Here is a 56,174-nt window from a genome sequence, read left to right as displayed (position 1 = left end):
GGATTAGTAGTATTGCTTATTTTAGTAGCTGCTAACGCAAATAAAATTATAGATTTTTTCGATGATGGACCAGATGAAATTGGTGTTGCTACAACGAACAGTGACATATATAAAGTAATAAAAGAGCAAGGAGACCATATAAATAATGATGCCAAATTTACTCGAGTCTCTTCAGCAGATTTAAAAAAACAAATCAGGTCAGAAAAACTTAATATGGGTTATGTCATTACCGAAGAGAATAATAAATTGACCGCTAAAATTTTAAGTAAAGATTCTGTAGACCAAGAAGATAAACAAAACTTAGAGACAGTATTGACGACAATCCAAACTCAAATGACTGCGGCCCAACTTAATTTATCACAAGCTGAGTTAAAGGAACTACAAAGTAAAAGTAAAGTAGAATCAGAAATGGTTTCAACAAATAAAGATGATACAAAATTAAGTGAAGCACAAAAATCATTTAATATTATTGTAGTTTATGCTGGGCTTATGCTTATGTTCTTTATTATTATTAATTATGCTAGTCAAATTGCCATGGAGATTGCTACAGAGAAAACATCGCGTGTAATAGAAATGATTATCACTAGTGTTTCGCCCATCACACACATTTTAGCTAAAATTACAGGTGTCATTGCGGTAGCGTTAACTCAAATTGCGATATTTGTCTTAGTAGGTATTCTAGCCTTTTTCGCTTTTGATATGAGTGAGATGTTACAAGGTTTTGAAGTTAAACCTAATGAGTTAACACTTCAAATAGTTATTGTAGGAATTATTAATTTGATTATTGGTATACTATCATATGTCATCTTGGCCGCTATACTAGGCTCTATCACATCTCGTATTGAAGACATTAATCAAGCGTTAATGCCTATGACCTTAATAAGTATGATAGCGTTCTACGTTTCCTTATATAGTGTAATGAACAATGATACGCTATTAACGAAAATAACAAGCTTTATTCCGTTATTTTCACCATTTGTAATGTTTGTGCGTGCTGCTTCACCAGAAGTACAACTTTGGGAAATCGTTGTTAGTATTGTGCTCGCAATTATAGTAACTATTATTTTATTATGGATTGCTATTAAAAGCTATAAGGATTCTGTCCTTAGCTTTGACAAAAGTGCTGCTACGGCAATGAAAAAAGTGTTTGGTAAACGATAATTCAATTTATTAATTTGTAAAAATTTACAAATAGTATAGATTTATTTTGAAATTAATTGTTACAATGTATTTAACTAACAGTAAAGGAATATGAAGCAAAAATTAAGCTTTTACTTAGCATCTCGGTTTAAAGTCATCATTGTGAAATCGTTCAATACAGACGACATGTTTTAGGAAAGGGCATGTAAGTGTGTGTTAAGCTTGCTATAATAAGTATCATGATTTTATTGTTAAACAATTTCTATCTAATTATCGACGTCAACAAGTTGTCTTTAGGCATTGATGCAGGTGTTAGTCTGAAAGGGAGTAATTGAAGATGTTTGCTACAGTTGAAAAACAAAGAAATGGGATAGTACTAATTAATATTGATAATGAAGAAACCAAGATAGTCTTTACTAATTACGGTGCTCGTATAGTATCTTGGAAGTATGACGATAACAGCATTGTGTTAGGAAATATTGTGGAAGCGGATGAATTCTACGAACCTAATCCATTTTTCTTTGGGGCTACAGTGGGACGATACGGTGGCCGCATTGCTAACGCTACATTTGAGTTAGATGGTAAAACATATCATTTAGAGCACAATGATGGTGCTCACAATATTCATGGGGGTACTAACGGTTTAGATTCACGCTTTTTTGATTATCAAATTGAAGAACAAGTTGGTCAGATTAAAATCATTTTTACAACCCAAATTAAAAGTACAGATGATTATTTCCCAGGTGATATTGAATTAAAAGTTATTCATACTTATGATATGGATCATAAATGGACGATAGAATACGAAGCAACAACTACCGAAAAAACACTATTCAATCCTATGAATCATGTGTATTTTAATTTAAATAGAGACAATAATATGATTGATAATCATTATATAAGTAGTAATAAATTAGCAATGTACCCATTAGGTGAAGACAATATAGTTAACAGTACCGATACTATAGATTTGTCTACTATATTTAATAGTAATAAGATTCAATTTAAAGAGCTTTTTACAAGTGAAAATCCTAAAATCAAACAACAAATGGACATGTTTAATGGTGTTGATCATCCTTTTGAAGTTGAAAATGGTGAAATGGCAGTAGAAAATAAACGTTTTGTATTACAAGTAAAGACAGATATGCCGAATATTGTTATTTTTACTTTTAATGATACTAGTAGTTGGGATAGTGACTTCAATATTTATAAAGCACATTCTGGTTTTACATTGGAAACACAATGTATCCCTAATGATATAAATCTTTATGGTGACAAAGCACCGTCTATTATTACACCAGATCAACCATATTACTCTAAGACGTCATATAAAATATTTGAAAAAGCAGACATTTAATAAGTAAATGAGTATTATAAGACACGATTAAAATAAAACACTTTAAAAGAAGCTTGAGCAAAATGTCGCTCGAGCCTCTTTTTTTTATGCAATAAATGATATGTACTTTACATCAGCTTTCATTTAGATAAGTTAGCAGAACGGTAGCATTAATTAATAGTAACAATCGCGCAGTAATTTTATAGTTGTTGAGCTTTGGTTAATAATCGTTGTAATTTGTCGATACGTGCGGTTGTTAAATAAGGGTTTTGAAGTGCATAAGTTAATTTAGAAATATTATTGCGATCATTATACATAAGGTGATTGAGCTCAAAAACAGAAAGCAACGTATCATCAGGAGCTTGCTGAATTAAATGTAAGTTATCATCTGGAGCGACATAGCCCTCTTTTAACACTCTAAAATAAAATCCAGTTCTTCCTGAACTAGACATACGTTTTACTAAATCTGGAATTTGATATTTCGTTTGAATTTTCCAACAAGGTTCTCTTATTTCAGAAACTTCAATGATTGCAGAACCGAGTTGGTATTGATTACCAAAGTAAGTTGTCTTTTCATCCATATGTTTAGCAGTTAAATTTTCTCCAAACATCGCGTAATCTGGTAATTCTGTGATATCATCTTGCCACATTTGATAATTTGATTTACTGAATAAGCATAATGCTTTGTCTGGACCACCATGTCCTTTATAAGCTTGTTCATCGTCGCAAAAACCAGTTGTCGTAAGCCAGCATGTATCTGTGAATACTGTTTTGTTTAAAGCAGATTGCATTTGCTTTTTACCGTATGTGAGGGTTTCGATTTTACCAGTTGAAATGGCATTTAATTCATAAATCATAGTGTAACCTCCTTGTATCGTTACGCTTTATTGTATAGGAAGAAACGGTAAAATCATAGATGAAAAAAATAAACGCTTAAATTGAGTGAGCATCTACTGGAAGTTTTCAGTTGGCTGTTTTTAGTTTATATCTATATCTTTTAAAAATTCTAATGTACAATGATATTAAAAGAATGGTTATAAAGGGGCAACAATATGAATAAAAAACAGTTGAAGATAAGTACATTTAGTGATGCTTTAAGCCAAATTACAGATGGTATGATATTGGGTATTGGTTCTGGTTCAACGATTGAACTCCTTGTACCTAAAATTGCTGAAAAAATTGAGCATGAACAACTGTCAATTACTGGCGTATGTACTTCTAACAAAACTGCATATATTGCAAAAAATTTAGGTATGCATATTATAGATGTAAATGATGTCGACTATATTGATCTCGCTATTGATGGTGCAGATGAAGTGGATCCACAGCTTAATTTGATTAAAGGTGGCGGTGGAGCACTATTTAGGGAAAAAGTAATAGATGCTATGGCAGAGCGATTTATTGTTTTAGCAGATGATTCTAAGTTAGTGGATTATCTTGGTGAAACATTCAAATTACCCGTAGAAGTTGATAAATTTAATTGGTTATTAGTGGCTAAGAAAATAGAGGCTTATGGCCAATTACAAGTGGAAAGACGACTGGCTAATGACATTCCATTTGTTACGGATAATGGTAATTATATATTAGATATAACGCTAAATCATACAATCGATCCATATGAGATGCATGAGTTTTTAATTCACTTAGTAGGTGTATTAGAGACTGGATATTTCTTAGATGTCACAGACCAAGTAATTATTGGCACACAAAATGGTGTAAATATTATTAATAAATAAAGAAAGCATGTGTTTTGAATAGTTGTATCAATAACTATTTCAAAACACATGCTTTTTGTATTGTAACTATGAAATTATCTTCGATTACGTCGTTTACTTTTCAAAAAGAATGATGAACGTTGATTTTGAGTTTCTGTGTTGTCGTTTGTAGGTTCATCATCTGTTGATGTTTGACTTTCATCTTCGTTAAGCGAAGGTTCTATTTCTTCTGATTGATGCAGTTGATGAGATGTTGTTTCAGTATCATTAGCGACATTTTTCGCAATGTTGTTATCTTGGCTAGCAGTAGCTACTGTTGATGAAGTATCGTCATTTTCTTGATGAGTAGAATTCATTTCATCTTGCTCATCATGAACGGTAGACGATGTATCGGCAGAAGCTGGTTCATAGTCATTTGTTGCTTGTTCAGTTTCTGCTGGCGTGTCATTCACATCTAAATGTGACTCGTCATCTAGGTGATCCATATAGTTATTTTCTTCAATTTCATCTAAGTTTCTTTTCGTGAAGAAGTATAATATAACTCGTATAATCATAGTAATTAGTAAGTATACAACACCAACTGCTACAGTTGATAAGGCAATCACTTTCATAGCAAAGACATTGCCTAGCTCTTCATTAAATAAAAATACTAAGCCAAATGACATAACAAAGTGGAACAGTGTAGCAATATAAATTGTTCTACCTTTCGTACCTCTAATTAATTCGCCAATAATCATTGAAAAAGCGAATGTATATAAGAAGTTATATGCAGCGAATGTCATACCGAAACTAAGGTTTAAGTTCCAGATTGAATATAGAATCCCTACAAGAATTGATGCGAAAAAAGTATAAATACGATTTTCTACAATGTTTTGTAAGTAAGAACGGAAGCCAAATTCAATTAACATTGCTGTGATTAATTGTCCGATAATTACAGTAGTTAGAGAAACGGAAAAGTCTTCTGCTTGTAATAAAATAAAACTATCAGCAAGAATATTAAAACTAACCATTGCAACTGCTAAAATAGTTAACGGTAAAATTAATGCTAAAAGGATACGTTCTATTGTTTTTAAACCAATGGTAAATTTTAAACCGCCTAATTGAAGACGTTTATGTTTGAAAATTAATAAACAGAATAGAGCACCGATAAATGGAGCAATAGCTGTTATGTCAAATACGAAAGATTTATAAGGTAAACTACCTTGGAAATCTTTGAGTATAATAGGTAGTACGTATGCAATGATAAAGAACAGGAATACAATCATTGCCCACTGAAAACCTGGTATACGTTTATTATTCATTTATGTAACCTCCATAATAGGTATGAAAAAAATCATTTAATGGTAATTATACAGATTTAGCTGTTAGAAATAAATCATTAATCAAAAATATCATTGAAATGTAATAGTTCTGATGATTTATTCATATAAGTGAAACAATTTGTATTGTAATCAATGCATTAAACGCACATTGTAACGGGTAAAAGAAATTTAGGAATTGAATTCAAAAAAATGTAAGCGTATACTTTAATTGTTCATTTAGTTTTTAAAGGGGGAGAACTATGTATAAGTTACCTGATACTGAGCTTTGGACTGGCAGAACAGATAGTGCAACAAATCAAGAACACTTTAGGCATTTCCAAACAATAAAGTTTGGTGATTTAACACAACAATTAAATATTAATGAAAAACAAGGTGTTGGATTATTAGGTTACGCTGTTGATAAAGGTGTAGAGCTTAACAAAGGTAGAATGGGTGCTAAAGAAGGACCAGATGCTATAAGGAAAGCTTTTGCCAATTTACCTGATCTTAGTCAATGTTCCATTTGTGATTACGGTAATGTTGAGCATCATGAGAGTCAACTAATAAAAACACAACAAGAGTATGGCCATTTAGTTGCAGAATCTATTAGTCGCCATAAGCAAACGTTTCTCTTAGGTGGCGGTCATGATATAGCATATGCGCAATATTTAGGCGTGAGAGAAGCGTATCCAGATGCTTCAATCGGTGTTATTAACATTGATGCGCATTTTGATACAAGGGAAGAGCAGAGTTCTACTTCGGGTACAAGTTTTCGACAAATATTAGAAGAAGATGATAATACTGCATATTTGGTACTTGGTATTCAACAAGGGGGCAATACAGCAGCACTATTTAATTATGCGGATGCTAAAGGTATACAATATGTATATGCCGACGAGTTATTACACCAATTATCACCACCAATTAAAGATAAAATAGAACGTTTTATACATCATCATGATGTCATTATGTTCACAATATGTATGGACGTCATTGATAGTGCCTTTGCACCAGGAGTCAGTGCTACAGCAGTGCTAGGACTTTATCCGAACCTAGTATTAGAAATGGCCAAAAGAATTATACCTAGCGAAAAGGTTTCAACGATTAGTATCGCCGAAACCAATCCTCAATATGATGTTGATAATAGGACAGCAAAATTAACAGCTAACTTTTTCCATCACTTTATTTTATGACGTTCCAATAATCTTTACAGTGATCTACCAACGAAAGCACACGTTCAGAGTGCTTTCGTTTTTTGTAATAATTAATAAAAATTGTGCGCCCAAGTTTTGGTTTAATCTCAATTGCATCTAAATTGTTAGCATTGAATGACTGATAATAAAATCTTGGAATAACAGCGTAACCTAAACCACGATGTACAAAATTTGTAGCAGCTTCAAAACGGTCAGCCTCAATAACGATGTTAGGATGAATATTCATACGCATGAAATAATCATCTAAATGTTTGCGTACTTGTAAACCTTTAGAAGGTAATATTAGTGGTAATGATTTGATAATAATTGTACGTTGTTGTTTAAAAGCATTTTGTGGTGTAAGTAAGACATACGATTCTTCATATAATGGAATAGACTGTATGTCTTCATGAGTGATTTGTTCATTGGTTAAAGCTAAATGTGTTTCAAAATTTAACAAGTGCTCTAATATAATCGCTTGATCATGTACTTCCGAGATTTGATAAGTTTGGTTTGGAAAAGTTGAACGGTGTGTCGTTATGATTTGAGATACCCATTGATTTGTAGATTCCAGAATGGAAAATTTAATTTTAGGGACTTCACTAATATTTAAATCATGCATTTTCTCCATTGTTTGATGGTAGTTTTGTACTAGGTCAACAGCATAGTTATAAAATTGGATACCTTTTTCTGTAATTTTGATATCTTTTGTCGTACGCGTAAATAAATCGTAGCCTAAATCTGCTTCCATTTTTTTGATCGTAGCTGTTAAAGAAGGCTGGCTTATATGTAAAAATTGAGCAGCTTGTGTAAAGTTATTGTATTTTACTATAGCTAGAAAATACTCTAGTTGAATTATTTTCATATACATAACACTCCTAACGTTTATTTATAGTTTTAAGTTATGAATCATTAGTTTATTAATATTGGTTATCTATAAATAATCATAATATACTTAAGTCATAAGGTACATAAATTTTATCTGTTGTAAACACAAAGCATATTAATAAGGGGTTTGCTTTCTGTAGTCGCTGGACATGACTATACATGACAACTGTAATTAAACAGAGGAATGGAGTGGAATAAATATGAGAAAAATCCAAGCTAAAAAAGGGTTAGATATTGAATGTAAAGGTTGGGAACAAGAAGCGGTATTGCGTATGCTGTATAACAATTTAGACCCAGAAGTAGCAGAGCGACCTGAAGATTTAGTTGTCTATGGCGGTATTGGCAAAGCAGCTAGAAATTGGGAAGCATTTGAAGCAATTGAAGAAACATTACGTAATTTAGAAGCGGATGAAACTATGTTAGTCCAATCTGGTAAACCTGTTGCTGTATTCAAGACACATGAAGAAGCACCAAGAGTATTACTGTCAAATTCAGTATTAGTTCCTGAATGGGCGAACTGGGAGCATTTTAATGAATTGGATAAAAAAGGATTAATGATGTATGGACAAATGACAGCTGGTAGTTGGATATATATTGGCTCTCAAGGAATTGTACAAGGAACTTATGAAACGTTTGGTGAGTTAGCGAACCAACATTACAATGGTAAATTAAATGGAACGGTAACACTCACTGCAGGACTAGGTGGCATGGGTGGTGCTCAACCATTAGCAGTAACTATGAATGGTGGTGTCGTAATCGGTGTCGATGTCGATGAATCTAGAATCGATAAGCGAATTGAAACGAAATATTGTGATGTTAAAACGGACAGTTTAGACGAAGCGCTAAAATTAGCTGATGAAGCAAGAACGGCTGGCCAACCATTATCTATTGGTTTAATAGGCAATGCTGTTGATGTTCATAAAGCAATTTTAGATAAAGGTTTTAAAATTGATATTATCACGGACCAAACAAGTGCGCATGACCCATTAAATGGTTATATACCACAAGGGTATTCAATAGAAGAGGCAAAAGCACTTAGACAGAAAGATCCTAAAGAATATGTTAAAAAATCTGAACAATCTATGGCACAGCATGTAGAGTTAATGCTAGCATTTCAACAAAATGGTGCTATTGCATTTGATTATGGTAATAATATAAGACAAGTTGCATTTAATAATGGTGTAAGTAATGCATTTGATTTCCCAGGATTTGTTCCTGCTTATATAAGACCGTTATTTTGTGAAGGTAAAGGGCCATTTAGATTTGCAGCATTAAGTGGAGATCCAAAAGATATTGAACGTGCAGATGAGGAAATGAGAAAATTATTCCCAGATAACGAAAAATTAAATCGTTGGCTAGACTTAGCAACGGAAAAAATTGCGTTCCAAGGGTTACCATCTCGAATTGCATGGTTAGGTTATGGTGAACGTGCAAAAATGGGAGTTGCATTAAATAAATTAGTACGTGATGGCGAGATTTCGGCACCTGTTGTCATTGGTCGTGATCATTTAGACTCTGGTTCAGTAGCTAGTCCTAACAGAGAAACTGAAGGTATGCAAGATGGATCAGATGCAGTTGGTGATTGGGCTATTTTAAATGCACTTGTGAATACTGCTGCAGGCGGTTCTTGGATTTCATTCCACCATGGTGGTGGCGTAGGAATGGGCTATTCTCTACATGCTGGTATGGTCGTAGTCGCAGATGGTTCAGAACGTGCAGAAAAACGTTTAGAACGTGTATTAACAACTGATCCAGGCATGGGTGTTGTGAGACATGCAGATGCTGGATACGACAAGTCTGTAGAAGTGGCAAAAGAGAAAGGTATTCATATTCCAATGATTACAAAAGAGGTGACACATAATGAATGATTTAGTTATTCAAAATATTAAACAGTTAATTTTACCAAAAAAAACAGACAAACCATTAAAAGGGCAAGAGTTAAATGACTTAGAACTCATTGAAAATGGGACAGTTGTAGTTAATGATGGCAAAATTGTTTATTCTGGTCCTTATACTACTGAATATGAAGCGACAGAGACAATTGATGCTAGTGATAAAGTGGTATCACCTGCGCTTGTTGAAGCACATACGCATTTAGTACATGGAGGTTCTCGTGAGCATGAGATGTCTTTAAAAAGACAAGGTGTATCTTACTTAGAAATTTTAGAACAGGGTGGCGGTATTTTAAATACAGTAGATGCCACTAGACAAGCGAGTGAAGCGGAATTATTCTCTAAAGCTGAAAAAAACTTATTAACTATGGTTCAACATGGTGTGCTTACAATTGAAAGTAAAAGTGGATATGGCTTAGATAAAGAAAATGAATTAAAACAATTAAAAGTATCCAATCAATTAGCTGAGAAATATAATTTAACTATGAGACATACATTTTTAGGGCCACATGCAGTGCCTAAAGACGCAACGTCTAATCAAGCATTTTTACAAGAAATGATTGACTTATTACCAGAAGTTAAACCATATGCTGACTTTGCCGATATATTTTGTGAGACAGGCGTCTTTACTATTGATGAGTCTAAAGCATATATGGAAGCAGCTAAGCAACAAGGTTTTAAAGTGAAAATTCATGCAGATGAAATTGATCCATTAGGTGGTTTGGAATTAGCTATTGATGAACAAGCGATTTCTGCAGATCATCTTGTAGCATCTAGCGAAGAAGGCAAAGCAAAATTACGTGATAGTGATACTGTAGCTGTGCTATTACCTGGAACAACGTTTTATTTAGGTAAGGAACAATATGCAGATGCACGTGGCATGATTGACAATAATGGTGCGATTGCTATTGCTACTGATTTTAACCCAGGAAGTTGTGTTACTAACAATTTACAACTTGTCATGGCTATTGCTTCCTTAAAATTAAAGCTTTCTGCAAATGAAATATGGAATGCAGTAACTGTAAATGCGGCTAAAGCCATTGACGTTGATGCCGGAACTATTGATAAAGGTGACAAAGCGAATATTGTCATTTGGGACGCACCTAATCATGAATATGTTCTTTACCATTATGGTATTAATCATGCTTCTAAAGTTATAAAAGACGGCAAAGTTATTGTAGATAATCAATATCAGTTACAAAATTAATATAAAGAGCTATGGGACAAGCATAATCATAGCATGTTATTGAAGCAACGATAAACATGTAAATGATTTATGCCTGTCCTATTTTTAATGTTAAATTTTAAATTCCGTTAACTATGATAATATAAAGAACATAAATTAATTTACATAGTCTCTGTTTAAAACTACGAATGGGAGTAATTTAACGTTTTAACATGTGCTTGTTGGAAAAAATAGCTTAGCTTTTTAACGAGCAAGTTTAAACTATTCGTTATTACTTCTTGCTATAATAGGCTATAGTAAATAAAAGCGATTGATTTAGTCGGTTATTTAATAAAAGTAGTTATGTGTATAAATGGAAAGCTGTTTTAAGGCAGAATAAGAACTATATGTTTCTATAAAATATACACATCGACAATATCAAAGGAGTGAGAAGGGATGACAAGTTTTGATGATTATGTAAAATGGAGACGTCTTTTTCATCAATATCCTGAAGTATCAGATTATGAATATGAAACAACTAAAAAAATTAGAACTATTTTGGAATCATATGATATTAAAATATTAGATTTGCCGTTGGATACAGGTTTAGTTGCTGAAGTCGGACAAGGTGAGCAGTTTATAGCGGTACGTACTGATATAGATGCTTTACCTATAATTGAACAAGTTGAACATGATTTTAAATCGACTGCAGAAGGCGTAATGCATGCTTGTGGTCATGATATTCATATGGCAAGTATTTTAGCCGTAGCAATAAAACTTAAAGCTATGGAAACGCAATTAAATGGTCGTGTACGCATTATTTTTCAACCTGCAGAAGAAATAGCACATGGCGCATATAGTATTACTAATACTGGAGCATTGGAAGGTGTGAAAGCAGTATTAGGTTATCACAATTATCCTTCATTAGCTGTCGGTGAATTTGCTATCAAACAAGGAACGGTGACCTCAGCAGTAGACCGTTTTGAAATAACAATCCATGGTAAAGGTGCACATGCTGCTAAACCTGAACAAGGTAATGATCCAACAATCGTCTTAGGCCAACTCATTACTAGTATTCAATCAATAGTAAGTCGGAATTTATCTGCCTTTGATCAAGGTGTCGTGACTATCGGTGAAGTGTCTTCAGGTAATACATGGAATGTAATTGCTGACAATGCTTATGTACAAGGTACAGTACGTACGTTTGACGCGGAAGTACAACATTTAATAGAACAACGTTTACAACAAATATGTGATGGCCTTGCGCAAACTTTTGATGTGGAAATTGAGCTAACTTATCATAAACTACCGGGAGCAGTGGTAAATGATGAACAACTAACACAGGATGCTATCGATGTGGCTCGTAACGTTGGTTATAACGTCACAATAATGGATAAACCGTTAACTATAGGAGAAGATTTTTCAGGTTTTTCAAACCAGTACCCAAGTGTATTTGCATTTATTGGGTCAGATAGTATGTATGATTTACATCACCCAAAATATGATCCGAACGAAGAAATATTACGATTAGTACCTGATTATTTTGTAGCATTTGTCCAAAAATTATTAAACGAATGAATGGTATAATATGTAATTGCTACCAGCGTTTTGGGGTAAACAAAAGTATAAAAATTTAATAGGCGAGTGTGTTTATGTCTAATATAAATCTAAGAATTAAATTTTCTAATGCTGATTTACTACAACAAGAATAATTAGTACGGGAATACCCCTTGATTTATGGCGGTAAAATGTCTTATCAAGGTTATGAAATTCTATTGGTATACAAATAGATTAAACATAAGAGTAACTTGTATTAGCATTGAATTTTGTTAGTATTTGGAATCGCTTATTATTGAATTAGGAGTATGAACAAATGAAAAGAATTGACCCACAAGGATTAACTAAAAAACAGAATTATAAATTATTAAGTGGTAGTGTCATTCCGAGACCCATTGCTTTTGTCACGACTCAAAGCGAAACCGGCGTAATGAATGCAGCACCATTTAGTTTTTTTAACGTGGTGAATAGTGCGCCCCCAATGATAATGATTTCAACAACGCGAGCAAATGGGAAAAGAAAAGATACCTCAGTAAATATAGAGCAAACCGGACAATTTGTTGTTCATATTACAGATAATAATATTGTAGAAGAAGTAAATAAGACGGCAGCTCCTATTGCTATAGAATTAAATGAATTAGAAAGAACATCATTAAATCTTGTGGATTCTGAAGCAGTAGATGTACCAGGGATTGCACAAGCTAAAGTACGTATGGAGTGTAAGTTGGATAGAATCATCCCACTAGGTGATAAGCTTGAAGGTTCTGATCTTATTATTGGTGAAGTAGTCATGTTTCATATAGCTGATGATGTATATTTTGAAGACAGTAAAATAAACCCTGACACTTTACAAGCTGTTAGTAGATTAGCTGGTAATGATTATGCTCACATAGGTGAAACATTTACGATAATTAGACCAAACAATTAATTTTATAGTTACTCAGTTAATAGTTTAGCTACAAACTGTTGACGTACTATCTAAAATGTTGTAACGTAATAACGAATTTAAATAGCTTATCAAGAGAAGTGGAGGGACTGGCCCTAGGAAGCTTCGGCAACATGGTAATGCGTGTGCCAATTCCAGTAGCAGCAAACATACTGCTAGAAGATAAGATGACAAGGTCTAATGCCGCTCTTTTCTTCAATAAGGAAAGAGCTTTTTTAATATGAAGAAAGTAGGTTAGTTATGAGTAAATTACAACAAGGTAGTTTTTGGGCACTATCGCCATTAATAGTATTTGTACTATTATTTTTAGGCGTTGGTATTATTACAGGTGATTTTACTACGATGCCATTAAATGTAGCAATTGTCATTGCTTCAATTTTTGGTTTGGTACAAAATAGGAAAAAGCCATTTGGTGAAAAAATAGATATTTTTACAAAAGGTGCAGGTCATCCTAATATTATTTTAATGGTGTTGATCTTTATTTTAGCGGGTGCCTTTTCACAAACAACGGAAAATATGGGAGGCGTACAATCTACTGTTAATCTCGGATTAACATTGATACCTGAGAATTTATTAATTGTAGGGTTGTTTGTAATTTCGATGTTTGTATCGATTTCAATGGGGACATCAGTTGGTACTGTTGCAGCCATTGCCCCAGTAGGTTTTGGACTTAGTCAAGCGACAGACATATCTTCAGCAATTACTATGGCTACAGTAGTAGGCGGTGCCATGTTTGGTGATAATTTATCTATGATTTCAGATACTACTATTGCAGCAGTACGTACTCAAAAAACAAAAATGAGCGACAAATTTAAAGTCAATTTTAAAATTGTTCTGCCGGGTGCACTCTTAACTATTATCGCGCTATGGTTTTTGACACAAGGTACACAAGTTGCTGACACAAAAAATTATGATTTTAACTTTATTAAAGTATTGCCTTATCTTATGGTCTTAATTTTAGCGATAGTAGGGGTTAATGTTGTAATTGTGTTAATAGGTGGTACGTTATTATCAGCAATTATAGGTCTGATTGATGGTTCATTTAAGTGGACGAGTTTATTACAATCTATTTCTAAAGGTATTATAGGTATGGAAGATATTGCCATCATTGCATTAATGATTGGTGGACTTGTAGCACTTATCCAACATAATGGCGGCATTGCATGGTTATTGAATTTTGTTCGGAATAGAGTGAAATCAAAGCGTGGGGCAGAGTTAGGTATAGCTGGTTTAGTAAGTACAGCTGATATTTCTACAGCTAATAATACAATTTCAATATTGATGGCAGGCCCATTAGCAAAAGATATTGCTGACGAGTATGATGTGGATCCAAGAAAATCCGCAAGTATTTTAGATATTTTCGCTAGTTGTTTCCAAGGAATCCTACCATATAGTCCACAACTTATTGCTGCTGCAGGTGTAGCAAAAGTATCTCCATTAGAATTGGTGCCATATAGCTTTTATCCAATGCTATTAGGTCTTTGTGGCTTAGTTGCTATTTTCTTAAAACTACCAAAATTAAAACCAAAAACACAAAAGTAGCGATTACTTTGACGTTCTAGTGTTTTGACGATAAAATATATTAGTTAATAACTATAACTACTAATTTTATTTGAAACGTTACAGTTTTGAATTGATGAGTATTACGGTAAGATAAAGGTAAGATTAAAGGTAGGTGACTATTTTGGCCAAGTACAACATTGAGAATGATAATGTGCAAGTACAATTGGAACGATTGTTTAAAGTTGAACCAGAATTGGTATATCAAGCTTGGACTGAGCAACAATTTTTGAAACGTTGGTTTATGACTTCTGAACGGACGAATCAAAGTATAACAATTGATGCGCGTGAAGAAGGTAAATATGAAATTGTTGATGTACGCAAAGGGAAAGCAAATAGAGTCCAAGGGACATTCGTTACCCTTGAACCGCATGACTATATTGAAATGACAATCGGCATGCCAGAACTGAGTGATGGTGAAGATACTATTCAAGTTGAAATATTTGAGCGTGAAGCTGGTATTACACAAATGCTATTTACGTATAGTGCGATAGTTCCTAAAGAGCGACGATTGACGCAATTAGAATATAAGCAAAAGAAAAAAGAATATCATGATTCAACAGCTCATGGTTTCGAAATGTTATTCGATAGGCTACAGGAAACAATTGAAGACTATCGTGAAAATTATAAAAATATTTAAAGAATAAATTAAAATTATAGTGCGCGGAATATAAATACAACAATTTAGTATATATAAATAGGTGACTATATGCTGAACACATTTATATACTAAGTATTAGCAATCTAGTCACCTTGATAATAGACGAAGCAATATGGCAGACAGTAATGTTTGATATCGCTTCGTCTTTTTTATGTGAAATTTTGTTGCACCATACGTTCGTGGTATTTGCGTAGTACAGTTTCAAAAAATATATGATAGCTAATAAAGCTTGAATAATCGGTACCATCTGTTAAATAGAAAGTATTACTAGAAACATAAATATTATAATTGGCTTTTTGTGCTAAATTGTTATCTTTTAACGTTGTGATAGAAAAGAAATATTTTTGTCTCACTTGCAAATAATTGGTGATCTCGGTTAATTGCTGTGATTCACCTGATAAAGAAATAATGAAGAAAATATCTTTATTTGTCGATTTATTTAATATCATTTTAAATTCATGAATATCATGTAAGACTATTACATTTTTATGGATAGTTAATAGTATACGTCGAGCTTCCTGTGCTACGTTCATTTGAGCTAAACCTGTACCATATAAATAAATCGTGTCTGCGTGGTAGATTTTATCTGTAATTAAGTGATAATCCACACGTTCCAAGTATGAGAATGTATTGGATATTTCTTGTTTGAATTGGTCTATGGAATCGGATGGTAACTGTGAGGGATGTTCTGTTTCAAACTTTAAGTATGACTTGAAATCACTATAACCATCGAATCCTAATTTTTTAGTAAACCGGTGTATTGAAGCATTGGAAGCATGCGTACGTGCAGCAAGCTCTTGGATTTTCATAGTTTTACATTCTCGTATATGTGTATTTACATAATGTGCAATTTGTATATCGTTATCGTTTAACTTTTCGAAATTGTTATTTAAGCGTTCGTCTAGTAACAACGCATTCACCTCTTCATAATTGAAAATATTTCCTTCATTTGAAAATATAATCTGATTATACAAAAGATTTCAATTTTAAGTCAAACCCTTGTTTATATGTAAGCGTTTACCTTAAGATGTTGTTAAGACATACAACTTGTATACGGTCAAAGTTGTAAATAACAGTATTTGATTAATGAGATTTAATTTTATGAATTGGGGTGGCAGTAATGAATGCTATAAAACGTTTTGGTAGTGCCATGATTGTACCGGTACTTATGTTTGCTTTCTTTGGTATTGTACTAGGATTTGCTACATTATTTAAAAATCCAGCAATTATGGGAAGTATAGCAGAGGATGGAACAACTTGGTTTAAAATATGGTCAGTGATTGAATCGGGTGGCTGGACAATTTTCAATCATATGGAAATTGTGTTTGTAGTAGGTTTACCTATTTCACTAGCTAAGCGAGCACCGGGACATGCTGCGTTAGCTGCATTAATGGGATATTTAATGTTTAATACTTTTATTAATGCGATTTTAACGCAATGGCCACATACATTTGGTGCCAATTTAGAAAAAGGCGTAGAAAACGTTACAGGATTAAAAGCTATTGCCGGTATTGAAACATTAGATACAAATATTTTAGGTGGTATTATTATTTCCAGTATAGTGACTTGGATACATAATAGATACTACAATAAAAAATTACCTGAAATGCTAGGTGTCTTCCAAGGATTAACGTTTGTAGTAAGTATTTCATTTTTTGTTATGCTTCCTATGGCGTTGCTTACTTGTATTGTATGGCCTACGATTCAAGCTGGTATAACATCATTACAAGGATTTATTGTAGGCTCTGGTTTTATTGGCGTCTGGTTATTCCATTTCCTAGAACGGGTGTTGATTCCAACAGGACTACATCATTTTATTTACGCTCCAATAGAAGTAGGACCAGTAGTAGTAAATCATGGTTTAAAAGCAGAATGGTTTAAACACGTTAATGAATTTGCCAATAGTACTAAACCATTAAAAGAACAGTTTCCATACGGCTTTATGTTACAAGGTAACGGTAAAGTATTCGGATCAATTGGTATAGCGTTGGCAATGTATTCAACTACACCTGCTGAAAACAAGAAGAAAATTGCAGCTTTACTTCTTCCAGCAACATTAACAGCTGTGGTAGTAGGTATTACTGAGCCATTAGAATTCACATTCTTATTTATTGCTCCATATTTATTTGTATTACATGCAATCCTATCAGCATCAATGGATACAATTATGTATGGCTTTGGTTTAGTAGGAAACTTTGGTGGCGGACTTATTGATTTCTTTGCTACAAATTGGATTCCACTAGCACAAAACCATTGGTTAACTTATGTTATCCAAATAATTATTGGTTTAATCTTTACAGGTATATATTTTGTAGTATTTAGATTTTTAATATTGAAATTTAATATACCATTACCAGGTCGTGATAAAGAGAAATCAGAAGTGAAGTTATATAGTAAGCAAGATTACAAAGAAAAACAAGGTGCTAATGATTCTGTTTATGCAGCTACAGGCGATGAATATACTGATAAAGCGAATTACTATTTACAAGGATTGGGTGGCGCAGAGAACATTAAAGATGTCACAAATTGTGCGACGAGATTACGCTTAACAGTGAAAGACCAAGAAAAAGTAGAAGATAATGATTACTTTATTCATAATCAGATGGCACATGGATTAGTAAAAAGTGGTAAAAACGTTCAAGTTATTGTTGGAATGTCAGTACCACAAGTAAGAGAAGCATTTGAAAATATGGTATTTACTGAAGATGAAGCATAATAAAAGTAGAGTGAGACAGAGATCTAATGGTAATAAAAAGTTTTCGTGGTCTCCTCTCCGTCTATAATGACTAAAGTAAAAAGATTAAGTTAAGCATATTTTCAGTTCGGTCATCTATGGGCATTATGAAAAGAGACTGGGACGAATTAATTTCGTCCCAGTCTCTTTTTGTACTTAGTTTTTAGCACGGTTACGTTAAAGTTCAAGTAATTAATGTAACTTTAAATTGATGTTATACAATAAACGTAAATTATTACGATATATGTGATTTCATTTTGTGTGCAACGCGTGGAAAATAAATTGCTTTAAGTATATCAATATTACGGATAGCAATGTGATAAATAATTTTTGAAAATGTATCAGCAGAACAGTGTAAGTTAATGCGATTTTTTGTGAATGTATAGGATAGAGCTTCTGTATTGTCTAACACGTTAATAATATCTATAACTTTATCTTTGATGAATGCATCATTTAAACCATCAATTTGTAATTCAAAGCGCTTTGAAGATAATGGCAATTGAGTTGAATCGAATAATGTATCGAGTTCTGATGAAGTTAAAATTTGAAAGATTGTGTAGTTGTGCAGACTGAGATAAGTGATAACATATGGTAACTGTTGCTTCGGTAAAATAATTTCTACTGTGTAAATTGAGTTATTCTTTTTTATTGAGTGTTGTATGGACTTACAAAAAGTAATCTGGCGCAATAATTTTAATAACTTATTACGTTGTTTGCGCTTTGTTAATTCCCCAATATTTAAGATATAAGTCTCAGTTTTATCTATAAACATCAAAACCCTCCGAACTGAAAAATAATATATGAAGTGTAATTAGCATAATATTTTAATGGAGTTTTATTTTTTACCCATTTCTAATTCTATTAAATTGTACCACTCTTTTTTCTTTCTGACACTAGGTCTTTGGAATGAACAATATAAATCTAAATCTTTGCAATTTTCTGAAAACGTATTGTGCTAAATTCTAAAATGTGATACATTTTTCTTTATTACTATTAAAAGGGAAGTGTTGAATGATGTTAACAAAGGTAAGTAGATTCGCAACCAACACATTCTTGTTCTGGATGTTACTCGCTGCCATTATAGGTTTTGTCTTTCCAGCGCAATTAGCGACAGTGAGTCAATTTGTACCTTATTTATTAGGGATTGTTATGTTGGGGATGGGGTTAACTATTGACCCTAAAGATTTTAAAATTATTTTTCAAGCACCGCGTGCTGTTATTATAGGCGTCATACTGCAGTATACAATTATGCCCATAACTGCATTTGCCATTGCTAAAATATTTAATTTACCACCTGAGATAGCTATCGGCGTCATTTTAGTAGGATGTTGTCCGGGGGGGACTTCGAGTAATGTTATGAGTTATTTAGCGAATGCCAATGTAGCATTATCAGTAGCGATAACAAGTGTCTCTACATTATTAGCACCCATTATCACACCAGCTTTAATCTTTCTATTTGCTAATCAATGGTTAGAGGTTTCATTTGGAAGTATGTTGTGGTCAGTGGTACAAGTAGTATTAATACCTATTATTATTGGTTTTGTTTTACAGAAACTATTTAAGAATCTTGCTACAACTACTGCTACTGCATTACCCATTGTCTCTGTGGTAGCCATTTCGCTTATTTTGGCCTCTGTTGTCGGTGGCAGTAAATCACAAATATTACAAACTGGCTTACTGATTTTTGGAGTAGTTATACTGCATAATATTATTGGCTATGCTTTAGGTTATACATTTGCTAAACTATTTAAATTAGATAGAGCTGATAAAAAGGCAGTATCGATTGAAGTAGGTATGCAAAATTCTGGATTAGCTGTATCTCTGGCAACAGTCCATTTTAATCCGTTAGCAGCAGTACCTGGAGCGGTATTTAGTTTGATACATAATATATCGGGTCCTATTTTAGCTAGATATTGGTCTAAAAAATAACTAAGTGACTTTATACTAAAATAATGTATGTTTGTGAGACGCTTTTTACTTAATAGGGAGAGAGCGTCTTTCGTTTTGCTAGAGTGTTACAAAATAAAATATGATAGACTAAATTAAGAAACATATCATTAAGGAGGTATGACCATGTATAAAGCTGTAGTATTTGATTTTGATGGCACAATTATAGATACTGAGAAACATTTATTTACAATTATTAATAAACACTTATTAGCACATGAATGTACACCTTTATCACTTGATTACTATAGGTCTTCTATAGGCGGTGCAGCTACTGAATTACATGACTACTTAGAGAAGGAATTAGGTAAAGAGGCTAAAGAGGCAATCTACACAGACCACAATCGTACGAGTGTCGATCTACCTATCGATGACGAGATTGAACAACTAATGATCTTTTTAAAACAACATCATATTCCAATGGCAATTGCTACTAGTAGTTATCGCGCGGATATTCAACCAACATTCGATAAGCTAGGTTTAGAGCAGTATATAGATGTGATAGTAGGGCGAGAAGACGTTGCAGAAGTTAAGCCTAATCCTGAATTATATTTAACTGCAGTACAACGTTTAAATTATAACCCTGTGAACTGTTTAGCAATAGAGGATTCCGTTAATGGTGCAACTGCAGCAGTTACAGCTGGATTAGATGTCGTTGTAAATACGAATGATATGACAGTAGCACAAAATTTTAGTTCAGTCCCATTCATCGGTAAAAATGTAACCGCACGTGAAATTATTGCTGATTATTTTACTAAATAAGAAGGTACGTCATTATGAATTTATATATTTTACTTTTGTTTTTAGGAGGTCCATTAATACTTGCTATCGGTAATTTAGTGTTGGGCCCAATTTTTAACAAAACAATACCATTTCATATTCAAGTGAGATCATTTTTTATAGGTTCAGTTGTATATCTATTAGGTGCAACTGCATTGTATTATTTGATATTGCAATATCAGTTTTAATCATAAGCGACCATTGTTAACGAGACAACTAGTATTCAATCGTTGATACAACAGTGACACATAAATAAAAGCAACCCAATTGCTAAATAATTTAGAAATTCGGTCGCTTAATAGACATGTATATTTTTAGTTACTTAAAAAATTGAAAAGCTAACGTTACAATTACTAGGACCAGTAAAATTGCATCTATGCCAATCATAATTGCAAATCTAGGATTTTTTTCACCAGTTTGCTTACTGTTTTTAACTGCTTTGAGGTTAGGAATGAGACTCACAATTAATAAAATGATAATAACGATACCTAAAAAGATACTCACTTCGAATCACCTCCGTTACGCTTTGATTCGATAAAGACCCAAATATAACCAGCAATTACGCCTATAAGCAAGCCTGCTATGATACCAATTTTGATAGCTCCAAACAGACTACTTATTAAAATACTAAGCAACATTGCAATGGGTATGGTTGTACCAAATTTGAACTTTAATTCAGGTGTATGCATCATAGAAAATAATGTGAAGTATAAAATTGCTAGCACACATGTTGCTAATATTGATTTACCTATAAGTGGCGCTACATTGACATTTTGAGAGCCAAAGTAATTCAAAAAGAAAAATAGTAAACCAAAAACGATTGATGTATATATTGTACGGCGTAGTAATTGTTTATTCATAAGGGACTCCTTTAAGTTAAAGCTAAATTGAATTATAACATATCATATTTAAGTGCAAGTGTATTGTGTAATGCGACTGTGCGTTGATTATTACATTTTGTAAGAATCCAATAATTAAAAAAATACATTTTGCAATTATTGTAAAAATATTATAGAATAAATAGCGGGAAATGAAAACGCTTTCATATACAAAAAATATTGTTTAAATTTTTAGAATTTATAGTATAATAGCGACATGCATAGGTGTTGTTTCTCACTTATATTTGAAAGAGATGGGGTTTAAATAAAATGAATGAAGAACATGAATTACATAGGGGGCTAAGTGCGCGTCAAATTAGAATGATTGCACTTGGTGGAACTATAGGTGTTGGACTATTTATGGGGGCTACAAGTACAATTAAATGGACGGGACCTTCAGTAATATTTGCATATTTAATTGCAGGTATCTTTTTATTTTTAGTAATGAGAGCTATGGGTGAGATGGTTTATCTATATCCAACTACAGGTTCCTTTGCAAACTTTGCGAGTGATTACATACATCCGGTCGCAGGTTATTTGACTGCTTGGAGTAACATTTTCCAATGGGTAGTCGTCGGGATGAGTGAAGTTATAGCTGTAGGACAATATATGAATTATTGGTTCCCGGATTTACCACAGTGGATTCCTGGAGTCATTGTCGTAGCATTGTTATTATGCGCAAATTTAGTTTCGGTTAAAGCTTTTGGTGAATTTGAGTTTTGGTTTGCAATGATTAAGGTAGTAACAATAATTCTTATGATTATTGCAGGTTTCGGCATTATCTTCTTTGGTTTAGGTAATGGTGGCGAAGCGATTGGCTTATCTAATTTATGGGCTAATGGTGGGTTCTTCCCAAATGGATGGCTTGGATTCTTCTTTGCATTATCTATCGTTATCGGTTCATACCAAGGTGTAGAATTAATTGGTATTACTGCTGGTGAAACAAAAGATCCACAAAAAAATATTAAAAGCGCTGTAAACGGTGTAATTTGGCGTATACTTATTTTCTATGTTGGTGCTATCTTTGTTATTGTAACTGTTTATCCTTGGGATGAACTTGGTAATCTAGGAAGTCCTTTCGTAGCAACATTCGCTAAAGTAGGTATTACTATTGCAGCTGGTTTAATTAACTTTGTTGTATTAACTGCAGCGATGTCAGGTTGTAACTCTGGTATATTCAGTGCTAGTCGTATGGCGTATACATTAGCACAGCGCGGTCAAATGCCTAAGATTTTCTTGAAAGTAATGAAAAATGGTGTGCCTGTTTATACTGTAACAGCAATTGCTATCGGTATTTTAATTGGTGCATTACTTAACGTAATCTTGCCAATGTTTATCGAAGGTGCAGATAGTATTTTTGTTTATGTATATAGTGCATCAATCTTACCAGGTATGGTACCTTGGTTTATGATATTAATCAGCCATTTACGCTTCCGTAAAGGGAACCCTGCTTTATTAGAAGGCCATCCTTTCAAAATGCCTGGAGGCGCGTTATCAAATTATATAACAATGGCATTTTTAATTATTGTACTTATCGGTATGTTATTTAATAAAGAAACAGTTGTTTCAGTAGTAATTGGTATTATTTTCTTAGCGTTTATGACAACTTTCTATTTTGTGAAAGGTTATCATAAACAACAAGATTAAATTTAATAATTTTCTCGTTTGTACTTTAAGACTACTTTAAAGGCGAACTATGAAATTAAAAACAAGTGAGTTGATAAATCGAAGTAATGCTTCGATTTATCGCTCACTTGTTTACATTAAACCGTCTTATTTACACAAACTTAATGTTATCTCAATAGTATCTCAAAAAAAGTTTATTAAAATAAACCATAGATTAACAAATACATATCCTAAAGGAGTTTTTTAGCATGAATATGTGGAAGAAAATTGCGACATTATCGTTAGCGACTTCTATAGCTGCTAGTTCTATTGGAACGTCTTCAATCTCTCAAGCGTCAAGTAAAGAATCAGCAAAAAACAAAGACGAAGTATCATACGTTGGGAACACTAAAAATCCTAAAAACGTGATTTTCCTAGTGGGCGATGGCATGGGACCTTCGTATAATGCAGCATATCGTTATTTTGCAGATGACCCAAATACAAAAGAGATGGACAAAACAGCTTTTGATGAACATTTAGTCGGTACACAACGTACAAATCCCAATGATCCAAAAGAAAATGTTACTGACTCCGCAGCAGGTGCTACAGCATTCAGTTCTGGTCATAAAACATTTAATGGTGCTATTGGAGTAGATGCCAATAAGCAAAAAGTTAAAACTGTATTAGAACAGGCTAAAGAAAATGGTAAATCAACTGGATTGGTGTCAACTGCTGAAATTACAGATGCTACACCGGCAGCTTATGCTTCTCACGTAGATGATCGTGATAAAAAAGACGAAATCGCACAACAATTTTATAATGATAAAATAAATGGTGAACATAAAGTAGATGTCTTACTAGGTGGTGGCTCAGAATACTTTGGTAAAGATAACGGTGATTTAACTAAGAAATTTAAAAAAGATGGTTATGATATTGTTAAAAACAAAAATGACTTGAAGAACTCTAAAGGAGATCAAGTATTAGGATTGTTTGCTAAAAATGATATGCCATTAAACATAGATGCACCTAATAAAAATCCAGAACTTGTAGATATGGAAAAAAGTGCATTAGACCGTTTATCTAAAAATGATAAAGGTTTCTTCTTAATGGTTGAAGGTGCTTCAATTGATAAAGCAGGACATCCTAATGATGTTACAGGTGTAATGTCAGAAATGGGCGGATTTGAAAAAGCATTTAAACATGCAACCGAATATGCCAAATCTAACCCTGATACACTTGTCGTAGCTACAGCTGACCACTCTACTGGTGGCATGTCAATCGCTAAGGGCGAAGATTATGAATGGAATCCAGATGCGATTCATAGTATGAAGCATTCTGGTAAATATATGACAGAACAAATTGCAGATGGTAAAAATCCAGAAAAAGTAATTAATGAAGGTTACGGCTTCGATATTTCTAAAGATAACATGTCGGATATTAAAGAAGAAGCTGAAAATATGAAAGGGTTAAAAGAAGACGATTCTGAATACGAAGATCAATTACAAAAATTACAGGACGCGATTCAAAAACCTATCAATGATAAATCTAATACTGGTTGGACAACTTATGGGCATACTGGTGAAGATGTAAATACCTATGCAATGGGTCAAGGTTCAGAAAAATTCAAAGGTAATATTGATAATACAGACAATGCCAAAAATATTTTTGAATTCTTCCAACAATAAACAATGAAGTAATAAAAGCAAAGTGCTAATTACAGCACTTTGCTTTTATTTTGTTGGCAGTTTTTTGTGCACGCTTTCCGCGATCACTGCCTTAGCCTGTAGTCTTCGGCTAGTGCTATTCCCGCAGGAGTCCGCCCAAATCACTGCCAATAATATATAAATTATGCACTCCAACAATAGAAAAAAATCAGTGATGCAAAAAAGCAACATGGTCGGAAAGGGAAACGATACAGAGGAATTATAAAAGTTTCCATGGATACTACACTAATTTGTGGAATCATGAATCTTAAAAAATGGCAATGTGGTTATTAAAAGGAGTGGTAATGCTCTGAAAGACTACTGGTATTTAATAAAATCATCCAATAGATATAAATAGAGGAACCTTAGTCACGTTCACCTAAAGTTTGTCTACATTTTGAAAGCAAAGTGCTTATTACAGCACTTTGCTTTTTAATGTTTGAATTTAATTTTTGAGATATGTTTATGATAATTATTAAGTGCCATTTTTGACTGTGTTATAGCATCTAAAACTTCATTATAATTCAAAGCGATAAAGCGATAATATAATATATCTACAGTGAATAATTGGGCAAATAATGAAGTAGTAGCAGCCATACGTAATTCATTTTCATCGGTTGTACCATAGATGATTGTAAAATTAGCATGTGAAGCAATGTAATTATTATAAGAGCTTGTTATTGTAATAATATTAATATGATAATCATTGGCGACTTTAATCATTGCTTGTAACTCACTATGATTACCTTGATTGGTAATAAAAATAATACAGTCTTGTTCACCGTGTGTTGCGAGTGTAGTCATAAACAAATGTGTTTCTTTAATTAATCTGACCGGCAATCCAATTCGCGAAAACTTTTGAAACAAATCTTCTGCTGTAATGGAAGAAGCACCATAACCAAACAAAAAGATTGTCTTAGCATGTTTTAATGCATAGCAGACTTGATCAACGATATTGGCGTTAATATGTTGTGCTGCAGCGTGCATTGTACTTGTTGCGCGCGAAATCATTTTATTGGTGAGTGTTTCTACTGATTCTCCAGCTTTCAGTTCGATATGATGATTACTCATATTATCAGTAGGTAAGTATCTAGAAATAGCAATTTTTAAGTCTTGAAACCCCTGAGTAGACATTTTCTTACTAAATCTTACGATGGAAGCGGTGCTTGTATTTACAGTTTCCGCTAAATCTTGTACTGACATGGAAATAATGTGTTGCGGTGATTGTAAAATATAGTCTGCAATTTTCTTCTCGCTTTTGGTTAATTCAAAATATTTGTTATCGATTTGATGGAAAATATTTGTCATAATTAATCACCTAAATGGTCAGATTCTCGCATAGCTTTTGTCGTTCCGAGTAAATAAGTGAAAACAAATCCACCTAAATAAGCAGCGAGTAAACCAGCTATATAGCCTAAATACATGTGATCAGAAATGAGTGGTAATAATGAGATACCACTAGGTCCAATAGCGGTAGAACCAATATGTCCGATGCCACCTATGACAGCACCACCAATACCGCCTCCTATACATGCTGTAAAGAAAGGTCTACCTAGTGGTAATGTAACACCATATATTAAAGGTTCTCCGATACCTAAAAATCCAACTGGTAGTGCACCTTTCAATGTATTGCGTAATGTTTGATTTTTGCGACATCTTACCCATAATGCTAAGGCAGCACCTACTTGACCGGCACCAGCCATTGCTGCTATTGGTAATAAATAAGTTGCGCCAGTTTGGTTAATCATTTCAATATGAATAGGGGTGAAGATATGATGTAAACCGAGCATCACAAGTGGTAGGAAAAAGGCACCTATGATAAATCCACTGAAAATACCACCTATACCAATAATCCAATTAATAACAAAAACTAAACCAGATGAAATAAAGCCAGCCAGTGGCATTATGATAAAGATTGTTAATAGACCAATAATAAATAATGTAACAGTTGGTGTCACTATAATATCGACTGCATTTGGTACGATTTTATGCAATCTTTTTTCTACTATACTGAGTAACCATACAGCGAAGATAACTCCAATAATACCACCTTGTCCTGCTTGTAGTGGCTCTCCGGTAAAAATGTTAGTAATCATATTTTTATCGGTTAGTCCTGTTAGCAATGTAGTACCACCGATTACACCACCAAGACCAGGAGTTGCGCCAAATTCTTTTGCTGCATTAATACCGGTGAATATCGCTAAGTAAGCTAACATACCATCTTTAATGACATTGAAAACTGTCACAAGTTGTGTTATCCAATCACCTGAAATTTGACCAGCTTGCATTAAATTACTTAGAACAGCGGCTATACCACCAATTAAACCTGCCCCAATAAATGCTGGTATTAAAGGTATAAATATATTAGCAATAGTTTTGAGGAGTTTGTTGAATTTACCACGCTTTTGTTTTTGTTGATATGATTCCTTATTGATCTTTGCTTTTGCTTCAGCTGCAGCTTTATAATCGTGCGGTATCGTGTCACCTAATGGCACACCACTCTTAGCTGCCATTTCGTTAGCTACTTTATTTACGGTTCCTGGACCGACAATGACTTGGATGCGGTCATCATGAACAACTCCCATTACACCATCAATTGCTTTTAAATTATCGAATTCTACTTTACTTTCGTCATGAACTTTTATACGTATGCGCGTCATACAATTAATTATGTTGTCTATATTTTCCATACCACCGACGTTATCAATAATTGAATGCGCTAATTTTTTTTCATTTGCCATACTATCACCCGCTTTGTTTAATTTATGATTGTATTGCTTGTTTAATTACACCGTTATGTGCACTTAATTTCGCTTCAGCTGCAGATTTATCTATATTACATAAATGCATTACTACTGCTACTTTTAAATTTTGATTAGCTTTGTCGTATAGTTGCTGTGCTTGTGTTGAATTAATATCACAAATATCTTGAATGATACCGATTGCTCTGTGTACAAGCTTTTCATTTGTTGGTCGAACATCAATCATTAAATTATCATAGACTTTACCACAACGTACCATCGTAATCGTGGAAATCATATTCAATATTAACTTTTGTGCAGTTCCAGATTTTAAGCGTGTAGAACCAGTTAATACCTCGGGACCAACATTAACTTCTAGGGGATAATCAGCGTGTTTACTAATTTCACTTGCTGTATTACAAGAAATTGCTACGGTTTGTGCGCCTATAGATTGTGCATATTGCAAGCCGCCTATAACATACGGTGTTCTACCACTTGCTGCAATACCAATGACGACATCCATTGAAGTTAAAGCTAAATCTTTTAAATCTGTTGCTCCTAATGTCTCGTTATCTTCGGAACCTTCAATTGCAGTTGTCATAGCTTTTTCGCCACCTGCGATAAGTCCGATGATGTCAGTAGGTTCAGTGTTGAAAGTAGGAACGCATTCTGCAGCATCTAATACACCTAATCTGCCACTTGTGCCAGCGCCCATATAAATTAATCTTCCTCCTTTACTAAATTGTGTTGCCGTCAAGTTGATAATGTTACTGAGCGTCGGGATAACTTGTTTGATTGCTTGAGGTACACGTTGATCTTCTTCATTCATAATAGTTAGTGCATCTTCAATGCTCATTTCATCTAAGTGCATCGTAGCTTCATTTCTATTTTCAGTCGTTAAATGTTTCATTGTCTGCAACTCCTTTTTGAAATTCAAATGTATCATTTGGCTTTATCAATGGTATGAGAGGGTGATCTGCTGCAGAGATACGTGCCACGCAATTCACATGTGGATGTTTTGGTAAATCTTCTTTGATAATTTGCAATTCACCTTCATAACGCCCATTTAAATGATTATCTAATGTTATGTCACCGAACACTCTGTTTAAATTATTATTAGGTGCTATTTGCTGAGATTTGTACAATCGAGCTTCTTGCGAGCGTATAGCACTTTCTGGATTATCTGGCCGTGCAGTATGCGATTGAAATAAAATGTCTTCGCTATATGGTTCAATATGGGCAAGCGACAAGATAAAATGACGGTCATGTAACAGTTTTATTAATCTTTCTGCATGATGATTGACTAATGATGTATCTCCAATGATGACACCATCAATACCTGTATCGATTAGGTTTTGTGCACTACATAACGGATGAGTCCATCTCGTTTTTTCAATTGTAGGTAACCCTTTGTGTAAAGGACTACGTTTTTCTGTACCGGCGATAAATCCAAAAATTTCTGCACTTGGATTAAATGTTTTAATAAGTGAATTTTGTGCGGTTACAAACTGTGAACTTAAACCAGTATCTGGACGTGGATAATAATTATGACAATAACTAATTGCTTTGAAGTTAACGACATGGTTGGAAAGGTGAACAAGCAAGGTTGCATCAATTGTGCTGGCATTTAGACAACATTCAAAGTTATGGCGAATGATCTCGTTGACAGTGGTTAATGATGTTTCTGTGTCAATGCGTATTAAAAAACGAGAATTTTGATATTGATGCAATAAGTCATAGAGTTGTTGATTGAGTAACGTAGGTTGTACATCGATAATGTAAGTAATTGAACAATCTTGTAAGTGAGACAATAATTGTTGTAAATATATTAGTTTAGTAGTTTCATCTTCTTCAGGAATTTGAATAGAAGTGAAGATAGTATCATAGCCTAGGCTAATCAAATTATCTATGTAACGTTGATTGATAGGCTGTCCTAAATAAACAGAGAAACCATGCATAGCTATCCCTCCTGATATTTGTAATCGCTTACATTATATTATATTTGAAAATATATTACAATATGAATAATAAACTCATTTCAATATGTAACAATATTTCAGAAATGCGCAAATTGTTCGTAGAGTTTATATACACATATTTGATAATTATCAATATAACTATAAGTATTACCAACAGTCAGTAGGGAAATGGGATTTTGTTGTAAGTCAGTTATCATGTGGAGGTAATTTCGGATGAGTGGGCATTGGTTTGATTGAAAATGAATTGTGGCATAATTATATGCTTGATTAATAAATTGTTGGAGTTCTGTTTGAGTAATTATTATATCTGTATCTTCCATTACTAGTTTATATTTAAAAAGTTCTAATAAAGTGAGTAGGTGCTTGAGTTGATTCTTAATATGACTGTAAACTTGTTTTGACATGAGGCACTCCTTATGAAAATGTAATGAAGTGTTTAAAAGTAAGAAGTATAACTGAAGAAGTGGAAAGGATTGATAATATAAATAAACTAAAGACGCATATTTACATTATCAATCAGATGGATGTTGATTTGGTGTGCAAATATGCGACTTTACTAATAACTAGCGTTTAGCTATATTATGAATTTACATTTCAGCTGGGTTTAAAAACTCTTTATAATTTTTAATTGATATATCATGTGTTTTGATCTTTTTTTCAAAAGAGTATGCGATATCTTGAATAGCAACAATTGGAATTTCATTTGTACGGCCAGATCCTATTTCAAAGACAATCGCTTTCCATAGGCCTTGTTCGCACAGTAATCCAATAAAAATGACATTTTCTGTCTGCGTATGCTCATTAGAATGTGAGTATTCCATTGCCATAACATTACGTTCGGTACAATAAATTAGTAAATCAGAAAATAAGGTTGGTAATATTTCGTGATGTTGGTCATCAAATTTAATGTAACGGTCTAATTTTTTTAAAGTTTTACGCAATTTATTATATGGTAAATTTAAGCATTTTTTTATAATTGCATGAATTTCTTCTTTATATGGAAGAGATGAAATAGATTGGCTTTCATTTAATACTAAAAATAATGCAGAAAGTTGACTTTCTGTAAGTTCAATGGCGTAATTTTGCTGTGCTTCTTGTAACTGGTAACCACCCAATTTACCATGTTTAGCTAATATTTTGACACCTTGGTCTTCTAAATCTTGAATATCTCTTAAGATTGTCCGCTTTGAGACGTCCAAATGTTTAGCTAAATCAGATGCAGAAATTTGTTTATTATGATGAATGGCATTAACAATCTTATTTTGTCGCTCACGCTTATTCATAGAAAGTCACCTCCCATTGATTACATATTACATTTATTATAGCATAAATACGATGGTGACGACATTCTTAGGCATTTTACAAAAAAGTTACAAATAAATTTTTAGAAAACGCTTACATTTTACGAAAGGTTATGTTAATATATAGACAGTAACAAAAGGGGATAACGATTTAGATTGCAAAGGGGTAGGCTATTACATATAGTTTTTGTTACATATCTAATCGCGCAAGTTACTATTCAAACATCTTCAATATTTATTACTTACTTTCCTTTCTAATGCCGACTAGTATTGCTAGTCGGTTTTTTTGTTTCTACTTTAGCAAACTAAGCTATAAGCATATCAGTCATCTGTGGTAGAATAGAGAAAATTATACATAACTAAAATAGTGAATTACGAGAGGTGTATTTTATGAATAAAGAACAACTAATCGAACTAGATAATGCAATTAGGTCGTGGTTATTAACGTTAGATCAAGTGATACCAAATTTAGTTGGAGAGATGGAAACATCAACAAAACGCAATAGATTTGATTTAGTGACAAATGTTGATAAAACAATTCAACTACAATTCCAACAATTTTTAAATGATAACTATCCTGACCATCAATTATTAGCAGAAGAAAAATCGAATGACGAAGTAACTCCAAAAGAGGGACATGTATGGATTATGGATCCGATTGATGGCACAACAAACTTGGTAAAGCAGCAAGAGGATTATTGTATTATATTAGGTTATTTCGTTGATGGCGTGCCAACATTATCTTACATATATGATTATCCACATCAACAGTTACATAAAGCAGTAAGAGGTTATGGAGCTTATACCAATGGTGAACCTATTACACCACCAGAAACAATGGACTTGGCAGATGCAATTATTTCATTCAATTCACAAGTAATGAATAATGACACGATTAATGATTTATACGATGCTGCTTTTAGTTATCGTTTTATCGGTTCATGTGGGCTTGATTCAGTAAGAGTGATACAAGGACAATTTGGTGCACATATCAATACCAATCCTAAACCATGGGATATAGCTGCACAGTTTTTATTCGCAGAGGAACTTGGTTTGACAATGACAACATTAAGCAATACACATTTAGATTATGCTACAAGTGGCCCATTTATTATTAGTAATCCAGGGTGCCATGAGGAAATATTGCAAATAATAAATAGTGGAAATGGATATGCGAAATATTAAATTTCTGTAAATATAAATAGGTCTTAAGCACTATGTCAAGGGACATGGTTTACTATATAATAATTCATTGAATGAACTTAAACTCATAGAATAGAGAATTGGAGTGATACAATTGAGCCGCTCGGAATATAAAAGAAGTAAAAAAATGGGGTTGCCTACAAAAATACTGTTATGGTTGATCGGTATTTTAGTTATTTTAGCCATAGTAGCAGTTATTTATTTAGCTTTTAAAATCTTTTCGGTAGGAAATTCAATTCATAACCCATTAGATAGAAACAAATCAGAATTAAGAGATAAAAAGGTAAATTTAAATAATGGTGATCCATTTACAATTGCACTATTAGGTGTAGATTCAGATGCTGAAAGAAATGCTAATGGTGGTGGGCAGAGAAGTGATTCTATAATGGTCATTTCGATGAATCCAGACAAAAAAACATCAGAAATAGTAAGTATTCCAAGAGATACGCAAGCTGAAATTGTTGGCCACGGATCTACAGAGAAAATCAACCATGCGCATGCCTATGGCGGGCCAGATATGGCTGTGAAATCACTTGAAAAATTATTAGATGTGCCAATTGATCACTATGCCACAATTGATATGGATGGTATGAAAGATATGATTGATACACTTGGCGGTATAGATGTTGTGAGTAATGCAACATTTAGTTATAATGGTGCTTCATTTGTAGAAGGTGAGAAATCGCATATGGATGGTGAGCAAGCAATGGCCTTCATTAGAAGTAGAAAAGAAAGCGGTGCTGGTGGCGATTTCGGTAGACAAGAACGTCAACAGCTAGTCATGCAAGGTATTGCGAATAAATTGACAAGCACTAAATCTATTACACACTTTAACGGTATCATGGATCATATTAAAGATAATGTGACGACTGATTTATCACTAGGCGATTTAACAAAAATTAGAAGTAAGTATAAAGATGCAAATGAAACAGTTAATAGAAATCAATTAGATGGACAAGGTGGTATTCAAGATGATGGATTGTATTATTTTATACCAAGTGAAAGTTCATTAAGCGATATTCAAAATAAAATTAAAGATAATTTAGAAATTTAACACCGAGAGGCTGGGACGTCATTGATTTGTCCCAGTCTCATTTCATATTGTCAGTAGTTGAAGGCGCTTCAAATCAAGTTTTGTTCAGTTCTAGTTATCCTTGGCGGAGTGTTACGACGAAATCTTTTTAATAAAATTAGATTTCTATCACACTCCGTTTTTTAGTGTTTTGAAATTATAAATTAAGGAATATAATAGAAAGCCTTAACATTTTGAGCAGTAAGATTTACAATTAAAGCAATGCTACTTTTGGAAGCGTGGGGCTTCTAAGACTAGCAAGTGAATCACCATAGATATAAAGAATAATGGGCAATAATAATATTGAAGGGGTGATTTAATGCAGGAGCATTTAATCGTGACGTTAGATGGTAAGGACTATCTTGCTGAACCAGGTACTAATTTACTTGAGTTTATCAAGGGTCAAGAAACATTTGTACCATCGATTTGTTATAACGAATCGTTAGGTCCAATTCAAACTTGTGATACATGTACAGTTGAAATCGACGGTAAAATTGAACGCGCATGTAGTACAGTTATAAATCGGCCTATGGTTGTCGATACGCAAAATAATAAAGTTCAAGACAGTCAAAAAGAAGCGTTAGACCGTATATTAGAAAAACACCAATTATATTGTACAGTTTGTGACTACAATAATGGTGATTGTGAAATTCATAATACAATGGATCAATGGGGCTTAGAACATCAAACCTATGAATATAAAGACAAACCATATGAAAAAGATTATGGACCATTTTATCGCTATGACCCAAATCAATGTATATTATGTGGGCGTTGTGTAGAAGTTTGTCAAGACGTGCAAGTCAATGAAACGTTAACAATTGATTGGGAACGTCAAGAACCACGTGTTATTTGGGATAATGATGTCTCAATTAATGAATCATCATGTGTTGGATGTGGTCAATGTGCCACTGTATGTCCATGTAATGCCATGATGGAAGTGGATATGGAAGGTAATGCTGGCTATATGACTGACTTAGAACCAGGTTCATTAGCAGCAATGATTGACTTGACGAAAAAAGCAGAACCAGGATACGGTCCGCTATTTGCAGTTTCAGATTCTGAAGCGGCAATGCGAGAAGAGCGTATCGAAAAAACTAAAACAGTATGTACATACTGTGGTGTAGGATGTTCGTTCGATGTTTGGACAAAAGATAGAGAAGTTATAAAAGTCCAACCACAACCAGAATCACCTGCTAACAAAATTTCGAGCTGTGTAAAAGGTAAGTTCGGTTGGGATTATATCGATTCAGAAGAACGTTTAACTAAACCATTGCTTCGTAAAGGTGATGCTTTTGAAGAAGTTGAATGGGATGAAGCGTTAAAAGTTGTAGCTGATAACTTTACAAAAGTTAAAGCTGACAAAGGCGCAGATGGACTAGCATTTATATCTTCATCTAAAGCGACTAATGAAGAGTCCTATTTAATGCAAAAATTAGCGAGACAAGTTATTGGAACAAATAATGTCGATAACTGTTCTCGTTATTGTCAAGCACCTGCAACAAAAGGTTTATTTAGAACTGTAGGACACGGAGGAGATTCCGGTTCTATAGAAGATTTAGAGCAAGCGAGTATGGTCGTACTTATCGGAACAAATACAGCCGAAGCACATCCGGTTATTGCTTCCAGAATTAAACGCGGTCATAAGCTTTATAATAATACACTTAACGTATTTGATATTAGAAAGCATGAAATGGCAGAACGTGCTGATAATTTCTACCAACCTAAACCAGGTACAGATTTAGTATGGATATCAGCAGTAACAAAATATATTATTGATCACAATCTACATGACCAAGCATTTATTGATGAATGGGTAGATCATTTTGAGGAATATTATAACTCACTAGCACTATTTACTATGGAATTTGCTGAAGAAACAACTGGTATTCCGAAAGAAGATTTAATTGATTTTGCGCATCAAATGGCAGCAGCTGAATCTGTGTCTATTTGTTGGGCTATGGGTGTGACACAACAAGACATTGGTAGTGACACATCTACTTCAATTTCCAATCTGTTACTAGCTACTGGGAACTACAGAAGACCTGGTACAGGTGCTTATCCATTACGTGGTCATAACAATGTTCAAGGTTGTAGTGATATGGGAAGTATGCCTGATCAATTCCCAGGTTATCAAAAGGTAGCAGATGATGATATTCGTGCTAAATTTGAACGTGAATATGGCGAAGCTTTACCAGCTGAACCCGGTAAAGACAATCACCAAATGATGGAAGGTATCCATAACGGAGAAATTGATTCACTATATCTTTATGGTGAAGATACAGGTATTGTAGATTCTAATATTAACTTTGTACAAGCGGCATTGGAAAAAGTAGGATTCTTAGTAGTACAAGATGAATTCTTCACTTTCACAGCTTCTTATGCAGACGTGATATTACCTGCAAGTCCTTCATTAGAAAAAACAGGTACGTTTACTAACACTGAACGTCGAATCCAACGTTTATATCAAGCATTAGAACCTAAAGGAGAATCAAAACCAGATTGGCAAATTATCCAAGCTGTAGCTCAAACATTAGGCTATGAGTGGAATTATACACATCCAAGTCAAATTATGGATGAAATCGCTAGATTAACACCATCTTATTCAGGTGTGAATTATGAGCGTTTAGCAGGTTATAATAGCTTGCAATGGCCAGTTGCAGAAGATGGCACTGATGAACCGACATTATATTTAAATGGCTTTAACTTTGACAATAAAAAGGCTAAATTCTTCCCACTGACTTTTGATAACTTCTTTAAACAAAACGATGTTTATGATTTGCATGTGAATAATGGTAGATTGTTAGAACACTTCCATGAAGGCAATATGACATATAAAGTGCCTGGATTAGAATATAAAATGCCAAATGCATTTGTTGAGGTATCACCAGAGCTTGCAGAGGACAGAGGTATACATGAAGGTGCCGAAGTAAAATTAATCTCTGACACTGGAGAGGCGGAATTGGTCGTTCATGTAACAGATCGCGTTAAAGGCAAAGAAATATATATTCCATTAAATAATAATGCGATGAAACACGGTGATCATGGCGCAATTAACTTACTAACTAATAGTGACGTTGATAAAGATACAGATACGCCGTCATACAAACGTACAAGTTGTCGTATGGAAGTGAAAACGAGAAGAGGTAAATCACCTTTAAATCCAACGAATTTCCGTGTCGACAAACATCGTAAGCCACAATATAGTGTCCAAGTAGAAAATAAATGGGCACGTGAAGATTATGTCTTTCCAGGAAATCAGGTGGATAAATAATGGCTGAGAGAATTACTAAAATTAACCGTATTCAAAAAACAGACGAACAAATCAAACAGGAAAGCTTAGATGAAGTGACTACAGCAATTGCAGAAAATAAAGAAAGCATTTTAAAAGCTATTAATATAATTAGCACTTTGGATGATGCCAAGTTACTAGATGCACTATCAGGTGCAGTCAAAGGTCGCGGCGTCATTGCTAATAAATTTGCAGTTGAGCTAAATAAAGACCAATATTCTGGCTTAATTTCAAATATGGCATCACTAGTATTTTTATTAGGTGATTTAGACGTTGATGATTTAAGCACTACACTTAATAAAGTCAATAAAGGTCTGCGTGTAGCTAATCAAGCCAATCCAAATCAAAAAACATCCATTACAGGATTGATGGGTATTTTAAAAGATGATGAAATGAATCGTAGCTTGACGTACATGTTGAACCTCTTAAAAGGTATGTCGAGAGGTTAATATTATTTAGCCATCATACAACTTATAGGAGCCGGGACACTAATTATGTCCCGGTTCTTTTTGTGTTTGCTTAAATTTTAAAAGTGAAATTTAACTGTCTATTAACATAAGTGATTAGTTATTGTTAATGTATGCCAATTATAAAACCTTGGGTATGAACGTTTGTTGTAAAGAATTGTGCTATAGCTTTCAACTGAAAATATGATACAATTTTGAAAGTTAGAAGTATATAGTTAAACTGATTCAGTTGGGAGTGAGTCGCATATTAATGTGAAGATGATAAAAGTAATGGCAATATGTTCTAATATCTTTTTAGTATTAGGGATTATATTCTTAGTTATGATGAATTTTATTATGGCTATCACTATGTTTGCAGTTTCATTAGCGATTAGCTTAGTCATATTTAATTCAATGTTTAGAGATCGTACGGCAATGAAAATAATTATTAATGTATCATTTGCTATTGTGGTCTTAGCAGTGATTCTTGCTTATTATGTATTAACCTAATTAAATGCTACAAGGAGTTTTTAGAGCATGAATGAAAAAGTGAAGCAGCGATTGCCTATGATTTTCTTGACTATAATTTTAGTGATATTTGCCATTTTACTTATTATTAATGAAACAGAGTTATTTGAAAATAAACAAAAATATACATTTGATGAAGCTGTTAATCGACAGTTAGCTGAAGGAACATTGAATATGAAAGAAGAGAATCAACAATTCGTTGATGCTTCTAGAGCAGAAGTAGCAGAAGCAATGAAAATTGAAAATAGCAATGATGATTTAAATCATATGGACATTTCAGAACCTGTATACTTATCAGAAAAAGAAGTGAATCAGATATTACGTGATAAGGGTGTTTTTAAAGATAAAGGGAAAGCATTTCTAGAAGCACAGGAAAAACATGATGTAAATGTTATTTATTTAATAAGTCATGCATTAGTAGAAACGGGTAATGGTAAGTCGAACTTAGCGAAGGGCATTAAAGATAATGGTAAACATTACTATAATTTCTTTGGCATTGGTGCATTCGATGAAGCGGCCGTCCAGACAGGTAGTAGTTTTGCCAAACAGCAAAAATGGGACTCGCCTGAAAAAGCAATTGAAGGAGGCGCTAAGTTTGTACGTGGTAATTATTTTGATAAAGACCAAATATCATTGTATCAAATGCGCTGGAATCCCGAAAACCCAGGAAAACATCAATATGCTAGTGATATAGAATGGGATGAAAATATTGCTCGAATTATGAAACGTTACTATGATAAACTAGGTATTAAGAAAGACGATATTAGTAAGCATTATTATAAATAAAATATATAGAATAAGGGATGACGTTGTGCGTATACAGTCGCGTTATTCCCTTTTTCATGTTGATATCAGAGGCTTACAATTTTAGATATGAGGTGCAAATAAAGTGAAAATAGCAGTAGTAGGTGCAGGAATCGGTGGTCTAACCGTGGCTGCATTATTACAAGAACATGGACATGAAGTAAAAGTATTTGAAAAAAATCAGGAACTTAGTGAAGTAGGTGCAGGAATCGGTATCGGCGGTAATGTCATAGATAAATTGCATAACCACGATTTAGCAAAAGGCATTAAAAATGCAGGACAAATTATCGATACACTAGCAATAGCGGATAATTCTGGCACAGCTTTATCAAAAATAAAATTGAAACGAAATACTATAAATTTAACGTTAGAACGTCAAAGTTTATTAGAAACAATTCAATCGTACGTGCAATCGTCTTCTATTTATACAGGATATCAAGTACTTAGCATTGAAAATGAGGCTAATAAAGTAACAGTTCATTTTGAAAAACACGAGGCAGAAACATTTGACCTTTGTATCGGTGCAGATGGGCTTCACTCAAGTGTTAGAGCTAGTGTAGCACCTAATACTAAAGTCAATTACCAAGGTTATACAGTGTTCAGAGGTTTAGTCAATGATGTGCAATTAAAAGATGCTAATACTGCGACAGAATATTGGTCGAAACAAGGTAGAGTTGGCATTGTGCCATTATTGAATAATAAAGTATATTGGTTTATTGCCATTAATGCTAAAATCCACAACACTGAATATCAAACGTATGGTAAACCACATTTACAAGCACGTTTTAATAATTTTCCTAATGAAGTAAGGGAAGTATTAGATAAACAAAGTGAGACAGGAATCTTATTGCATAATATTTATGATTTGAAACCTCTCAAAACCTTTGTGTACAACCGTACAGTATTGTTAGGTGATGCAGCACATGCGACTACGCCAAATTTAGGACAGGGTGCAGGGCAAGCGATGGAAGATGCTATCGTTTTGGCTAACTGTTTAGAAACTTATGATTTTGATCAAGCATTGGAAAGATATGATAAATTACGTGTGAAACATACGAAAAAAATCATTAAAAAGTCACGTAAAATAGGAAAAGTGGCACAATCTACGCAACGTTTATTTATCAAAGTAAGAAATGCTATTGCCAAACGTATACCTAATAGTTTATTAGCAAGACAAACAAAGTTCATTTATAAAACAAAAGATAAATAATATGACATATATAAAGAGACTAGGACGAACCAATTTTGTCCTAGTCTCTTTTCATATTTTATTTATTTACAATATATTGTGGTTGCTCACCTGTTAATTTAAGAATCGTATCATTAGCGACTATTTTCGACATCATATCACGTGATTCAAATGTGGCATTACCGATATGAGGGGTAATTACGACATTGTCTAATGTTTTAAGTTCGTCGTTAATTTTAGGTTCAAATTCAAAGACATCTAGTGCGGCGCCTTCAATGTCTTTAGCTTTCAGTGCATCGACTAATGCTTGCTCATTTACGATAGGGCCACGTGCAGCATTAATTAAATAACTTGTAGATTTCATTTGTTTGAATTGTGGTGTATCTATCATGTGATGTAATTGTGGGCTATACGCAGCATTGATTGTTACAAAATCAGCATTGGCTAACAATGTATCTAAGTCAACATATTTTGCACCGATTTCTTTTTCTTTATCAGGTTTTTGGTTAGGACCAGTATATAGAACATCCATATCGAATGCTTTAGCTCTTCGTGCGACGGCGCTACCAATTTCACCTAATCCTATAATACCTATAGTCTTGCCTGATACTTCACGCCCTCTAAAGAAGAGTGGTGCCCAGCCATCGAAGCCTGTAGTGCGACATAATCTATCACCTTCTGCGATTCTACGTGCTGTTGCTAATACTAAAGCAAAGGTTAATTCCGCAGTTGAATTAGTAGAAGCTTTTGGAGTGTTAGTAACATCAATATTCAATTGACGTGCGTAATCAACATCGACATTATTAAAGCCAGCTCCATAATTTGCGATAATTTGTAACTTACTACCAGCATCAATAATATTTTTATCTACATTTGTAGATAATAAACTGATGAGTGCATCAGCATCTTTGACACCTTCTTTTAATGTTTGTTGATCAATAAGGCCTTCACCTTCATACATTTCAACATCAAATTGAGCTTTAAGTAAATTAAGCCCAGCTTCAGGTATTGCTCCTGCGATAAATACTTTTGTCATATGTATCACTTCCTTTAAAATAAGTATATTAAAGAATAGCATAAGTAACAAATGGAAACGCTTAGCTAATCATTTTTAGTCCAATTACGGCAACGATAATCATGCCGATATAGAAAACGCGTTTTTTATTTTTTGACTCATTATAAAACAACATCCCAACTACAGTGCCACCACCTGTACCCATACCACTCCATATAGCATAAGCAGTGCCCATGGGAATGCCATTCATCGCCAGTTTTAAAGTACTAAAACTACAAATAAATGCAATTGCTAAACACACGACTAACCATTTATTTTTAGTTCTAGTTATTTCATTTAATAAAATAACACCCATTATTTCTAAACAACCAGCTATTAATAAAATTAGCCATGCCATTATGTTTCACCTTCTTCTTCTGTTGAAAGTTTTAACCCAATAATACCTATGATTAAAATAATAATGAACACCATTTTTGTGAAATTAAATGGATTATTAAATAACACCATTTCGACAAGTACAGTACCAACAGTACCTAGGCCAACAAAAATGGCGTATACTGTCCCAACTGGCAAACTTTTGCAAGCTGAGATTACCAAATAAAAGCTTAAGCCAATAAATAATATGACGATAATCCAAGCAAAAGTTGAGTCAGCAATATTAAGTCCTGTTACCCAAATTACTTCTATGATACCTGCTAAGATAACTTTTAACCATTGCATGTTTGCATCTCCCTTTTAGTAATAAACCACTCCATTTTCTCAAATTTTAAATAGAAGTGCAAAGTGCCCATTCAGTTAGTAAATGCATATATTGTAGTAATCAAAGGGAGTGGGACAGAAATCTGATTTTGAAAAAATGATTTCGTTGTCCCACCCCGGCAAGGATGACTAGCATTGAAGCAAAGCTTGGTTTAAACGCATTTTCAATGCAGTCAGCTACTGCCAATATGAAAAAAGGTTTCGAATAAAATATGGAGTGGGACAGAAATCTGATTTTGAAAAAATGATTTCGTCGTCCCACCCCGGCAAGGATGACTAGCATTGAAACAAGATTGGTTTAAAGGGCATTTTCAATGCAGTCAGCTACTGCCAATATGAAAAGAGGCTAGGACAATCAATATTGTCCCAGCCTCTTACAAAATATTTGTTAATTTATTTGTCTTATTAGTTAACGTGGATGTAGTTATATGAACTAGCTTCACCAGCAGGAATAGTACGTTCACTTACTGAGTAAGGTCCACCGCTATAGTTCATTTCAGATACTTCAACTGAACCATCGCTATTTACATTTTCAACGTATGCAACGTGGCCCATTGGACCTGATGAAGATTGTAAAATTGATCCAGCTTCTGGTGAATTATTTACAGTATAACCTGCTGAAGATGCTGCTGAAGCCCAGTTATTTGCATTTCCCCATGTAGATCCAATATCTCCGCCTACTTTATCAAATACATACCAAGTACATTGTCCAGCAGTGTATAAGTTACCACTTGAACTTTGTGTTGTAGTTGATTGTGTAGTTTGAGTTGATTGTGTAGTTTCTGCGGCATTTGCTTCTTGTCCGTGATCTAATCCTACGATTGCTGCTCCAATACCTGCTGTTAATGTTGTAGCTGTTACTAATTTTTTCATAATTAAAATATCCTCCCAAGATTTTGTCTAACTTATATAGTAATTCGTTTGATTGTCTGAGTTAAAATTTTTAGCCGCGAATTCATTTTTTTCAACGACAAGTCATACTGTATCAGATAAATTTACGTTTGTGTGGAATGTTATTGTTTTGTAAAGTAATTAAAAAAACCTCACATATCGTTGTAATAAACGATGTGTAAGGTTACAAAATTAAGACAAGGCGCAAAGCCCTATATTAGTTGCTTTACATTGAAAAAATAATGTAAATGCGTTTTTACTATTACAATGGCTGTAAAATATCACAAAATTGTGTAACTATTATTTGAAAAATCTAATAGATAATGGTGGTAAATAATCTTCGCCATTATTTGCTTTCACAATAGCTACAATTGTAAAGATAAGCGAAAGTATTCCTAAAACAAATGAAGTAATAATGCCAATAATAATAAAAACTAAAATACCACTAATGATTCCCCAAATAAAGTAAGAGAGAATAAAATTAAAATAATTCTTGCCAGCGCGATCAACAAAAGCTGATTCTTCTCGTTTGATCAACCAAATAATTAACGGCCCAATAAAACCAGTGAAAAAACTCAAGATATAAATAAGCATTGCCATCAGTCTATCATCCTTGCTAGACTGGTTAAGGCGATTTTTATCCATGTTAAATTCAGTATCCTCATGCACGTGTTCAGTCACGAATATCACTCCTTTTCAGTGTATTATAGCAAATACTTAGTATTATATATATAAGAAATAAGTTGAATTTGGTTTTTACTATAGTTTATAAACAACAGAGTTAGGTTATAAAGATGAATAAAGCCTAACAAGTATTTTTATAGAAAGAAGGGAAATTATGAAAATAGCAATTGTTGGATCAGGCAATGGTGCTGTTACTGCAGCGCTAGATATGGTTAATAAAGGACATGAGGTTAAATTATATTGCCGTAATCAATCGATACACAAGTTTGATAAGGCGATGGAACGAGGTGGCTTCGATTTTAAGAATGAAGGCAGTGAACAATTTGTACCATTTACAAATGTTAGTGATGATATGGAATATGTGCTAGAAGGAGCAGAAGTGATTCAAGTTATTATTCCGTCATCGTTTATAGAGCATTATGCACAAACTATGGCGCCTTTTGTGACTGACAAACAACTGATTTTATTTAATATTGCAGCAGCTATGGGGTCTATTCGATTTATTAATGTTTTAGAAGATATGCATATTGATGTAATGCCTAAATTTGCAGAGGTAAATACTTTAACTTATGGTACGCGTGTTAATTTTAATACAGCAGAAGTAAACTTATCACTCAATGTTCGTAAAGTACATTTTACTACGTATGATGCTGAGTATTTATCAGATTCATTTAAGTTAATAGAAAAACTTTATCCATATATAGTGAAAGAAGAAAGTTTATGGAAGACTAATTTAGAAAATGGAAACCCTGAAGTTCATCCAGGTCCTACATTGCTCAATGTAGGCCGAATTGATTATGCAGATGACTTCTCATTATATAAAGAAGGTATCACTAAGCATACGATTAAATTGTTGCATGCAGTAGAATTAGAACGTTTAGCATTAGGTAGAAAACTAGGTTTTGAACTTAATACTGCTAAAGGTGCCAGAATTGAAAGAGGTTATTTATCACAAGAAGATGAAGATGAACCTTTAAATCGTTTGTTTAATACGAGTCCAGTGTTTTCACAAATAAATGGTCCGAATGAAGTGAAAAATAGATACTTAACAGAAGATATAGCTTTTGGTTTAGTTTTATGGTCAAGTCTAGGCAGACTAATAGATGTGAGTACACCGAACATTGATGCAATTATCGTGCTTGCATCTACTATATTAGAAAGAGATTTTTTTGAAGAGGGACTTACAGTAGAAGAGTTAGGGGTCGATAAACTCGGTTTAGACTAATAACCGTAACTAATTGAATAAGGGGGACTGTGTATGGTAAGACAACCAACATTTTTGGAAGCAATATCAACTATTATTGTAATGGTTATTATTGTGATTACTGGATTTGTAGTATTTGAAATACCGATACAGGCATTATTGATAATGTCTTCAGCTTATGCTGCGTGGATTGCTAAACGTGTTGGATTGAAATGGTCAGACTTAGAAGATGGCATTACTAAGCGCTTATCTACAGCAATGCCAGCATTATTCATTATATTAGCAGTTGGTATCGTTGTCGGAACTTGGATGTATTCCGGTACGGTACCAGCATTAATTTATTATGGTTTAGAATTTCTTAATCCGCATTATTTTTTAGTGTCTGCATTTATTATTTGTGCAATAACATCAGTTGCGACAGGTACAGCATGGGGTTCTGCTTCCACAGCAGGTATTTCGTTAATGGCTATAGCACATCAATTAAATATAGATGATGGCATGGCTGCTGGGGCTATTATTGCAGGTGCTGTGTTTGGGGATAAGATGTCGCCGTTATCAGATACAACAAATTTAGCTGCACTGGTTACAAAAGTTAATATTTTTAGCCATATTAGAGCGATGATATGGACAACAGTACCAGCTTCAATTATTGGTTTAATCGTTTGGTTTTTTGCAGGCTTAGGCTTACAGCAGACAGCAAATACTTCACAAATAAATCAATTACTGAATGAATTGGAAAATATTTATAACTTGAATGTTTTTGTATGGCTACCGATCATTATTATTATTATTTGTTTGATTTGTAAAATTGCAACCGTACCAGCGATGTTGATATCGAGTTTAAGTGCGATTTTAGTTGGAACGTTCAATAATAAATTTAATATAGTTGATGGATTTAAATCTACATTTGATGGCTTTAACCAGTCTATGTTGATACATAGTGATGGTTTATCTGAACGTACTATGACTCTCATTCAGCAGGGGGGAATGATGAGTATGACAGAGATACTCGTCACAATATTTACGGGTTATGCATTTGCAGGAATTGTTGAAAAAGCAGGTTGTTTAGATGTTATTCTTCATAGAATTTCTAGTAATATCCATTCGGTCGGACAACTAATTTTAGTAACAATTATTGGTAGCTTAATTATGGTATTAGCTGCTGGAGTTGCCTCTGTTGTTATTATCATGGTTGGTGTATTGATGATGGATATGTATAATAAAATGGATTTAGATCGTTCAAATTTATCTCGAACTTTAGAAGATTCAGGAACAATGATTATTCCATTGATTCCATGGGGGACTTCCGGCATCTACTACACGCAACAATTAGGAGTGACTGTTGACCAGTTCTTTATTTGGACAGTGCCGTGTTATCTATGTATCATATTTGCGTTGTTTTATGGTTTTAGTGGCATAGGTATTAAGAAGCGTAAAGATATAAAAAATGTATAGTTGACTGCGTTATTTTGGTAAAAGTGTAAATAGTATGTAATTAATTTGTTTATTTTAAGTTTTAGTAGTAGTTAAAACGGTTAAATATAACTATGGATGAGATGTATCATTATGTTACATAGTAATACTTGTAGCGATATTATTATGAAGATAACTAATGAGTAATCGTTCACTTTAAATTTTTATAAGAGAAAATATCCTTCAATTTTTTGTCTTATTTTCAGTTTTGTATTGTATATTGTAGCGATACTACAGTACAAAACTGTTTTTCATGAAGCGTAAATTTTAATAGTAAACGTTATGATACTTAACTACTATAATATAAGATAATAAAAATAGGCTATGACCAGTATAGTTGCTGTACTGATTATAGCCTATTAATTATGCTATGACCAGTATAGTTGCTGTACTGATTATAGCCTATTAATTATGCTAAGTAAGAGTAAATAAAAAAGGCTAGAACATACTATGTCCAGCCTTTAATAATAAACATCAATCTTAGTGAATGTAGTTGTAGCTTGAAGCTTCGCTTGCTGAAATTGTACGTGAAGTAACAACACCAGCACCTTGGCCGTAGTTCATTTCTGAAACTTCTACTGAACCGTCACTGTTTACATTTTCAACATATGCAACGTGTCCCATAGCACCTGTTGAACTTTGTAAAATTGAACCAGCTTTAGCTGTGTTATTTACTGTGTAACCTGATGAAGCAGCAGCGCTTGCCCAGTTACTTGCGTTACCCCATGTAGAACCAATTTTTCCGCCTACTTTGTCATAAACATAATATGTACATTGACCAGCAGTGTACAAGTTACTTGATGAACCTGAAGCACTTGAAAGTGAAACTGAAGAGCTTGAAGGTGCACTTTGAGTAGTTACTTTAATGTTACGGTCTGAAGTAGAGTTAGAAGCAGCTCCGCCTCCACCAGTTGTGTTATTTGAAGTATAAGATTGGTTAGAGTAGTTGTTATATGAACCACTATTATTTGAATAACTATCATTACTATATGAGCTATAGTTATAGTTATAAGTGTTATGTTGATTTGGGCTCCAATTACCTTGCCAAGTGTAGTTGTAGTTACCTTGTTGGTCTATAGTGTAAGAGTAGCTGTATGAAGTTGGATCATTTGGATTGTATCCACCTTGGTTATTTTCTGCTGCATCAGCTTCGTTTTGAGCAAAAGCAAACGTAGCGATTCCAGCTGTAGCGATAGTAGCTGTAGCGATTTTTTTCATTTTAAAATATCCTCCTAAATTTTTTCTTAATAATAAGTTTTATTTGTATGTCTCTATCGACGATTGTTTATATTTTCTTGGTTGTTTTTACGACAAGAATTAATATATCAGAAAATCATTCATTTGTGCTCAATGTTATTGATTTGTAATTTAGTTCTAATAAAATCGAGTCTTATGTAACAATTCGAAATATAAGAAATTCTTCTAAAAGGCTTGATAGACGGGCATTGAAGGAATTTATAGAGAAAAATTACACGCTAATATATTACAAAGCTGTAAAATAACAGAAAATTTAAAATCAATTGTAAACACATAAATTCAGTAATATGAATATTTAAAAACATATGTATCTTCATATTAATAATAAAAATAACTAATTAATAATATATAAGAGCTTCGAGAAACAATCGAGGATTTGAAGCAATGATATTGACAACAATAAAATAATAGATTAATATCTAAGTATAAAAAGTATACTTATTTAGAGGGAGTGCGCTATGAAAGTTGAATTGGGAATCACATCATTTGCAGATAATAATGACATCATTACAGAAGAAGGTAGACAACCTGCTCTATCTGCAGCACAAAGAATACGCAATATTATAGAAGAAATTGAAACGGCAGATGCTCTAGGCTTAGATGTTTATGGTTTGGGAGAACATCATCGAGCAGATTATGCGGTTTCTGATCCAGTATCAGTATTAGCATCTGCAGCGCGTTCCACTACCCATATAAAATTATCAAGTGCAGTGACGGTATTATCTTCAGATGATCCTGTTCGTGTATTCCAACGATTTTCAACTCTTGATGCACTTTCTAACGGGAGAGCTGAAATTTTAGTAGGTAGAGGTTCATTTATTGAATCCTTCCCATTATTTGGACATAATTTACAAGATTATGAACAATTATTTAATGAAAAATTAGACCTATTAATGAAGATAAATGCACAGACAATTGTTAACTGGGACGGTAATTTTCGTCCTAATATAGATAATTTAGGTGTGTATCCACGTCCTGAGCATGGTAAGTTAAAAATTGGGATTGCAACAGGAGGTACACCAGAATCATCATTAAGAGCAGGGGCATTAGGTTTACCAATAACTTATGCTATAATTGGTGGAGATCCAAAAAGATTTAAGCGCAATGTTGAGATGTACAAATCAAGTGCCTTATCTTATGGACACGATGCTAATCAACTATCTGTTGCTACTCATTCGTGGGGCTTTATAGCGGATACTGATGAAGCAGCAATGCGTGCCTTTTTCCCTTCGTTAAAAGCAAATCATGATATGTTAGGTCGTGAGCGTGGATGGCCACCATATAATGAGTATACTTTTGAAAGAGAAATAAGCCAGCATGGTGCATTATATGTTGGTAGTCCAGAAACAGTAGCACAAAAGATTATTAACACGGTAGAAACTCTAGGTCTTAATCGCTTTATGTTGCATACGCCGGTAGGTTCAATACCTCATGAAGATACACTTAAAACAATTAGGTTATTAGCAACACAAGTGAAACCTATTGTAGATAAATATTTTGAAGATAAATAAGGAGAGAAAGTACATGATTTTACGTTATTTAACAAATTTGAAATTAGCGAAAGAATTATTTGATTCAGCAAAACCTAAATTAAAAGGTGACCAAACAATGAAAGATACATTTGAAAATGTATTTGGTCTACCGGCAAATTCAGTACCTTTAGCTGGTGCTATTGAAGCATTAAGTGCATTATTTTTTGTATTAAGCTTTGCAAGTAAAAAATTATCTCGTTTAGGTTCATTATTTACTTTTGCAGTATTAGGTGTTGCAATTGTAAAACACTTTGAAGCTGGTCATGGTAAGCAAGGTGCTAAACATGCATTAGACTTAACAGGTTTAGCAGCATTAAGCTTTTTAGATACATTTAATGGTAAACAAAAATAATTTTGTGTTGAACGATATTCCAAAAATTTTGGAATATCGTTTTTTTATTTAAGTTTATTTTGGTGTTAGATCTTGTTTTAGCAATTTAACTGTTGAATTTTGATAACACAGTAGTATAAAATAAATATATTAATAATTGTTAAAATTATTATATTGTGAATTATGAAACCTAGAATTAACAACAAAGGAGTGATTACTATGGAGGAAAAAGTATTTAAATCACTTGATGAATTATTTTTGATAAACCAACAACTAAAAGGATTTTTCAAAGTTGTAAAAGCACATTTTAAACTAAATTTTGAAGAAATATATATTTTAAATATTCTTAACAACTGTCAAGGCCATGAAGTTACTGCAAAAGAAATAGCACAACAAACACATTTAAAACCTTATTATTTAACTAAAGCATTACAAAAATTAAAAGATTTAGGGTACTTAAATAAAAAAAGAAGTGACTTCGATGAACGCACAGTTATTGTATTTGTAAATGATCAAGAGAAAGCAAAGATAAGGCATACTATTGAAGAAGTTAAAAAATATTTTATATAGCTATATATTGAGAATACTTACTATCATTGGTTTCATTCGATGAAACGACGTAGTAGGTATTCTTTTTTGTGATTATTCGCAAAATTCAGATAACACTATTTTATTCTATTTAATAAAAAATTGTTCTAATAATAGTTGATATACAAGGTAAAAATGATATAATGAGTTCGTTAATGAAAGCGTATACATAAAAGGAGTTATATCATGAATTTGATTTTAGGTGTCATTTTTTTAGCATTAGTATTATGTTTATTTACTTTATTTACGAGTAAGGCTCCACAAGGTGGAAAAGCTATGGGTGCGTTAGCAAATGCAGCAATAGCTTCGTTTTTAGTCGAAGCATTTCAAAAATATGTAGGTGGAGATTTATTGGGTGTAGATTTTTTAGGTACACTTGGTGAAACGACAGGCGGATTAGGTGGACTTGCTGCAGCAGGCTTAGTAGCATTAGCAATGGGTGTAAGTCCTGTTTATGCCTTTGTGATAGCTTTAGCATGTGGAAATTTAGATTTATTACCTGGGTTTATCGCAGGTTATCTTATAAGCTTTGTTATGAAATGGATTGAAGGCAAAGCGCCAGCAGGTGTAGATTTAATTTTAGCAATAATCGTCATTGCACCGTTAACACGTATTATTGCAATGGGTGTATCGCCATTAGTAGATGCAAGTTTAATGCAAATCGGTAATATTATTAAAGAATCTACTACATCGAGTCCTATTCTCATGGGTATTGTTCTTGGAGGTATCATTACAGTAGTAGCTACTGCACCACTAAGCTCTATGGCATTAACTGCATTATTAGGATTAACTGGCACACCAATGGCAATCGGTGCTTTAGCTGTCTTTGGATCATCATTTATGAATTTTGTGTTATTTAAACGCATGAAGTTTGGTGATCGTAAAACTACGATGTCAGTAGCTATAGAACCATTATCACAAGCTGATATTGTTACTGCCAATCCATTACCAGTTTATGCAACTAATTTTGTTGGTGGCGCTATTTCTGGCATTATCATCGCATTATTTGGTTTAGTCAATGATGCAACAGGAACGGCTACACCTATTGCGGGATTAATGGTAATGTTTGGCTTTAATAATCCGGTAACTGTTATCATTACTGCATCATTATGTGCTATTAGCAGTGCTACATGTGGATGGTTAGGTTCTATGGTGTTTAAAAACTACCCTATAGTAACTAAAGATGAATTGCAGTCAGGCAACATTCCTAAAAAAGTAAAGCAATATTATGCTCGAAAAAAATATTTTGCAGAAAGTTTAGCATAAAATAACACGCTTATTTCAATTAAAAATGAAATAAGCGTGTTTTATTGTGTATGTTAAATAGAGCTTTGAGTGCTTAAGTGGTTTGTAGAATTACTTTCAATTTTATGAAATACTTTTTCTAAAATAATAGCTAATATCCAATAAAATGCGGCTGCAATGGAATAGACTGTAATAAATTGATATCCTTCATTTGCGATAATCCGGCTTACTGCCATAATTTCAGTTACTTGAACTGCGAACGCTAAAGAAGTTCCTTTGATAAGCATAATAAATTGGTTTTCGATATTAGGTAAAGCATAATTAAAAGCTTGAGGTAAAACGATGCGCGTATAAATATGACGATTAGACAAACCTACTGTTTTTGCTGCTTCAATTTGTGAGTAGTCAACTGATAGCAAACCACTTTTCATCGTTTCACTAAGGTAAGCAATTGCGTGTAGAGAAAATGCAATTAAAGCAATCAACATCGGTGAAAACATATCGGGATTGATTTTCAAGCCGAGTGTAGCATTTAAGTATAATATCAAATTAGGTATGCCATAATATAAAATAAATAACTGTATTATGAGGGGCGTACTTCTAATAAATGAATTATAGACAATAATTAACTGTGAAAAAATGGGTGTTTTTCTAATCTGAATGATGGCAAATAACGTCCCTACACTGAGCCCTACAGTCATTGCTACTAAAGATATAATAATTGTATTTGGAAGACTTTTGAATATTTCCCAAATTGTTTGAAAGATAAAGGACAAAGTTTTACCTCCTATACTTGATAAGGTTTTTGAGTAGATTTATTCAGCCAAGCTAAGCTGCCTTGAATGATAAGCGAGATGATCCAATAAATAATTGAAATAACTATATAGACTTCTAGCATGCCCAAACCATAATTGTTACCAATAATTAATTTAACTTGTCCCATCATATCGATAATACCGATTGTAAAAGCCAATGAAGTATCTTTAACGAGTTCAATGATTTGAGTAGTTAAATTTGGAATGGCATTACGTAGGGCTTGAGGTACTATAACTGACAAGAAAATTCTTACAGGAGATAAACCTACTGTTAAGCCTGCTTCAATTTGGTCATAGTCTACAGATAAATAACCTGCTCTAAAAATTTCAGCTAAGTATGCGCCAGTGTGCATTGAAAACGCTAGAATTACAAAAAACAATCTACTAAAATGATTTATATCAATATTAATAATCATAAGTACTTGCGGTAAGGCAAAATACACTAGAAATAATTGTAATATTAACGGTGTGCTACGAATAAAAGAAATATATACACGCACGAGCGAAGATAAAAATTTTATGTGCTTAAGACGTATAGTACATAATATGAGACCTAATATAACGGCAAAAATCAAAGCTAACACAATCATCAATAATGTGAGGGGCAATTTTTGTAATACTTGATTAAAGAGATTTAGCCATTGTTCTAGAGACATTATTGCACCTCCAAGTTATTTTTTTGTTCGTTAATATCTGTTAAATTGTCGAAAACATTAATATCAAAATATTTTCGAGATAATTGTTGTAATTTACCTTCTTTTTTTAATTCAATAGTTGCTTTATCGATATCATCATGCAAACGTTGTTGTTTTTTGTTATAAACGATATGTAAAGGTTCCTTTTTAACAATGCCACCTATTTTGACATCTGCATTTATTTCACTTTGTATGGCGTGGTATGTGTTCCAATTTAAAAACATAACGTCACGACGTTGGCTACTTACAGATTTTAAACTATCACCGTTTGAAGGTTCTTGAATGGTGTTAATATCAATCTTCTGACTATGTTGTTTATTATATTGGCTTAGTATTGAATATAGTCCTCCACTTGGCGCCATAGGTGTTAATGTTTTGCCGGGTAAATCACTTAATTTTTGAATATCATTCGTATCTTTATGTACTGCTAACATCGGTAACGCATAACTATATGGAACATCTTGATATAGAAATTGTTTTTCGCGTTCAGGAGTTTTGAAAAACCAATTAATCCCCATATCAAATTTACCTGCTCCAATACCAACAAGGTTAGACTCTTCTTCTCCAACTTCGTAAGTGAATTTATATTGAGGTAATTTTTTTTCTAATAATTTGAGATAATCCATATCTAAACCAACAAATTCATTATGTTTATTCGTATATAAATAAGGTGGGTTCACTTCTGCTGAGAGTGCGACTTTTATTTCTTTTTTGTTATTATTGTCGGTGTCGTTATTACAAGAAGCCAATAGCAAGCAACTACATGCAATGGTAATGAAGAAAACAATGTGTTTTAACGTCATTTATATACACCTTCAACTTCTACTCTGTTTAAAAAGCGATTCAGTCGCTCAGAATGAGTGTGTTCTAATACTTCTTCTGGACTACCTCTATGTAAAATTTCTCCATTATCTATAAATAAAATTTGATCTGCTATTGCTTTAGCGAAGTTGATTTCATGAGTGACTAAAACCATCGTCATGCCTTCTTCAGCGATAGATTTAATAAGTGATAACACACTTTGAATTGATTCAGGGTCTAGTGCTGAAGTTGGTTCATCAAGTAATAATACATCTGGATTTAGCGCTAATGCACGTACAATGCCAACGCGTTGGCTTTGGCCACCTGAAAGTTGGATAGGATATTTATGTTTATGCTCTAACATATTCACTTTCTTTAAATATGAGAGTGCAATTTCTTCAGCCTTAGCCTTATCATAGTTTTGACCATAAATTAAACCTTCAGTGATATTTTCTAAAATTGTTTTGTTTTTAAATAAATTATAGTTTTGAAATACCATTGCCGATTTATTGCGTAATTGTTTAATGTCCTTTTTGGAATGTTGTTGGGTATTAAATTGGAAGTCGTCTATAGTAATAGTGCCACTCCATGGAGTGGCTAATAAATTAAGTGAACGTAGTAAAGTCGTTTTGCCTGAACCACTCGGTCCGATTATCGCTGTAACTTCTCCTTTACGCTGACTGAAACTGACATCGTTTAATACAGAGTTTGAATTATATTTTAATTTTAAATTATTTACTGTAATCATTGTTATCCTCCTCAATTGCTTGATTTAAAATTATCATATTAATTCTTATCGGTAAAGTAAGATTTTGGGCTGTGAAAGGTTTCAATTGAGTAAATCGAGTGTTAAACTAGGAAAGAATGAAAGATAAGTAAATATGAGGTGATTATATTGAATCGTTCCGCATTAATACATACGGATATTCAACGGAAATGGATTGCAAAATTTGAGCAAGTTAAAGGGCAATTTAGAGAAAATGCCGAATACAATGATAAGAACTCAGACTTTCCATATAAAAATATACAATGGCTAGTAGATGAAGGATATACGCTACTATCCTTACCTAAAGCATATGGTGGTGAAGGTGCCACAATTGAAGATATGGTGATTTTACAAAGTTACTTAGGGTCATTAGATGGTGCTACTGCATTATCCATAGGTTGGCATATAAGTGTTGTAGGTCAAATTTATGAACAACAACTATGGGCGCCAGCTATGTTGGATCAATTTGCACAGGAAATTAAAAATGGTGCATTAGTTAATAGAGCAGTTAGTGAAGCGGAAACTGGAAGTCCAACAAGAGGTGGTAGACCCAGCACGTATGTAACTAAAAATGAACATGGTTATCTCATTAATGGTGTAAAAACATTCACATCGATGAGTAAACGTTTATCCCATTTTATTGTGGGTGCATTTGATTCGGAATCACAGCAAGTAGGCTTTTATTTGGTTGATAAAACTATGCCAGGTGTAGAAATAGCTAATAATTGGAATATGGTAGGTATGCGTGCCACTGAAAGCCATGATTTAGTACTAACTGATGTACAAATTCCAACAGAAAATTTTGTGGAAACACGCGCTGGTAAACCAAGTTCTCCTAATGGTTGGATTTTACACATTCCAAGTACATACTTAGGTATAGCACAAGCTGCAAGAGATTATGCAGTTGATTTTGCCGCAACATATAGTCCGAATAGTGTCGATGGCACAATTGGTGATATTGCTACCGTACAACAAAATATCGGCAAAATGGAATCATTATTATTATCTGCACGACACTTTTTATGGAGTACGGCAAGTTTGTACAATAATCCAGAAAATAACAATATGTGGAACGAAACCTCTGCAAGTAAAGTATTGGTTATGAATCAAGGGTTAGAAGTTATAGATTTAGCAATGCGTATTGTTGGGGCTAAAAGTTTAGAAATGGAGCGCCCATTACAGCGTTATTATAGAGATATGCGTGCTGGTTTGCACAATCCTCCAATGGAAGATATGGCATATACTAATATAGCTAAATCAGTTTTAGGGAAAATTTAATAGCTTTTAAGCGTATTTAGTTATGATTGTTCCACACGGGCAGGCAGAATAAGTTTTATAATTTTGCGTGCGCTAGTATAAGTATAATAGCTGCGGTCAAGTTACTGTGAAAATAATTTTTCTGTTGCCTCTATTTAGGTATTGTAATTAAAAGCGTAAAATTTTATAATATATTGGAAGTGATAATCATTTTCAATGGAGGGTAAATTATGAAGAAATTATGGTTAGTATTAATAGCTTGCGTACTTGTATTAGCAGCATGTGGGAATGGCTCAGACAGTAATTCAGATAAAAATAAAAAAGAAACGAAGTCATATACATTAGATAGTGGTAAAAAGGTGGAAATTCCTAAAAATCCTGAGCGTATTGCATCTGTGGCACCAACTTATGCACCAGGTTTGAAATATTTAGGTGCCAATTTAGTGGCTGTTAGTGATCAAGTAGAGCAAAGTGATGTTATTAAAGATAAATTTAAAGGAGTAGAAAAAGTCGGAGAAAATGATGTAGAAAAAGTTGCTAAAACAAAACCAGATCTCATCATTGCTTATTCTACAGATAAAAATATCAAAAAATATAAAAAAATAGCGCCAACAGTAGTTTTTGATTATGGCAAACACGATTATTTAGATCAACAACAAGAACTTGCTAAAATTGTCGGTAAAGAAAAAGAACAACAAAAATGGGAAAAAGAATGGAAAGCTAAAACGAAAAAAGACGGTGAGCAAATCCAAAATAAAATTGGAAAAGACTCAACTGTAACTATTTTCGATGAGTTTGATAAAAAACTATATACTTACGGTGAAAACTGGGGACGTGGTGGCGAAGTCCTTTACCAAGCGTTCGGCTTGAAAATGCCAGACAAAGTAAAATCGTTAACTGAAAAAGAAGGTTGGGCGGAAATTAAGCAAGAAAAAATGGCTGATTACGCTGGTGATTATATAGTTTCAACGAGTCAAGGAAAAGCAGAGCCAAGTTATCAATCGACTGACTTATGGAAAAACATTCCAGCAGTTAAAAATGATCAAGTCATAAAAATTAATGCCACATCATATTGGTATAATGATCCATATACGTTAGAATTTATGCGTAAAGATTTAAAAGAAAAACTGTTAAATCAATAATTGTAATTCTAATAATAGTGAACACGATGTTTAATAACTTAAAAACATACTGCTCAACGGTTCACTGATGAAAGTAGAACGAGGGTGGGACATAAAGCCCCATGCTCAAAATAAGAGGACCAATCCTTAATATGGATTGGTCCTCTTTAAATTTGACATTTAT

General features: G+C 33.4%; 55 protein-coding genes and 1 riboswitch. Of the genes, 32 read left to right on the top strand and 23 right to left on the bottom strand.

All coding sequences use genetic code 11. The features are described from left to right. The coding region (locus tag CD036_RS09670; protein WP_258027396.1) for an ABC transporter permease at positions 1–1,161 on the top strand (1,161 nt) is incomplete at its 5' end. 316 nt (positions 1,162–1,477) lie between these two features. Further along, positions 1,478–2,497, top strand: coding sequence for an aldose epimerase family protein (locus CD036_RS09665; protein ID WP_021459706.1), 1,020 nt, complete (start codon positions 1,478–1,480; stop codon positions 2,495–2,497). A gap of 179 nt (positions 2,498–2,676) precedes the next feature. Here CD036_RS09665 and CD036_RS09660 read toward each other — a convergent pair whose 3' ends face one another. Then, on the bottom strand, positions 2,677–3,330 hold the full coding sequence (locus CD036_RS09660) for an MOSC domain-containing protein (protein WP_031266797.1): 654 nt from the start codon (positions 3,328–3,330) through the stop codon (positions 2,677–2,679). Between the two features lie 198 nt (positions 3,331–3,528). On the opposite strand from CD036_RS09660, the gene CD036_RS09655 reads away from it, so the two are divergent. After that, positions 3,529–4,212: a ribose 5-phosphate isomerase A gene (locus tag CD036_RS09655; RefSeq protein ID WP_002510292.1), complete on the top strand. Its 684-nt coding sequence runs from the start codon at positions 3,529–3,531 to the stop codon at positions 4,210–4,212. A 74-nt stretch (positions 4,213–4,286) separates the two neighbouring features. Here the strand turns inward: CD036_RS09655 and sdpC are convergent, their stop codons facing one another. Continuing rightward, positions 4,287–5,492 (bottom strand): peptidoglycan release complex CPBP-like subunit SdpC, encoded by a 1,206-nt coding sequence (sdpC, locus tag CD036_RS09650; protein ID WP_002510291.1) that lies wholly within the window; start codon positions 5,490–5,492, stop codon positions 4,287–4,289. A gap of 260 nt (positions 5,493–5,752) precedes the next feature. Here sdpC and hutG point away from each other — a divergent pair, with 260 nt between their 5' ends. Then, the gene (gene hutG / locus CD036_RS09645; RefSeq protein WP_002510290.1) at positions 5,753–6,685 is read left to right on the top strand and encodes a formimidoylglutamase; all 933 of its coding nucleotides are present in this window, start codon (positions 5,753–5,755) and stop codon (positions 6,683–6,685) included. Here the strand turns inward: hutG and CD036_RS09640 are convergent. Continuing rightward, complete coding sequence (locus CD036_RS09640; protein WP_002510289.1) at positions 6,675–7,550, bottom strand: LysR family transcriptional regulator; 876 nt, start codon at positions 7,548–7,550, stop codon at positions 6,675–6,677. The genes hutG and CD036_RS09640 overlap by 11 nt on opposite strands. A gap of 223 nt (positions 7,551–7,773) precedes the next feature. On the opposite strand from CD036_RS09640, the gene hutU reads away from it, so the two are divergent. The 6 genes from hutU to CD036_RS09610 all read left to right on the top strand — a co-directional run bounded on the left by hutU (position 7,774) and on the right by CD036_RS09610 (position 15,333). Then, positions 7,774–9,441, top strand: a complete 1,668-nt coding sequence (gene hutU, locus CD036_RS09635; RefSeq protein ID WP_002510288.1) for a urocanate hydratase — start codon at positions 7,774–7,776, stop codon at positions 9,439–9,441. After that, positions 9,434–10,672 (top strand): imidazolonepropionase, encoded by a 1,239-nt coding sequence (gene hutI / locus CD036_RS09630; RefSeq protein WP_002510287.1) that lies wholly within the window; start codon positions 9,434–9,436, stop codon positions 10,670–10,672. The genes hutU and hutI overlap by 8 nt, the downstream gene beginning before the upstream one ends. 414 nt (positions 10,673–11,086) lie before the next feature. After that, positions 11,087–12,208 carry an amidohydrolase gene (locus tag CD036_RS09625; protein ID WP_002510286.1) on the top strand — a complete coding sequence of 374 codons (1,122 nt, stop codon included), beginning with the start codon at positions 11,087–11,089 and terminating at the stop codon, positions 12,206–12,208. Positions 12,209–12,503: 295 nt separating this feature from the next. Further along, positions 12,504–13,115 (top strand): flavin reductase family protein, encoded by a 612-nt coding sequence (locus CD036_RS09620; protein WP_021459703.1) that lies wholly within the window; start codon positions 12,504–12,506, stop codon positions 13,113–13,115. A gap of 83 nt (positions 13,116–13,198) precedes the next feature. After that, a riboswitch (SAM riboswitch) is annotated at positions 13,199–13,302 on the top strand. 71 nt (positions 13,303–13,373) lie between these two features. Beyond that, entirely contained in the window at positions 13,374–14,675 is a 1,302-nt protein-coding gene (locus CD036_RS09615; protein ID WP_103388523.1) for a Na+/H+ antiporter NhaC family protein, read from the top strand. 142 nt (positions 14,676–14,817) lie between these two features. Next, entirely contained in the window at positions 14,818–15,333 is a 516-nt protein-coding gene (locus CD036_RS09610; RefSeq protein WP_002510283.1) for an SRPBCC family protein, read from the top strand. A gap of 170 nt (positions 15,334–15,503) precedes the next feature. Here the strand turns inward: CD036_RS09610 and CD036_RS09605 are convergent, their stop codons facing one another. After that, a complete protein-coding gene (locus CD036_RS09605; protein WP_002510282.1) occupies positions 15,504–16,265 on the bottom strand; it encodes a MurR/RpiR family transcriptional regulator in 762 nt (253 codons plus the stop codon). 209 nt (positions 16,266–16,474) lie between these two features. On the opposite strand from CD036_RS09605, the gene CD036_RS09600 reads away from it, so the two are divergent. After that, a complete protein-coding gene (locus tag CD036_RS09600) occupies positions 16,475–18,070 on the top strand; it encodes an alpha-glucoside-specific PTS transporter subunit IIBC (protein WP_002510281.1) in 1,596 nt (531 codons plus the stop codon). 253 nt (positions 18,071–18,323) lie between these two features. Here CD036_RS09600 and CD036_RS09595 read toward each other — a convergent pair whose 3' ends face one another. Further along, positions 18,324–18,860 carry a hypothetical protein gene (locus CD036_RS09595; RefSeq protein WP_002510103.1) on the bottom strand — a complete coding sequence of 179 codons (537 nt, stop codon included), beginning with the start codon at positions 18,858–18,860 and terminating at the stop codon, positions 18,324–18,326. A gap of 242 nt (positions 18,861–19,102) precedes the next feature. On the opposite strand from CD036_RS09595, the gene CD036_RS09590 reads away from it, so the two are divergent. From CD036_RS09590 to CD036_RS09580, 3 genes are all read left to right on the top strand, one after another. Continuing rightward, the gene (locus CD036_RS09590) at positions 19,103–20,017 is read left to right on the top strand and encodes a bile acid:sodium symporter family protein (RefSeq protein ID WP_002510102.1); all 915 of its coding nucleotides are present in this window, start codon (positions 19,103–19,105) and stop codon (positions 20,015–20,017) included. A 144-nt stretch (positions 20,018–20,161) separates the two neighbouring features. After that, on the top strand, positions 20,162–20,797 hold the full coding sequence (locus tag CD036_RS09585) for an HAD-IA family hydrolase (RefSeq protein WP_103388522.1): 636 nt from the start codon (positions 20,162–20,164) through the stop codon (positions 20,795–20,797). A gap of 14 nt (positions 20,798–20,811) precedes the next feature. Then, entirely contained in the window at positions 20,812–21,003 is a 192-nt protein-coding gene (locus CD036_RS09580; protein ID WP_002510100.1) for a hypothetical protein, read from the top strand. Positions 21,004–21,133: 130 nt separating this feature from the next. Here the strand turns inward: CD036_RS09580 and CD036_RS09575 are convergent, their stop codons facing one another. Further along, positions 21,134–21,319 carry a hypothetical protein gene (locus CD036_RS09575; protein ID WP_002510099.1) on the bottom strand — a complete coding sequence of 62 codons (186 nt, stop codon included), beginning with the start codon at positions 21,317–21,319 and terminating at the stop codon, positions 21,134–21,136. Next, positions 21,316–21,675, bottom strand: a complete 360-nt coding sequence (locus tag CD036_RS09570; protein WP_002510098.1) for a hypothetical protein — start codon at positions 21,673–21,675, stop codon at positions 21,316–21,318. The genes CD036_RS09575 and CD036_RS09570 overlap by 4 nt, the downstream gene beginning before the upstream one ends. 288 nt (positions 21,676–21,963) lie before the next feature. On the opposite strand from CD036_RS09570, the gene CD036_RS09565 reads away from it, so the two are divergent. The 3 genes from CD036_RS09565 (at position 21,964) to CD036_RS13405 (ending at position 25,295) form a co-directional block, all read left to right on the top strand. Further along, positions 21,964–23,340: an amino acid permease gene (locus CD036_RS09565; RefSeq protein ID WP_021459699.1), complete on the top strand. Its 1,377-nt coding sequence runs from the start codon at positions 21,964–21,966 to the stop codon at positions 23,338–23,340. 227 nt (positions 23,341–23,567) lie between these two features. Continuing rightward, complete coding sequence (locus CD036_RS09560) at positions 23,568–24,983, top strand: alkaline phosphatase (protein WP_021459698.1); 1,416 nt, start codon at positions 23,568–23,570, stop codon at positions 24,981–24,983. 186 nt (positions 24,984–25,169) lie between these two features. Further along, positions 25,170–25,295 carry a transposase gene (locus CD036_RS13405; protein WP_107376767.1) on the top strand — a complete coding sequence of 42 codons (126 nt, stop codon included), beginning with the start codon at positions 25,170–25,172 and terminating at the stop codon, positions 25,293–25,295. A 138-nt stretch (positions 25,296–25,433) separates the two neighbouring features. Here the strand turns inward: CD036_RS13405 and CD036_RS09555 are convergent, their stop codons facing one another. The 6 genes from CD036_RS09555 to CD036_RS09530 all read right to left on the bottom strand — a co-directional run bounded on the left by CD036_RS09555 (position 25,434) and on the right by CD036_RS09530 (position 31,004). Further along, entirely contained in the window at positions 25,434–26,309 is an 876-nt protein-coding gene (locus CD036_RS09555; RefSeq protein ID WP_002510095.1) for a MurR/RpiR family transcriptional regulator, read from the bottom strand. 2 nt (positions 26,310–26,311) lie between these two features. Further along, positions 26,312–27,742: a PTS transporter subunit EIIC gene (locus CD036_RS09550; RefSeq protein WP_002510094.1), complete on the bottom strand. Its 1,431-nt coding sequence runs from the start codon at positions 27,740–27,742 to the stop codon at positions 26,312–26,314. 22 nt (positions 27,743–27,764) lie between these two features. After that, positions 27,765–28,652 (bottom strand): N-acetylmuramic acid 6-phosphate etherase, encoded by an 888-nt coding sequence (murQ, locus tag CD036_RS09545; RefSeq protein WP_002510093.1) that lies wholly within the window; start codon positions 28,650–28,652, stop codon positions 27,765–27,767. Continuing rightward, positions 28,633–29,700 (bottom strand): MupG family TIM beta-alpha barrel fold protein, encoded by a 1,068-nt coding sequence (locus CD036_RS09540; protein WP_103388521.1) that lies wholly within the window; start codon positions 29,698–29,700, stop codon positions 28,633–28,635. Before CD036_RS09540 ends, murQ begins: the two co-directional genes overlap by 20 nt. Before the next feature lie 98 nt (positions 29,701–29,798). After that, positions 29,799–30,125: a hypothetical protein gene (locus CD036_RS09535; RefSeq protein WP_103388520.1), complete on the bottom strand. Its 327-nt coding sequence runs from the start codon at positions 30,123–30,125 to the stop codon at positions 29,799–29,801. Positions 30,126–30,308: 183 nt separating this feature from the next. Then, positions 30,309–31,004, bottom strand: coding sequence for a helix-turn-helix transcriptional regulator (locus tag CD036_RS09530; protein WP_103388519.1), 696 nt, complete (start codon positions 31,002–31,004; stop codon positions 30,309–30,311). A 408-nt stretch (positions 31,005–31,412) separates the two neighbouring features. Here CD036_RS09530 and CD036_RS09525 point away from each other — a divergent pair, with 408 nt between their 5' ends. The 7 genes from CD036_RS09525 to CD036_RS09495 all read left to right on the top strand — a co-directional run bounded on the left by CD036_RS09525 (position 31,413) and on the right by CD036_RS09495 (position 39,577). Continuing rightward, the gene (locus tag CD036_RS09525) at positions 31,413–32,207 is read left to right on the top strand and encodes an inositol monophosphatase family protein (RefSeq protein ID WP_021459693.1); all 795 of its coding nucleotides are present in this window, start codon (positions 31,413–31,415) and stop codon (positions 32,205–32,207) included. Positions 32,208–32,352: 145 nt separating this feature from the next. After that, complete coding sequence (locus tag CD036_RS09520; protein WP_002510088.1) at positions 32,353–33,279, top strand: LCP family glycopolymer transferase; 927 nt, start codon at positions 32,353–32,355, stop codon at positions 33,277–33,279. 337 nt (positions 33,280–33,616) lie between these two features. Next, positions 33,617–36,571 carry a formate dehydrogenase subunit alpha gene (gene fdhF, locus CD036_RS09515; protein ID WP_103388518.1) on the top strand — a complete coding sequence of 985 codons (2,955 nt, stop codon included), beginning with the start codon at positions 33,617–33,619 and terminating at the stop codon, positions 36,569–36,571. Further along, entirely contained in the window at positions 36,571–37,038 is a 468-nt protein-coding gene (locus CD036_RS09510; protein ID WP_002510085.1) for a helical membrane plugin domain-containing protein, read from the top strand. Before fdhF ends, CD036_RS09510 begins: the two co-directional genes overlap by 1 nt. 288 nt (positions 37,039–37,326) lie before the next feature. After that, entirely contained in the window at positions 37,327–37,545 is a 219-nt protein-coding gene (locus CD036_RS09505) for a hypothetical protein (RefSeq protein WP_021459691.1), read from the top strand. 27 nt (positions 37,546–37,572) lie between these two features. Continuing rightward, positions 37,573–38,349, top strand: coding sequence for an N-acetylglucosaminidase (locus tag CD036_RS09500; RefSeq protein WP_002510083.1), 777 nt, complete (start codon positions 37,573–37,575; stop codon positions 38,347–38,349). A 103-nt stretch (positions 38,350–38,452) separates the two neighbouring features. After that, positions 38,453–39,577: an FAD-dependent monooxygenase gene (locus CD036_RS09495; protein WP_021459689.1), complete on the top strand. Its 1,125-nt coding sequence runs from the start codon at positions 38,453–38,455 to the stop codon at positions 39,575–39,577. Between the two features lie 58 nt (positions 39,578–39,635). Here CD036_RS09495 and CD036_RS09490 read toward each other — a convergent pair whose 3' ends face one another. The 5 genes from CD036_RS09490 to CD036_RS09470 all read right to left on the bottom strand — a co-directional run bounded on the left by CD036_RS09490 (position 39,636) and on the right by CD036_RS09470 (position 42,866). Beyond that, entirely contained in the window at positions 39,636–40,592 is a 957-nt protein-coding gene (locus tag CD036_RS09490) for a 2-hydroxyacid dehydrogenase family protein (protein WP_002510080.1), read from the bottom strand. 61 nt (positions 40,593–40,653) lie between these two features. Further along, entirely contained in the window at positions 40,654–40,968 is a 315-nt protein-coding gene (locus CD036_RS09485; RefSeq protein ID WP_103388517.1) for a DMT family transporter, read from the bottom strand. Next, positions 40,968–41,291, bottom strand: coding sequence for a DMT family transporter (locus CD036_RS09480; protein WP_002510078.1), 324 nt, complete (start codon positions 41,289–41,291; stop codon positions 40,968–40,970). The genes CD036_RS09485 and CD036_RS09480 overlap by 1 nt, the downstream gene beginning before the upstream one ends. Positions 41,292–41,735: 444 nt before the next feature. After that, positions 41,736–42,203 (bottom strand): CHAP domain-containing protein, encoded by a 468-nt coding sequence (locus tag CD036_RS09475; RefSeq protein ID WP_002509324.1) that lies wholly within the window; start codon positions 42,201–42,203, stop codon positions 41,736–41,738. Between the two features lie 318 nt (positions 42,204–42,521). Further along, positions 42,522–42,866 carry a DUF4870 domain-containing protein gene (locus CD036_RS09470; protein ID WP_031266534.1) on the bottom strand — a complete coding sequence of 115 codons (345 nt, stop codon included), beginning with the start codon at positions 42,864–42,866 and terminating at the stop codon, positions 42,522–42,524. A 193-nt stretch (positions 42,867–43,059) separates the two neighbouring features. Between CD036_RS09470 and CD036_RS09465 the strand changes: the two genes are divergently transcribed. Beyond that, positions 43,060–44,130 (top strand): NAD/NADP octopine/nopaline dehydrogenase family protein, encoded by a 1,071-nt coding sequence (locus CD036_RS09465; RefSeq protein ID WP_002509322.1) that lies wholly within the window; start codon positions 43,060–43,062, stop codon positions 44,128–44,130. A 33-nt stretch (positions 44,131–44,163) separates the two neighbouring features. Further along, on the top strand, positions 44,164–45,564 hold the full coding sequence (gene nhaC / locus CD036_RS09460; RefSeq protein ID WP_002509321.1) for a Na+/H+ antiporter NhaC: 1,401 nt from the start codon (positions 44,164–44,166) through the stop codon (positions 45,562–45,564). A 498-nt stretch (positions 45,565–46,062) separates the two neighbouring features. On the opposite strand, the gene CD036_RS09455 is transcribed toward nhaC, so the two are convergent. Continuing rightward, positions 46,063–46,800, bottom strand: a complete 738-nt coding sequence (locus CD036_RS09455) for a CHAP domain-containing protein (protein ID WP_021458953.1) — start codon at positions 46,798–46,800, stop codon at positions 46,063–46,065. Between the two features lie 497 nt (positions 46,801–47,297). Between CD036_RS09455 and CD036_RS09450 the strand changes: the two genes are divergently transcribed. The 4 genes from CD036_RS09450 (at position 47,298) to CD036_RS09435 (ending at position 50,556) form a co-directional block, all read left to right on the top strand. Further along, the gene (locus tag CD036_RS09450; protein WP_021458954.1) at positions 47,298–48,350 is read left to right on the top strand and encodes an LLM class flavin-dependent oxidoreductase; all 1,053 of its coding nucleotides are present in this window, start codon (positions 47,298–47,300) and stop codon (positions 48,348–48,350) included. Positions 48,351–48,363: 13 nt separating this feature from the next. After that, positions 48,364–48,723: a DoxX family protein gene (locus tag CD036_RS09445; protein WP_002509318.1), complete on the top strand. Its 360-nt coding sequence runs from the start codon at positions 48,364–48,366 to the stop codon at positions 48,721–48,723. Positions 48,724–48,921: 198 nt separating this feature from the next. Beyond that, on the top strand, positions 48,922–49,272 hold the full coding sequence (locus CD036_RS09440; RefSeq protein ID WP_002509317.1) for a transcriptional regulator, SarA/Rot family: 351 nt from the start codon (positions 48,922–48,924) through the stop codon (positions 49,270–49,272). 204 nt (positions 49,273–49,476) lie between these two features. Then, positions 49,477–50,556, top strand: coding sequence for a PTS sugar transporter subunit IIC (locus CD036_RS09435; protein ID WP_103388516.1), 1,080 nt, complete (start codon positions 49,477–49,479; stop codon positions 50,554–50,556). Between the two features lie 53 nt (positions 50,557–50,609). On the opposite strand, the gene CD036_RS09430 is transcribed toward CD036_RS09435, so the two are convergent. From CD036_RS09430 to CD036_RS09415, 4 genes are read right to left on the bottom strand one after another with little or no spacing between them, the layout of a single operon-like run. Further along, the gene (locus CD036_RS09430) at positions 50,610–51,311 is read right to left on the bottom strand and encodes an amino acid ABC transporter permease (RefSeq protein ID WP_103388515.1); all 702 of its coding nucleotides are present in this window, start codon (positions 51,309–51,311) and stop codon (positions 50,610–50,612) included. A gap of 11 nt (positions 51,312–51,322) precedes the next feature. Next, complete coding sequence (locus CD036_RS09425; protein WP_103388514.1) at positions 51,323–52,006, bottom strand: amino acid ABC transporter permease; 684 nt, start codon at positions 52,004–52,006, stop codon at positions 51,323–51,325. After that, positions 52,006–52,848, bottom strand: a complete 843-nt coding sequence (locus CD036_RS09420; protein ID WP_103388513.1) for an amino acid ABC transporter substrate-binding protein — start codon at positions 52,846–52,848, stop codon at positions 52,006–52,008. Before CD036_RS09420 ends, CD036_RS09425 begins: the two co-directional genes overlap by 1 nt. Beyond that, on the bottom strand, positions 52,845–53,594 hold the full coding sequence (locus CD036_RS09415) for an amino acid ABC transporter ATP-binding protein (protein ID WP_103388512.1): 750 nt from the start codon (positions 53,592–53,594) through the stop codon (positions 52,845–52,847). Before CD036_RS09415 ends, CD036_RS09420 begins: the two co-directional genes overlap by 4 nt. A gap of 147 nt (positions 53,595–53,741) precedes the next feature. Here CD036_RS09415 and CD036_RS09410 point away from each other — a divergent pair, with 147 nt between their 5' ends. Both CD036_RS09410 and CD036_RS09405 read left to right on the top strand, forming a co-directional pair. Further along, positions 53,742–54,890: an acyl-CoA dehydrogenase family protein gene (locus CD036_RS09410; RefSeq protein ID WP_103388511.1), complete on the top strand. Its 1,149-nt coding sequence runs from the start codon at positions 53,742–53,744 to the stop codon at positions 54,888–54,890. 209 nt (positions 54,891–55,099) lie between these two features. Next, a complete protein-coding gene (locus CD036_RS09405; protein WP_103388510.1) occupies positions 55,100–56,011 on the top strand; it encodes an ABC transporter substrate-binding protein in 912 nt (303 codons plus the stop codon). Positions 56,012–56,174 lie beyond the last annotated feature (163 nt).

Source organism: Staphylococcus arlettae (assembly GCF_002902345.1).
Classification (GTDB): Bacteria; Bacillota; Bacilli; order Staphylococcales; family Staphylococcaceae; genus Staphylococcus; species Staphylococcus arlettae.
This window is presented reverse-complemented; position numbering and strand designations above follow the sequence as displayed.

Bases quoted from the DNA above. Each gene is read 5' to 3' on its own strand.
- CD036_RS09455 (WP_021458953.1), bottom strand. From the start codon at position 46,800: ATGAAAAAAATCGCTACAGCTACTATCGCTACAGCTGGAATCGCTACG.
- CD036_RS09590 (WP_002510102.1), top strand. From the start codon at position 19,103: ATGTTAACAAAGGTAAGTAGATTCGCAACCAACACATTCTTGTTCTGG.
- CD036_RS09510 (WP_002510085.1), top strand. From the start codon at position 36,571: ATGGCTGAGAGAATTACTAAAATTAACCGTATTCAAAAAACAGACGAA.
- CD036_RS09560 (WP_021459698.1), top strand. From the start codon at position 23,568: ATGAATATGTGGAAGAAAATTGCGACATTATCGTTAGCGACTTCTATA.
- nhaC (WP_002509321.1), top strand. From the start codon at position 44,164: ATGGTAAGACAACCAACATTTTTGGAAGCAATATCAACTATTATTGTA.
- CD036_RS09600 (WP_002510281.1), top strand. From the start codon at position 16,475: ATGAATGCTATAAAACGTTTTGGTAGTGCCATGATTGTACCGGTACTT.
- CD036_RS09530 (WP_103388519.1), bottom strand. From the start codon at position 31,004: ATGAATAAGCGTGAGCGACAAAATAAGATTGTTAATGCCATTCATCAT.
- CD036_RS09615 (WP_103388523.1), top strand. From the start codon at position 13,374: ATGAGTAAATTACAACAAGGTAGTTTTTGGGCACTATCGCCATTAATA.
- CD036_RS09470 (WP_031266534.1), bottom strand. From the start codon at position 42,866: ATGGATAAAAATCGCCTTAACCAGTCTAGCAAGGATGATAGACTGATG.
- CD036_RS09465 (WP_002509322.1), top strand. From the start codon at position 43,060: ATGAAAATAGCAATTGTTGGATCAGGCAATGGTGCTGTTACTGCAGCG.
- CD036_RS09640 (WP_002510289.1), bottom strand. From the start codon at position 7,550: ATGAAAATAATTCAACTAGAGTATTTTCTAGCTATAGTAAAATACAAT.
- CD036_RS09505 (WP_021459691.1), top strand. From the start codon at position 37,327: ATGGCAATATGTTCTAATATCTTTTTAGTATTAGGGATTATATTCTTA.
- CD036_RS09440 (WP_002509317.1), top strand. From the start codon at position 48,922: ATGGAGGAAAAAGTATTTAAATCACTTGATGAATTATTTTTGATAAAC.
- CD036_RS09555 (WP_002510095.1), bottom strand. From the start codon at position 26,309: ATGACAAATATTTTCCATCAAATCGATAACAAATATTTTGAATTAACC.
- CD036_RS09425 (WP_103388514.1), bottom strand. From the start codon at position 52,006: ATGTCTCTAGAACAATGGCTAAATCTCTTTAATCAAGTATTACAAAAA.
- CD036_RS09625 (WP_002510286.1), top strand. From the start codon at position 11,087: ATGACAAGTTTTGATGATTATGTAAAATGGAGACGTCTTTTTCATCAA.
- CD036_RS09525 (WP_021459693.1), top strand. From the start codon at position 31,413: ATGAATAAAGAACAACTAATCGAACTAGATAATGCAATTAGGTCGTGG.
- CD036_RS09550 (WP_002510094.1), bottom strand. From the start codon at position 27,742: ATGGCAAATGAAAAAAAATTAGCGCATTCAATTATTGATAACGTCGGT.
- CD036_RS09585 (WP_103388522.1), top strand. From the start codon at position 20,162: ATGTATAAAGCTGTAGTATTTGATTTTGATGGCACAATTATAGATACT.
- CD036_RS09405 (WP_103388510.1), top strand. From the start codon at position 55,100: ATGAAGAAATTATGGTTAGTATTAATAGCTTGCGTACTTGTATTAGCA.
- CD036_RS09565 (WP_021459699.1), top strand. From the start codon at position 21,964: ATGAATGAAGAACATGAATTACATAGGGGGCTAAGTGCGCGTCAAATT.
- fdhF (WP_103388518.1), top strand. From the start codon at position 33,617: ATGCAGGAGCATTTAATCGTGACGTTAGATGGTAAGGACTATCTTGCT.
- CD036_RS09490 (WP_002510080.1), bottom strand. From the start codon at position 40,592: ATGACAAAAGTATTTATCGCAGGAGCAATACCTGAAGCTGGGCTTAAT.
- CD036_RS09450 (WP_021458954.1), top strand. From the start codon at position 47,298: ATGAAAGTTGAATTGGGAATCACATCATTTGCAGATAATAATGACATC.
- CD036_RS09535 (WP_103388520.1), bottom strand. From the start codon at position 30,125: ATGTCAAAACAAGTTTACAGTCATATTAAGAATCAACTCAAGCACCTA.
- CD036_RS09520 (WP_002510088.1), top strand. From the start codon at position 32,353: ATGGGGTTGCCTACAAAAATACTGTTATGGTTGATCGGTATTTTAGTT.
- CD036_RS09420 (WP_103388513.1), bottom strand. From the start codon at position 52,848: ATGACGTTAAAACACATTGTTTTCTTCATTACCATTGCATGTAGTTGC.
- CD036_RS09500 (WP_002510083.1), top strand. From the start codon at position 37,573: ATGAATGAAAAAGTGAAGCAGCGATTGCCTATGATTTTCTTGACTATA.
- hutG (WP_002510290.1), top strand. From the start codon at position 5,753: ATGTATAAGTTACCTGATACTGAGCTTTGGACTGGCAGAACAGATAGT.
- CD036_RS09665 (WP_021459706.1), top strand. From the start codon at position 1,478: ATGTTTGCTACAGTTGAAAAACAAAGAAATGGGATAGTACTAATTAAT.
- hutI (WP_002510287.1), top strand. From the start codon at position 9,434: ATGAATGATTTAGTTATTCAAAATATTAAACAGTTAATTTTACCAAAA.
- CD036_RS09655 (WP_002510292.1), top strand. From the start codon at position 3,529: ATGAATAAAAAACAGTTGAAGATAAGTACATTTAGTGATGCTTTAAGC.
- CD036_RS09540 (WP_103388521.1), bottom strand. From the start codon at position 29,700: ATGCATGGTTTCTCTGTTTATTTAGGACAGCCTATCAATCAACGTTAC.
- CD036_RS09485 (WP_103388517.1), bottom strand. From the start codon at position 40,968: ATGGCATGGCTAATTTTATTAATAGCTGGTTGTTTAGAAATAATGGGT.
- murQ (WP_002510093.1), bottom strand. From the start codon at position 28,652: ATGAAACATTTAACGACTGAAAATAGAAATGAAGCTACGATGCACTTA.
- CD036_RS09415 (WP_103388512.1), bottom strand. From the start codon at position 53,594: ATGATTACAGTAAATAATTTAAAATTAAAATATAATTCAAACTCTGTA.
- sdpC (WP_002510291.1), bottom strand. From the start codon at position 5,492: ATGAATAATAAACGTATACCAGGTTTTCAGTGGGCAATGATTGTATTC.
- CD036_RS09570 (WP_002510098.1), bottom strand. From the start codon at position 21,675: ATGAATAAACAATTACTACGCCGTACAATATATACATCAATCGTTTTT.
- hutU (WP_002510288.1), top strand. From the start codon at position 7,774: ATGAGAAAAATCCAAGCTAAAAAAGGGTTAGATATTGAATGTAAAGGT.
- CD036_RS09435 (WP_103388516.1), top strand. From the start codon at position 49,477: ATGAATTTGATTTTAGGTGTCATTTTTTTAGCATTAGTATTATGTTTA.
- CD036_RS09475 (WP_002509324.1), bottom strand. From the start codon at position 42,203: ATGAAAAAATTAGTAACAGCTACAACATTAACAGCAGGTATTGGAGCA.
- CD036_RS09595 (WP_002510103.1), bottom strand. From the start codon at position 18,860: ATGTTTATAGATAAAACTGAGACTTATATCTTAAATATTGGGGAATTA.
- CD036_RS09445 (WP_002509318.1), top strand. From the start codon at position 48,364: ATGATTTTACGTTATTTAACAAATTTGAAATTAGCGAAAGAATTATTT.
- CD036_RS09480 (WP_002510078.1), bottom strand. From the start codon at position 41,291: ATGCAATGGTTAAAAGTTATCTTAGCAGGTATCATAGAAGTAATTTGG.
- CD036_RS09580 (WP_002510100.1), top strand. From the start codon at position 20,812: ATGAATTTATATATTTTACTTTTGTTTTTAGGAGGTCCATTAATACTT.
- CD036_RS09620 (WP_021459703.1), top strand. From the start codon at position 12,504: ATGAAAAGAATTGACCCACAAGGATTAACTAAAAAACAGAATTATAAA.